Genomic DNA, 57504 nt, shown 5'->3' on the forward strand with positions numbered 1-57504 from the left:
GTGTTGATGTCCTTAGTTTTTCGCCATCGATTGGAGAATAATCAGACGATTTTTGAAACCCTTGTTGGGTGGATGCCCTGAAATTCCATTTTTTATTCTCTGGAAAGTAGTGTCATAAATCTTGCTTGTCATAAGCTAAAATTCTTGCGAAATTCGCTTTCAAACTCCTTTTCTATATAGATTTGAGCATTATGACAAATCTCTCCAAATGCCACCATTAGTTCTCCGTATACCCCCATCAATTAACCCGTATGCTCCCATAAAAGGAATTTGAGATCCTTTCAGGAGAAGGCTTTTGGCGGTTTATGACACTCCGATCAGTCTGATAAGACTGATCCTGCTACAAGCGCAAATTTAGAAAGTTTGTCATAATTCATCCGCAGCCACACTATAGACATCCGTACTAGTGGTAAAACCCTTAAGGGACAGGAGGTTGGAAGAATTCAAAGGCTACTAAATTCAATCTCGTTTTTTCTCTACTGTTAGAGCAGGTCTTCAGTTATCAGCTTTTTGAGAAGGCTTCAAGCGAACATTGGCTATTTATCAAGCTAGCCCAAGTGCCAGATGTAGCTGTTGTTTAATCCGATCTTCAATTTGATCTGGTTCTCTGTGACTCCGCTCTGCAAATGACTAGGACAAAGTATCGTGCATCTTGGTCTGTCCTAAGTTCATGTAAATCATGAAAACAGTTGCACGGAGGTAAGCAGCACCCAACTATCATCTAAGACTTCAACACTGACTAACAACAGAAAACCGGGACAGAGCCTCGCCAAAGCCTCTTAACATCCCGGTTTCCTAGCAGTTTCTGAAACAGGCTTTGGGTTTCAAAACCAAGCTTCAGAATTGGTGGAGTATTTTTGTGCATCTACCATTTAGGATACTACCTCTATCACAATGTGCAAGAGGTAGCAGGATTGATTTATGCAAATTTTCCTGCTGGCTGGCAAAACTATGGGGTTTTACTAATCAGTAGGTTGCTAAATCTCATGCATACAACCTGTTACACCTGCAACCTTTAACGGGTTCCCCCCCTCCTCAGGCTAGAGAAATCGGCAATATTGCTTTGGTCAGAAAGCTAGGACAGCGCATATTAATCAAATGCTCAGCCTGAATAGGCTTTCTGACTCGCCCCCGCCATACTCCATATGGCGGAGGCGAAACTGTCCCGGCTCCACTTATCTAAGGAGCCGCTATGATTCTTGCGAAAACAGTAACCTCCAACCAATTCAAGTATATCCAGGAGTGGGATGACGAGTTTCTCTCGCTCTTTCCCCATCGCTATGACTACATCTGGGCAGAGCACCCCAACCCAAAAAGCAAAGTTGAATGGAAAACTGAGAGCCGCCATCCCCTGAGCGATCGCCTCATCCACCAAGGAGCCTATCTCTACGGCGTTCGCTTCGGTGCCGAAACTCAATATTGCCTGCTAGATATCGATGCTGGCAGCATTTACCACCCCAAGCAAGATCGCTTTGCCATCTCCCGCATCCTCGCGGCCCTTGAACCATTAGGACTTGTTAATGCCGTCACCTGCACCAGTTCCTACAGCGGCGGTCTTCATCTCTACTTCCCTTTTCAAGTCACCCAAAACACCTGGGAACTGGCGATCGTCGTCACGACCCTATTAGAAAATGCTGGATTTCGCCTTGCAGGCGGACAACTAGAACTATTTCCCAATCCCAGACCCTATGCCATGGAAGGGAGCCTCAGCCTCTTCAATGCTCATCGGCTACCTCTGCAAGCAGGATCCTATATCCTCGGCCCCGACTTCCAACCCATCTGGAGTGACCCGAACACTTTTGTTCAACACTGGCAGTTTGCCCAGAAACGCAACATCGTTGAGCGCAAAACTCTACAACGACTGCTCAAACAATTTCAGCGAAGGCAGTATCGCATTTCAGGTAAAGCTGAAAAGTTTGTGAATGACCTGAACGCTGAAATTGAACTGGGCTGGACCGGCGCGGGACAAACCAATCGACTGCTGGGTCGAATTACCCTGCGTGCCTATATCTTCCATCACATCCTTGCGGGTGGTGAACCATTGACAGGACGAACGCTGATTGATCAGATCGTCACTACAGCTCAATTCTTACCCGGCTACGAAGACTGGTGTCAGCATCAGCACGAAATTGAACAACGAGCCGAGGAATGGGCGCGGTGCATTGAAGGCAGTCGCTACTTTCACTATGGGGATGGGAATGGCAAATATAAATCGAAAACTGAAGTCAGCCAGCCAGAACAATCCAGTTGGAATCAACGTCAATCTCAAGCGACGCGAGAGCGGATTCGACAGGCGATCGCGGACTTACTCAACCACAACACCTTACCCAGTCATGCCACCGCCCGGTTTCAAGCACTTACCCAATACAGCATTGGTGGTGCCTCCCTTTATCGCCATCGGGACCTATGGCATCCCAACTACCTGTCACTAGGAGCAATCGCACCTGTGGAAATCCCCCCCGGACCCCCAGCTTCAAACACGGATACCCAGTTAGATGGCGTTGGGGACGCATCTAACTGGCACAATCCTACAAGCTTATTATCAGAGAGTGGCGGTAATGCATTGATAGGTGGGGATTTGAGCGATTGCCTGGGGCAACCGTTACCCTCGGTAGGCGGTAATGCTCAGGTAGATCGAACTTCTAGACGTTCTCAACGGGGAGTGGGGGAGTCAAATGGAAGTGATCCGACTATTCAACTCCCCTTATTTGACCTGCAAACTTGGTTCGATCTGGGTCAGGCGGCGGCTCAATCGGCTGATCAACAGGTAAATCAGATCCGTTTTGAGGCCATGCAGGCAGCACCGATGGCTCGGATGCAACGGTATTTAGAATCGGGTGATCCAATTTTGATGGCGGAGGCGATCGCGTGGGCTGAAATCAATCCAGGTGTGTTGCAGGTGGAGCGCCTGAATCTACCGTTATTCGAGACTTTGGAGTTGGATGACTCGGCGCGGGATCTGTCTGGGGTGCTGGCGGCTATATCGGTGCAGATTCAGCGATTAGGATGGACGCGAGAGCAGGTGGGCGATCGTCTATTGCACCTGTTTGGCAAATGCAGTCAGACACGATTAGATGATATGGAGTTGGCGCTGTGGAATCTTTGGCTAGAGGAGCAATCTGATCCCAGCAGGCATGAACCAGAGATGAATAGATAAAACGAATTACAGGAGCATCGCCTAGTATTAAGAAACGCGACAAAATCATCGACGGCTCTACCATTCCATCCATGAAGCGTAGAATCAATGCAAAATCAATGTCTCAAGAGATTGGCTATGGCGACTTCACCTTCTTATCTACAAGCTTTGCCCAAGGACGAGGCGATCGCGTTGGTCACGTCGTTACAAAAGGTGAAAGAGCATTTGTGTCAAGAACTCCAGTGGATGGATGAGCAGCGACAGCAAAAGACGGTGCAGATTCAGGGAATTGAGACGCTACTATTCGAGGTCACTAACTTGGGATTAGTCACGCTGACTTCTGATGCGATTACAGAAATCGCGTCACCGACCATCAGTGACTCTGATGCTCCACTGAGTACGTCTCCCTCAGACATTTCCTCTACGGTTGAACCACAGATTAATGGGCCAGAACAGGACGACGATCTCAAGACAAAATCTGCCCCCAAGCCCTCTACTGCTAGTATCGCCAGTGCTACTACAGCGAAGCAGACAAAGCCCTCGCCAAAATCAATCGGTAAACAGAGTCAATCGCCATCATCGTCTAATCTGCGGCAGTTTCTCAAGGCTGAGTTTCAAGAGACAACGTTTACAGAGGCGGTTGCCCAAATTTTAGAGGATGCGGACAAGCCGCTGCATCTCGATGATTTACTTGAGCAGATGTATGGCAAGGTATCCGATAAGACTTTTCAACGAGCCAAGGTTTCGCTTGCCAATGTGCTTTCTACAGGGACGGGCAAGGGAAGATGGAAAAGTGCGGGCAAGGGGTTTTATGTAGGCAATACAACTGTCAACGGTTGAATATCAATGTCGGATTGTGCGAACGACTATTCCTTACGGGAAGCAAGCAAAGTCGTGCATTGCCGTTATGCCGAAGGCTTTAGTGAGATCGCGTCTTCAGTTTGAATGTGAGTTGCTGACAGAAGCATTGAGCTATTTTAGAAGGCAGAGCCACTGCACGGATGCCATTTATATAGTTTACTTGTACCATCGAACTGCTGCTGTGGTGCGCTGATGGTAAACCTACTGTTGATCGAAAGTCCGGGCAAATCCAAGAAGCTGAGTCAGATTCTCGGTCCCGGCTGGATCGTCAAAGCCAGCATGGGGCATGTGCGTGAACTGGCAAATGATGGCGAGGATGCCTTGGGCTTTGATTTGCTGGATCAGCGCATTGAGTGTCGCTATACCCCCAGGGATGCCAGAGGCAAGAAGGTGCTGTCAGACCTACGGCAGGCGGTGAAGCAAGCGGATGCAGTCTACATTGCCACTGACCCCGATCGCGAAGGGGAAACCATTGGCTGGCATCTGCAACAGGAATTGCGACTCAAAAATCCGCGTCGGGTAGTTTACAGCGAGATTACGCCTCAAGCGGTTAGAGCGGCGATCGCTCATCCCCGTACTCTCGATCAATCCCTGATTGCCGCTGGACGGGCACGAGATTGTCTCGATAAGCTGGTGGGCTACAAGGGCAGCAAGCATGTCGTGTGGCGGCTCAACATTGGCGCGAAGTCCATGGGGCGGGTGCAAAGTGCCACGCTGCATTTGTTGTGTATTCGAGAAAGAGAAATTCAAGCGTTCAAATCCCAAGATTACTGGAGCGTTTGGGTAGAGTATGGGGAAGGGTTTAAGGCATTTTATCGTGCCAAACTGAATGCGAATTCAGCAGCGATGGTCGAACAACCGGATGATGCAGCGGAGGGAAAGGAAAGTCAGGAATCTGATAAAGTGACCAGTCAGGCAGAGGCAGATCGATTAGTGGCGATCGCCCGTTCTCACCCGCATCAAGTCGTAACTGTCGAAGGTAAGGTTGCCCATCAATCGCCACCTGCACCCTTTATCACCTCCTCATTGCAACAGGCAGCGGGCGCGAAACTGCGCTTCAGTCCTGATAAAACGATGAAGGTGGCACAGGCGCTCTATGAAGCAGGTCACATTACCTACATGCGAACGGATTCAGTGATGTTAGCTGAGCCATTTTGTGTAGCCGTGCGGCAATACCTGGAGCAGCATGATCCAACGAATGTGCCCAGCAAAACGACGCGGCATCGGGCAGTCAAAGGGGCACAGGAAGCGCACGAAGCGATTCGTCCCACGGATGTCAATCAATTACCTACCCAACTGCAAGCCAGTGCAGATGAGACAAAGCTGTATGAGTTGATCTGGAATCGAGCTGTGGCTTCTCAGTGTTGCCCGGTGCGGTTGCGGAAGACGCGAGTCGTGACAAAATCCGGATCGGTGCAGTGGGAAGCAACCGGACAGGTGGTAGAGTTTCCCGGCTATACCCGCTATTGGAATAACTTGAGTGCTGATACTCAATTGCCCATGTTGCAGCAGGGACAGCCGTTGACGCTGAAGCAGGCAGACTCAGAAAAGAAGCAGACTCAACCACCACCACGCTATACGGAACCGAAGCTGGTGCAGTTGATGGAACGCAAGGGCATTGGGCGACCCAGTACCTATGCGCCCACGATCAAGACGCTGAAGGAGCGGGAATACGTGCAGGTGGAGAAAGGCAAACTGCAACCCACATCGTTAGGGATGGCATTAGATGAAGCGTTGGAAAAACTACTGCCGGAGTTGATTCAGCCAGAGTTTACGGCACAAATGGAGTCTGCATTGGACGCGATCGCCCAGGGAAAGCAGGATTGGCAGGGGTATCTAACCGATTGGCACCGCACCTATTTTGCACCAGCGTTGGAGAAGGCGGGTCAACTGCTGAAATCAAATGCGATTCAAAGCGGGAACTCTACGGTTGCGCGATGCACTAAACCTGCCGCTGCGCGATCGCCAAGCTCAACCCAGTCAAAGCCACAGGCAACAGTGACGAAAACTGCCTGTCCCAAGTGTGGGGAGGCGATGAGCAAAGTTCCCTCCAAATCCAAGAAGCTGAAGGCGAATCATTTTCTCAAGTGTGGAGCGGCAGGCTGTGGAGCCGTCATGTTCTGGAATCCGCAGGGAAAACGGTATGAGGTGCCCTACGCTCAGCGCATTCCTGACCCAGAGGCTTTTACGGATGTGCCTTGCCCCGTGTGTGGTGCGTTGTTAGAGCGCTATCGCTACACGAAGGAGGGGAAAGAGAAGGTGATGCTGCGCTGTTCGTTACTGGAACATCGCCGGGAAAAATGTAAGGAGGTGGCGTTTTTTGAGGGACGGGAGGGGTTTTGGTCGCCCAAGTTTGGCACGCTGAAGATTGAGAGTTTGGTGAAATAGAAGGGGCGATCTCACTTTCATGTTCCCTCTGAGATCGCTCTAACGTGTGTCTTGCGCCATTGCTCTCTTCTAGTCGTAGAACAAACTCGGCAACCTCGACTCAGTTTCTCTCTACGCTAACTTTAGTGCATGTCTTTACAATACTTCCCATAAACACTATGACTAATCATAAAAGTACATCCAAGGCTGGTTTAGAGCGCAGAAGAGTAGAAGAAGCGCTTCAAGCGTTCCTAGCCCCAGAGAATGAGGCTAAAGTTTTTGCCCTGAAGGGAGATTGGGGAGTCGGGAAAACGTATCTGGTAAAAACACTCTTGTTGAACAAAAATAAGGAATACCATTATTCCTCTGTTTTCGGTATTTCATCGATTGATGAATTGAAAATTCAATTATGGAGTAACTTTCAACCAATCACTAAGGAAGAAAAAAGTGGATTGTGGGGTAATCAGAAGCCTAGAAAAGGTTTAAGGCATATAAAAGAAATATCAGAGAGTATAGAAAAACTAACAAAAGGCAGTTCACTAGGAGGAATAATCACTTCATCATCAATTTCATTGCTCAGCAATGTAATCATCAACAATACACTTAAAGGGAAATTAATTTGTATAGATGACCTTGAAAGAAGCTCAAAGAAACTACGGTTAGATGAACTATTAGGTTTCGTTGAAAGTCTTACCGAAGAATATAAGTGTAAGATTATACTTATATTCTGTGAAGACAAATTTGATGAGGAAGCAAAAAAGATTTTGAATGAATATAGAGAGAAGGTTATTGATATTGAAGTTAAGCTAGACCCCAGTGTAGAGGAAAATTTTCATCTAGAGTTTGACAAAGATGATCCCGATGAAAAGATTATCTTTAATTATTTAAGAAACGAGTATATTCAGACAAACAATATTCGTGTTCTTAAAAAAATACGATGGGTTTTAGAAAAAATTAGACCTTATATTAAAGATTTTTTACCAATTATTCAAAAGCAAATAATCGAAGAAGCCATTTTTATTTCCCTGGCAAAGTTTGATAAGAAATTTTCTATCGATTTGGATAGATTGCTATCTCTAGACGACTACCAACAGTTACTCGGTAGCGAAAAGGATGAGGATAGAAACCTCTATTTTGCAGCAATGACTCTTGGCTATTCTGGATCCCCAATAAGTGATGAGATCGTTCATCTCGTAGAGACATCAATATGTGATTACAAAAAAATTTCTGAAACAGGTAAGCAGCTTAATGATAGGGAACAACAAAATAGAATTAGAGAAAGACTACAGGAAGTATACGTTTTCTACTCTGAATCCTTCGGATCTTCCGAAACGGAACTCTGTAAAAAAGTAATAGAGTTTCTTGACAATTACTGCCTTTTTATAGAGTTCGGTGAACTTAGAGAACTTGAGAATATTACACAAGCTATTGATTTAGACATGTCTAGTTATAAGAGAACTTGGCTAAAACATCAAGTTGATAGTTCAGATAGCCCTCAGTCATTAAACTATTTACGATCTCTATTTCAAGAGTTTCCTGACTTGATGTCTGAGGTTGAAGAGAAAATTAAGAGCATTGGGGAGACAATGAGTATTACTCAGGTGCTAAGCAAGTCTCTTCAAAATAAATCTGGGTCTGAAATAGAAACTAATTATTTGAATGAGCGTACTCTAGAGGACTATAAAGAATGGCTTTTAGAGAGGGATCCTGATAAATACTCTTTAATCAAACAAGGACTAAAAACGGGTAAAAAATATTCTCAAACTTTGAAGCAAGCTATCATTGAATTAGCTCAGAAAAGCAAGTTGAATGCTATGAGGGCGAAGTACTTATACGACATAGATATTGAAAATAGAGATAATTCTGAGGTGTAGTTGCTGAGGAATCTGCTGTCGTTCAGTTGAAGTAACTCTTGTAATGACATAATACTTGCGTTGTCAGAGACCGCAATTTCTCTCAGCAAACGCGCGATTTAGAGGAGCTGCATCTAGATTTGTCGCCAGGAAATCCTCACTACCACGCAAGTGATGTATGCCCAATAATCGCGATCGCCCCAAGCAGCTATCTTATAATACGTTTGTCCTGAGTAATCAGAGAACGCGAGTTGAATGAGCAACGCCAACAACCAGGAACCCATCAGGCTCCTCCCGTGGAGTCCCTGCAAGGCGTGGTCGAACGGCTCACCTACCACTCCGAAGAATCGGGCTACACCGTCGCTCGTCTGAAAGCACCCCGCACCAGCGAACTTATTACCATCACAGGCAGCTTTGCCACCATCCAGGCAGGACAAACCCTGCAACTGCAAGGCATCTGGAAAGACCATCCCAAGTTCGGTGCCCAGTTTCAGGTGACGCAGTACCGGGAAACCAAACCCGCCACGATCACGGGGATTGAGAAGTACCTGGGCAGCGGCTTGATCAAAGGCGTGGGATACGTCACCGCGAAACGCATCGTTGCTCACTTTGGGCTGGAAACGCTGGACATCATTGAGAACCAGATTGAGCGCCTGGTGGAGGTTCCCGGTATCGCCCACAAGCGGGTGAAGCTGATTCAAACCGCCTGGGGGACGCAAAAAGCAATCAAGGACGTGATGCTGTTTTTGCAGAGTCATGGCGTTTCCACCACCTACGCGGTCAAGATCTATAAGCAGTATGGGGATGAATCGATCGCCACTGTCACCCACAATCCTTACCAACTGGCGACCGATGTCTACGGCATTGGGTTTGTGACTGCCGATGCGATCGCTCGAAATCTTGGCATTGCTCCCAGCTCCCAGTTTCGCTACCGCGCGGGGATTCTGCATGTGCTGGGGGAAGCTTCTGAAGATGGACACTGCTTCTTGCCCCACGATGAGTTAATTGGGCAGGTGGTGAAGCGATTGGATATTGAGGATCACCATCCCAATCCTGACTCTGTAGAGTTTTTGATTCACTTGATGGTGCAAGAGCGGGAGTTGGTCAAAACCGAAACGCCGATCGCTGGACTGGAGCAATTTGGTTACTATGCGCCGCCCTTTTTTGCAGCCGAATACAAGCTGGCGGATCAGTTACAACAGATTTTGAGACAGCCGCTTCAGGTCGATGCACCCCGTGTCCAACAGTGGATTGAGCGGTTTATTGAAAAAACGGGTACGCCGCTTTCTGAGCAACAGTGCCATGCGGTCGAGATGGCAGCGAGCCAGCGAGTACTAATTCTCACAGGGGGACCCGGTTGTGGCAAGACGTTTACCACCCGGACGATTGTGGCACTGTGGAAAGCAATGGGGAAGTCGATTGCGCTTGCATCGCCCACCGGACGGGCAGCCCAGCGGTTGAGCGAGATGACGGGTCAAGAGGCAAAAACGGTGCATCGACTGCTGGAGTTTGACCCCAAAACGATGAAGTTTAAGCGCGATGTAGACAATCCCATCCCGGCTGAGGCGATCGTGGTGGATGAAGCCTCCATGTTGGATCTATTTCTGGCGAACTCGCTGATGAAAGCCGTTTCCCCCGATGCCCAACTGCTACTGGTGGGGGACACCGACCAATTGCCAAGTGTGGGACCGGGATCGGTGTTGCAAGATTTGATTACCTCTGAACAGGTTCCGGTGGTGCGGTTGACTCAGGTGTTCCGACAGGCGCAGGCTAGCCACATTATTCGCAATGCTCATCGCATCAATGCAGGACAGTTCCCGCAGTTGGAGCCAGTCTCGAATGCACCTCAGTCCGATTGTCTGTGGCTCGGTGCACCAGAGCCAGAACACGGAGTCCAGGCTATTCGAGAGCTAATGGGCGACTTGATTCCCCAGCAGGGCTTTGATCCAGCCAGCGATGTGCAGGTGCTGTGTCCCATGACACGGGGAGAGGTCGGCACTCGCAATCTTAATATGGTGTTGCAACAGCTCGTCAATCCACCCAGCTTTAACAAATCTGAGATTATGCGGGCAGGAATGACGCTGCGGGTGGGCGATCGCGTGATTCAAAAGGTCAACGACTACAACCGGGAAGTGTTCAATGGCGACTTGGGCATGATTGCAGCGGTGGATGTGGAAGAACAAGAGGTAGTAGTGCAGTTTGGAGCGCGCTCCGTAAGCTACGATTATGCCGATCTGAACGAAATCACGCTGGCGTGGGCAGTGACAATTCACAAGAGCCAGGGCAGCGAGTATCCGGTGGTGATTCTACCCATCTATATGCAGCACTATCTGATGCTGTCGCGTAATCTGATTTATACCGGGTTAACCCGTGCCAAAAAGCTATAGCAATCGAGCATTTGGTTAGGACAATGCTTTGAAGGCATTATCGACTGCATCCCAAAGGGTTTGAAACTGATTGAGGGTTTTACGTAAGTAGTGCTTCAGCCGCGCCCAAAACTTTTCAATCTTGTTCAAGTCCGGGGAATAGGGTGGCAGAAATAGAACAAGGCACCCAGCTTGCTCAATCTGCTCTCGAATTACCCTCGATTTGTGAAAACTGGCATTGTCCATCACGACCACTTGTCCTGGCTTTAACTGAGCCACGAGAAACTCTTGTACCCAGGTTTCAACTAACACACTGTCGCAATAGCCCTTGAAGGTCATCGGCGCGATCACTTGACGCTCACACCATCGCGCAATCATGCTGATGCGCTCCGTTCGATGCCCTAATTTCAGGGCCTCAAATCGCTTGGATTGCTCACACCATCCATAGGCATAGTCTTCGGTGTCATCCACACCGGCTTCATCCACATAAACAAGTTGCTCCGGAAGGTAGGCTTGCAATTGGGCTAAGCAGACTTGCCGTTGCGCTTCATCCCGTTCCCGATAGCCATAGCTCTTTTTTTTCGAGTGAAACCAATCCGCTTTAAGGCTTTACCCAGGGTGTGGTCACTGATTGGTTGACCCCACTGCTCTGCCATCTCCTTCTGCGTCAAATGTCCATGCTGCTTGGCAAAGACTCGAAATTGCTCCAAATCAGTGATCTTGCCTTGGGGACCACGTGGATAGTGCCGAATAGCACTGGGTGAACCTGTTGCGTCTCGTCGTTTGAGCCACAGGTCAATCGTGTTGCGGCTAATGTTAAACAGTTGGCTGACGTGGCTTTTACGGTGTCCACTAGCAATCGCGTCCAATACTTTTTGGCGCAGGTCCTCGCTGTAAGGAGCAGGCATGGGAATAGCTATCCACTACTTAGGTGTATCTGTATATCCTGTCTTAACTATCCTCTCGATTGCTATAGCAATTGTAGTAGGGCCACAAAAGGCGATCGCCCTTGCAGTCCGGCAGGTTAAGGATCGGCAACGCTACACGTTGCTGGATAAACGGCTGCGGGAGCAATAGGGTTCAAACGGGCAAAGCTATCCTATGCCGCCACGCAACGGCTGAAATCCTTACACAGTAATATTCGCAGAAAATTTTGACTCTCACCAATCGCAAGCTGCATCCAATTGCGATCGTTCACTGAGATCTAATCGGAAGGTTTCATAAGGGTTGACGTGTGCCCAAATCGGAGGAGTCAGTGCTCGCAAATCATTGGTCTACATTTGTTCTACCCACATTTTGTCAGTCAATTCCTGCTGCATCATCAATGTAATCACATAAACCAGGCAAATTTGCAACAAGTGTCATGACAATGCGGCAATTTCCTGATCATCATCGCTGCCCCAATCTAGACAAAGCACAGGTTCTAGAACCGGCGGCTAATTCGAGGAAAAGCACTCATCTGAGTCTCTCATTTCAACACGTCTAGAACATTACCAATATAGGCAGACGTTGGACGTGTCATAGGGGTTAGACTAAGCCGTCTCGGTGACGGGGTGGCTTAGTCTAACCCCATCTTCCCAAAAGTTGTCACGGTGATAGGTTTTACTTGTGTTCTACCCTCAGGGTTGACGATGATGACAGAAGAAAGTGGAAATGCTCCCTTATGGTTAATCGTCAGCTAAAACTACTAAACCACGATGCTGCGTGGTTAATCACTATTCCCAAACGCAGTGAGTTTAGTGAACCAGCTTTTCACTTTGGGGAACGAGTGAAATTTTGCCCTGATAAAGAAGGTGATCGTACTTGGGAAACGGGCAGGATTGTTGGCATGAAAGCTTCCGAGCAGGAGCAATGGATTTATCACATCGAGCTGGATAGCGATAGTCCACTTTACGCTTGTGGCATACAGGAGCTATCTGCAAAACAAAATGAGGTGAGCCTGGTTAAAGATTCTTGTTCCGTCAGAAACCAAGTCCAAGCAACACGAGCATGGTTCCCTACAGCAGAAGCGGCTGCCTTGCTGGGCATCACCAACAATCAACTTCGTAAATTAAGATTAAACGGGCTATTCAAGCAGGGCTTTCATTACAGAGATACTTCCATACCCAACTCTGGGTTACCGCGCTGGCAGTGGCATGTAGAACGATGCACTCAAGCACTAGAATCTCCCTTGGAGAGGCGCAGAGGCTATTACAGTAGAATTTAGTCTGTTCAGGGTAACCCTGCTGACTATGTTTTAGAAAATAACTGTCTTTGTTGGATGTGATGTCACAGAAGAGTCTCAACATTATATTTTTCTGCTTTCACTAACAATCACTGCTTCTATGCCGCCTCCGCCGTGTCGGTGGCCGCAGCAAACTTAGTGGGTCTTCAACCGAATCGACCACTGTTTCCTGGCTCGAAGTAAAATCTAATATCTTTGTGTTCTGCTTTTTTCCTATAGTAAAACTTGAGCTATTAGAAGCTTGATTACTTACAAAAGCTAGCTCTACTGTTTCTTTTAGTTCGACCACTTGAAGAGATAAAGCTTCTACCTCTTTTTTTAGATTGGCAAGACTTTTTTCGATTTTTTTAACAGCTATTGCTTCCTTTGAGGGGGAGGTACTCTCTGAAACAATTACAGAGTTGCTCTTAATTAAGCTTAAGCCATTATCATCAAATTCGGTCTGGCTAGTTTTATTAGGCTCAGTAAGATTTTTTTGATTGCTAACAATTGCTAGTCCGTGTCTCAACAATTGCTCAACCAATTCTTGTTTTTTCATATCTTTGTATTTTGCCATATTCTCAATTTCTAGATTTAGGCTTTCAGGAATACGCGTTCCGAGTTGCACTTTAGTCATAGCATTCACCTAATACATTTTTCTTTGTGAGGTTAACTTGCTAGCAATTTTGAGCCAACGCTAGCAAAAGGGCTATATTTTCAAAGATGAGGGAGTTAACAAATTGAGTAGCTAAGCTAGAAGAGATTTCTGGCAAAGCTATCAAGTGGTTCTAAAGGTGTGCAAATAGGTAGTGAAATTTTAGTGAAATGGGAAAAAAACTCCTGAAAGTACTGAAAATACGTAACCTAAAGAGTTTTTTGGGAACACTGCGCGTTACCGCTTCTGCATCCTTCGGGCTCAAATGTATTGTGCCGCTCTTGTCTGAGTTTGAGCGGCTGTATCCAGATCTCACCATTGATCTCCTACTCACCGATACCGTTGTCGATCTGTTCTCTGAAAGAATTGACGTTGCGGTTCGACTAGGACTCCTCGCAGATTCGACCCTGATTGCTCAACAATTAATGCCAACACACTATTCAGTTTGCGCCAGCTCAGGTTATCTCAAGCGATCGAGACAAATCCAGCACCCCCATGATCTGGAGCACCATAACTGTCTGCTATTTCCACTGGCAGGCTTTCGATCAAGATGGATCTTTAAGAACCGCAAGGGAGAACTGAGCGAAATTCCTGTTTCTGGGCGCACCATGATTTCCAGCGCGATCGCCCTTCAGCAATGTGCGATCGCTGGCATGGGTTTAGCACTGCTTCCTAACTGGTTGATCGACGCAGATCTACAAGCTGGTACTCTCATTGACGTGTTTCCAGACTATGCCGTAACAGCAACGGATTTCAGCACAGCGGCTTGGCTCGTTTATCCTTCTCGTGCCTACGTTCCGCTTAAAGTTCGGATGTTTACTGAGTTCATCAGGAAGTCGATTTCAGATTTGACTAAAACTTGATATGCCAGGCAGAGTCCTCTCATTATTGCCGCAAGCTAACTAGTCGATGAAGCAGACGGTTGAGAGATCTGGGTGTAGTTGCCAAAGCTTTCTGCCACCGCTTATCTTAGTCATTAACAGTAAATCCAACGACCGGATACCGTTGGCGAACTCTGACTAGGATCACACTCCTCTGCTTCAGCTGTAGATTTCCGAATTCTTCTGCACTAATTCTTCAAAGCTATTTAGCACTTTGAGTCAATTTCCCTCGGCTCACCCTGACAAATAGGGTTCATTCCAATTCGTCTGTTGGGTGGTCCTAAAGAGGTAGTGCTACACAGGTAAGGATGCATTGTAGTGATGAACAAAGAACCAAATAGGCACCAATATGGTTCTCTAACTTCTTGGAAAACGATAATGTCTTCCTGACTAAGCGCGACACTTGCTGGCGTAAGGTGCAGTTAAACCGCCTCAATATAGCTAGTTTTGCCACTCTCCTTGCCCACACTGTGATGACGTTTATTAGGAAACACCTGATTGTAAGCTGACCAGAAATCGGTGTAGCAGAGCACACTGTCGATACACCGCTGGCAATGCATCCCATAATCCTTGGGCGCCATCCCGACTCCGCTCACCGACATACACCCCGACAATTTCTCGCGTTTCGACATCTAATGCCAACCAAATCCACTGCTTGTTATCTTTGTTGCCGACAAACGACCACATCTCGTCGCACTGGATGGTTAAGCGTCCCTTTTTTTAGCCCGCACATTCACTTGACGGGGCACGTTCTGATATTTCGCGTTGACATAGCTTTGCAGCCAAGGTTCTGAAACACCTGCTACTCTGGCAATCCCAGCTAAAGGAATCTTCTCTAGCATCAATTTGTCAATCAGAGTTTTAGTGGCCTGATCAATTATTTTGTTTTGGGGGTCTTGAACAAATTGTCTGCCACAGTCGCGGCACTTAAAGTTCTGTTTACCGTTATGGATTTTGCCATTTTTGACTGTATGGGTTGAGTCACAAGCAGGACAGGCAGGCTGAGCAACTGACATAGATTGATGGAGCTAACTTTGTCCTCTCTATCCTTACATCTTTAGGACTACCATCAAGTTTAAGAGTTAAGGAGTTGATCGCTCAGGTCTATCGGCTCCTGATGGTGATAGCTACAGCGAAAAATGCAGCGTTTATGATTCAAGTGATGCAGTTTGGCGCATTTGACGGCTCTATGCCCAAACCAGACTTGGTATAGTGCAGCAGCCGAAAACATGCTGAGGGGTGGCACGAGCACATACAGCCAGAACGCTGTCCAATTTTGCGCTGGTAACGCTGAGGCAAAGCTGCGAGCAGGATTCATGCCAAAGCCCGAAAGGGGTGCTTCAAGAGTGACGTAGAGCATCACCAAACAGCCCGCGAAGATGCCTGTGTAGCGATTGAGCTTTGGGTGGTTACTAGTAAGTAAAACCATCATCATCATCATGAAGGCAATCACCCATTCGCCCAACAAAGCACCCATCCAGCCTAACCAACCGGGCACAGTCACGACATAGCTAACAGGTGGTTGCGTGAACAGGCTACCAAAGAGCAGCGCTACTAAAGAAACGCCAGCTAAGCCACCCAGGCATTGAAACACGACGTAAAAGATAGCATCCTGGCGCTTGATTTTACCGGCACGGTAAAACGTGAGCGTAATGGCTGGATTCATGTGTGCGCCAGACTGTTTGCCCCAGGGAGAATAGATGAGCGCGATCGCCGTTGTTCCCATTGCTACCCCAATCAGAAAGCGACGCAGGTCGCTATTGGCTATCGCCTGATGCACCGGAGAATCGGGATGCTCAAACAGGATGGTAAAGACCCCAGCCGAAACCATGAAAAGTCCAAGCTCCGCGGCTTCCATTAAGTATTCTGGCAAATGCTCTTTAAAGGTTTCCATGCTGACCTCCCGGTGTTTGCCGTTCGACACTTCGATCTTCAACATTCTGTAAAATCATGGCTGCTACGAGTCCTGTCCAGCCCGTTTGATGGTTGGCTCCCAGACCTGTGCCATTGTCACCGTGAAAATATTCATGGAACAGGATGAGATTTTTCCAGTGTGGATCGGTTTGGAAGATCTCCAAATTGCCATAGACAGGACGCTTACCTGATTCATCCGGCTCAAAGATGGCGACTAGGCGATGGGAAAGGTCGATCGCTACCTCTCGCAGCGTCATTACGCGACCAGATCCAGTAGGGCATTCAACTTTGAACGTGTCGCCAAAATACTCGTAGAAGCGCCAAAGAGCTTCAATGATTAGATAGTTCACCGGAAACCAAATAGGTCCACGCCAGTTGGAATTGCCGCCAAATAGACCTGTAGTAGATTCGGCTGGTTCATAACGCACGCAGTAGTCATGATCGCCTTCGTGCAACGTGTAGGGATGCTCTAGATGGACTTTTGAGAGCGCACGAATCCCATGAGGGCTGAGGAACTCACTTTCATCCAACAGACGCTGCAAGACGCGCTTTAGCTTTGATCCATAGACGATCGCCAATAAGCGTCTGGCTCCCAGTCCTGGCGTTTCCATACACGCCACTTTGTTCTTTAGTTCTGGGCGATTGCGGATAAACCATTCCATCCGCCGCTTGAACCCTGGAAATTGATTGAGCGTGTCTAGCTCCAACACCGCCACTGCAAAGAGCGGAATTAATCCAACTATCGATCGCACTTTCAGGGGGAACTGGCGACCATCCGGCAATCGCAACGCATCGTAATAGAAACCATCTCCATCATCCCAAAGTGCAATCTCACCATTGCCAATGCCATCAATCGCAGACGCAATGTAGAGGAAATGTTCAAAAAACTTGCTGGCTATGTCTTCATAGGCATCATCTTCTTTCGCCAGTTCCAACGCGATCGCCAGCATGTTCAAACAATACATCCCCATCCAACTCGTACCATCTGCCTGATTCAGATAGCCGCCCGTCGGTAATTCTTGGCTGCGATCGAACACACCAATGTTATCCAACCCCAAAAAGCCACCTTGAAAGACATTGTTGCCTTCCATATCTTTGCGATTCACCCACCAGGTAAAGTTCAGCAGCAGTTTATGGAAAACTCGTTCAAGGAATTGGCGATCGCTGCGTCCATAAAACTTTTGCTCCATTTGGTAGACGCGTAATGCTGCCCACGCATGAACCGGGGGATTGACATCACTAAACGCCCACTCGTATGCAGGCAGTTGTCCGTTGGGCTGCATGTACCATTCCCGGGTGAGGCGATCGAGCTGCAATTTGGCGAAGTCTGGATCAAGCACTACTAAAGGAATGAGATGGAACGCCAGATCCCAAGCAGCAAACCAGGGATATTCCCACTTGTCGGGCATGGAGAGGATATCTTCACTGAATAAATTGATCCAATCACGGTTGCGTCCAGCCTTCCGTTCTGGCGGTGGCGGCGGTTGGTTGGGATCGCCGTTTAACCAGTCATGCACTACGTAGTTGTAGGACTGCTTACTCCACAGCAGTCCAGCAAACGCCTGTCGCTGAATGTTGCGTTCATCCTCGGACATGGGAAAGGGGCAAAGACGCTGATAGAAGGCATCCGCTTCCTGTTTACGAGTGTAGAAAATGGCATCGAATTCAGCTCCCAGTGGATCGCTGAGGGTTTGTTGATCAGACAAACGCAAGCGAATGGTTTTGGTTTCTCCTGGCGCAAACATTAATGGATAACGAGCCGCAAATTTGGTGCCGATGCGATCAACATTGATGGCGTTCTGCTTGCCATGTACGACATAATCATTGATGCCGTCTTTGACATAAGGTGATGTATTACTAGAACCAAAGAGCCGTTCGTTATTGGTTTCATTGTTGGTAAACAGCAGCTCTGCACCCGGTTCACAGTAGAGCCAGTGAGTACCCAGAGTGGGATGGTCGGCTTCAAGGACGCTCACTGGTGCGTCAGCGACCACTTTGATGAAAGGTGCTTCAGTATCGGGAAGCCAGTCCCACAGGTTGCGGAACCAGAGGGTTGGTAGGAGATGGAGTGTAGCGGTTTCAGCGCCTCGGTTGGCGATCGTCACCTGAATCAAAATATCTTCGGGTGTTGCTTTGGCATATTCCACAAAGACATCAAAATAGCGATTTTCTGCAAAAATGCCCGTATCCAGCAACTCAAATTCGGATTCAAATTTGCTTCTGCGGCGATTTTCTTCTGTCAATTGCGTGTAGGGAAATGCCTGTTGTGGGTACTTATATAGACATTTCATGTAAGAATGCGTGGGCGTATTGTCTAGATAAAAATAGTATTCTTTTACATCTTCGCCATGATTGCCTTCACTGCCTGTCAAACCAAATAACCGCTCTTTCAAAATGGGATCATTGCCATTCCACAGGGCGATCGCAAAGCACAAGCGCTGGCGACTATCCGAAATACCTGCAATGCCATCTTCACCCCAACGATATGCCCGCGATCGTGCCTGATCGTGTGGAAAATAATCCCAGGCAGACCCATACGGGCTGTAGTCTTCTCGCACAGTGCCCCACTGTCGCTCACTTACATACGGTCCCCAACGTTTCCAGTAGGCAGTGCGTTCCCGATCTTGCTGCAATCGATCTTCTTCTGGAGTCATACCTCGCCTCTGCTGTGACTAATCTGGACAACGCATCGATCCATAGCGGCTCTAAATCTGGCTGAAGCATCCAGGACTCAGAATCCAGAATGTTTTCTTATGCTGACTACTGACTCAGTCAATAAACCTCACTTTTTGGAAATCATTTTACCTATTGCTCTTGATAGTTCCAGAGCAAGCCACCATCCACAAAAAACGTTGTGCCTGTGACGTAATCGGCTTCATCGGACGCGAGAAACGCTACCATCGACGCAACATCGACTGGTTTGCCTAAGCGCCCTAATGGAATGTTTTGTAGAAGTGCGCCGAGCTTTTGGGGATCGTTTAAGAGCTTGGTATTGATGGGAGTTTCGATCGCTCCTGGAGCCACATTATTGATATTGATTCCAAGCGGTGCGAGTTCGATCGCCAGGTTGCGCGTCAGCATTTTCAAACCGCCTTTGCTGGCACAGTAAGCCGCAAAGTGAGGAAAGGGCAATTCCTCATGCACTGAGCTAATGTTAATAATTTTGCCAGGACGTTTAGTGTCTCTCAAATACTTCACAAGAGCTTGTGTTGCAAAGAATACACCCTTGAGATTGACGTTTAGTACGGCATCATAATCGGCTTCAGTCACATCCCAGAAATCAGCGTTTTTTTCGATTCCGGCATTATTCACGAGAATATCGAGTTTACCGAAATGGGCAATGCTGTCTGCAACCATGCGCTGCACATCTGCGATCGTACCTAGATCTGCCTGTACAGTCAGACCCTCAACCGTGTCACAGTGTCCCTCGATCATATGACAACGACCGCCACCCGCCGCTTTCACTTTCTCCAGAGTTTCTTCTGCGCCTTGTGGATTAGAGCGGTAATTGATAACCACATCTGCACCGTCTTGAGCCAGGCGAATGGCAATGGCTTGTCCAATACCCTGACTGCTGCCAGTGACCAACGCTACTTTACCGTCGAGTTTCATACTATTCCTCTCACTTACAACATTGACTAAACCATTGCATCCCAGATTGTCTTTGTGTCTGCAAACATTCGGAAACAGGACACCTTACCATCAACAAGATTGTAAAGATGGGCTGCAACGGCACGAAGCGGTTTTTGTGATTGCCGATGACGACCAATATAGACTCCAACAACAATTACAGAAGCCCCCGCATCAAGGTACTGCTCAATGTGAAACGAAAACTCATCCCAACGCTCATCATTGGATTTAAAGACCCCTTCAATTACTGCTTCTGCGCCTCGGTAAATTGCACCGTTTGGAAAACCTTCATTCTGCATCCATTCGAGTCCGGGGGTGCAGATGAGCCGAAAAGCATCGTAATCCTTCTCGTGGAAAGCCCTATATAACTCTCGGACAACTTCAAGATTCGTCATCTATACTTACCACACACATCACTCCCTAAGCTCAAGCGCCACAACTTGCTCACGAGTAAGAGAACTATTTCAAGCGCTCAGCTAAATGGTCACCCACGCGTAGAGCATTTGCAATGATTGTCAGCGTTGGATTCACACCAGAGTTTGATGGGAAAAAACTGCCGTCCACCACGTAAAGATTATCAATGTCATGGGTGCGGCAATTGAGATCAAGCACCGATGTTGTGGGGTCTTCGCCAAAGCGGCAGGTGCCGCACTGATGCCCCACAACCTGAATGCCTGTGTTGTTGCGTGGGTAAATGCCGTGGTGCAGACGCACATTCTCGGCACTTTTATCGATCGCTTTTAATACCTCCGTCCAACGGTGAATCAGGCGATCGCGAGCTTCGGTATTATTGGATGTGTAGTCTAAATGCAGCTTGTCCCCCTCGACCCGCACCCGATTGTTGGGATCAGGTAAATCCTCCGTTTGCAACCACCATCCCGTCGAGTGGTTCGCAATTTGCTGCAAGCCAAAACCGGGTACTAATTTTGCCAGTGGAGCTAGTAAGGGTGGCGCTTCGGCTGGGATCATGTCTCCAAGAACGTTACCCGTGTTCTGCACTTCGCCCATTGGGTAAGGAAAATCTGGTTCTCCCCAGTAGAAATCGTTTATGCAGATGGTTTTTTGATATATATCAGGATTGGGAGTGATACTGAGTTGTACCATTGCGGTCGTTAGGTGTTTCATCAAGTTGCGCCCAACCTGATCAGACTGATTTGCGAGTCCAGTGGGATGTTGATCGGTTGCTGATCGCAACAGCAGCGCTGCCGAATTAATAGCACCACAGGCAACGACTACAATAGCGCCCCGAAACAGGTGCGTCTCCCCATCAATCTCGGTTTCTACCCCTGTAATCTCTCGACCCGATGCGCTCGTATGTAGCCGCAACACCTTCGCTTTGGTCTTCAGTGTCACGTTGGGAAATTTCAGCGCTGGTTCAATTCCATTCACCTCTCCATCTGCCTTCGCATGCACCAAACAGGGAAACCCATCACACGTGTCACAGCGAATACAGGTGCTGAGGGTGCGATCAACTTCATTGAGCTTTAGTCCCAGTGGCAGATGGAAGGGGTGTAAGCCTTGCTTGGCGATCTCCTCGGCAAGCTGCTGCATTCGCGGCTCATGGCTAATGGGAGGATAAGCATACTCGCTGCTGCGCAGTGGTTCAGTCGGATCTTCACCTTGTTTGCCATGTACATCGTAAAGTGCCTCTCCTTGGGCGTAGTAAGGCTCAAAGTCGGCGTATTTGAGTGACCAGGCAGGCGAAATGCCGTCGCGATGTTCAACCGCTTCAAAATCTCGCTCTCGTAAGCGTAATAGAGCGGCACCATACACTTTGGTGTTGCCACCCACCCAGTAGCTCATTTGAGGGCGAAAGGCTTTTCCAGTGCTGTCATACCAATGATCTTTGGTGTGGTAGCGTTCTTTGACATAAACGTCAGTCGCACTCCAGTTTGCCTTTTCTTTGGGCAAGTAAGTACCCCGCTCCAGAATCAGAATTTTCTTGCCAGTTGGAGCCAGTTTGTATGCCAACGTGCCGCCACCGGCACCCGTACCAATAATAATCAGGTCATAGGATTGCTCATCACTGATCACGGTCGCTCTCCTTTTGGGTTTTTGCTTACTGATTTTTACTTGCTGATGCAGGCAAAAGGACTCTCTCAGCCACCAACGCTGCGACGTCTTAGCCCATTTGCTTCTTTATTAAGCCTGAGTAAAGTTGCACTAACAAACATATCAACAGGTTCTGAGTAATGGATGAGTTTTACCTTTGTATAAGGGGCAGATGTAGGTAAGCAGATTATTTGGCGCAGTTAACAAAGGATTGGTGCAATCTCTAGAACCTTTGCTCCTTGTGTCCATGATCGCAGCGCCTGCCCTCACCGTTAAGCTGCTAGTTAACAATGGTGTGATCAATTGCATCATGGTTATATGCCACTGGAGCTTACCAGGTCGTGACAAGATGCTGAATTGCGTCTTTTGCTGCTGCAAGAGACTGCTGACGGGCATCCTCACCCGAAGCCAGTTGATCCGCGTGGATAAAGGTGATGTTGTTAATACCAATCATGCCAAAGATGGCGCGGAGGTAGGGTTCCTGAAAGTCAAAGGCGGCATAGGGTGTACCTGCGGGATAAGTGCCGCCACGAGTGGTGATCACCAGCATTTTCTTATGCATCAGCAAGCCGTCATACCCACCTTGAGCATTCACGACAAAGGTTCGACCCACTCGAACGATTTGATCAATGAATGCTTTGAGATTCGAGGGCACGTTGAAGTTGTACATCGGCACACCTAAAACGTAGTGGTCTGCCGATATAAGCTCATTAATCAATGCATCAGATACTTTCAATGCGGCATTCAATTCTGGGGATCGGGCATCAGGTGGACTGAATGCGGCAGCGATCCACGGTTCATCCACAGGCGGAATCAGAGAATGTCCTAAATCGCGGTAGGTCACTGCATCTTCAGGAAAAGCAGTTTGCCACGCTGCAACAAATTCTTTGGTCAATTGACGAGAAATCGATCGTTCGCCGCGTGGACTGGAGTCGAGATGTAGAAGATGAGCCATGGAACAGAATCTCCAATTATTGAACGGATGCACTACGTAATTTTGGGCAGCATAATAGCCTCATACTGGCAGAGCAGTGGGGGTATCGTTTGTCCTCTCCCTGAGTTGCCACCGTGATGACAACCGGAAAAGCATCAATCTTAATCTCAACAGTCTGACCGGGCTGCCTCCTCCCTAATTGAGTTTCTTTAAAGTTTGCTACAACCCTGGGTTGCTGAGTTTTTACTGCCATGGGCGTTTGGCTGGACTGCACCCGTTGTTCGACCTGCACGGCTTTATTACCAATAGTCCCTGCGGTTGGTGCGGCAATGATGGTATGGGACAACTGGAGTTGGGCATTGTTCGCCATCAATCAATGTTTGTAAGACTGAACGCTATAGTGCCAATTTGGTAATCAATCAGCAACATGGCGACTTTGTTAGGTGTTGTGACCGTAGCCATATCGGTTAGGGCAGGGTCATCTGATTTAAGATGCTGTGGCTTGCATTAAACCTTCAAGATCTTGATTAGGTTGGCAGCGAATGCCAATGAAAAAGGCAGGCGTTTCTTGAACTCCATGCTGCTGACCACTCTGGACATCAATCTGGACGCGCGCTCTGTGAACGCGAGCTGATAATTCCTGCAAGAATCGAGGAACATCAAGATTGAGTCGCACCGCATATTCCACTAAATCGGCATCAGCAAGTGCCCGTGAATTTTACAAGAGCAGTTCGGGCATCTGCCCGAACTGCTTCCGCTGTCTCTGCGGCTTTTTGAGCTTGGGGATGCCGATGAGTCAGGCGAAAGTGACGAAAAACAAACGCAATCGCCTAATTGCGCCTGAAGTTGTTGGATAAGAAAATAGCATCGACCTGACCGCGGGCATTCATAATCGCCATACTCCATCAGCAAAATGGGAGCATCACTTGATCCACAAAAATGATCGCAATCATGCAATGTGAAAATAACACTACCGATTTCGCTTGGCTGACTCATAGCAATCACAAGTGCGTTTTCGTTGCTCTTATCCTATGAGGTTCAACTTAAGTTGCAAACTGCCTTAAATCCAGGCTTTAAACTAACCAAAAGGCAGTCTCAAATTTTGACTTTTTGCTGAGAAATTTGCTTAACTTTTGGCTAGGCATGATGGTAGGCCCTGCCACCTGACTGACTGACACATCTTGTCAGATGAGGGGTCAAATACCAAGTACTCTGAGGATTACCACATCACCAGAAGGCGTTATGGAAGAAACCCCTCGCTTCTATATGCGCTGCGACAGCTATGGGGTCAATACTGCCACCCTAGAGACCAACGCCTGTTGTAATCCGGTAGTGCATCAAATAATGGTGGGGTAGGTGACGAGCTCGTGCCACGTCCAAGATTTGTGGGCTAATCCTACTGTTCCTGAGGAATCACTCGTTGCAACCGACGCTCCAGGATGAGGCGATCGCGCTCCGACAGCAGACGGTCGGCTGTTGATTCAGCACCCATCCTGGCAGCTTGAACCTTTGAATCTTTGACATTTACGGTTTCAGTGGTCTGAGCATTCGTCGGCTGAGTGTTTGCTTGAGGAGCTCTTGCTTGAGGAGTCGCACTCGCAGGCGCAGCCAGAGTTGCGACTAACAAAATAGTTAAACCAGTATCAATCAGGCGTTGCATAACTGTCTCCTTTTATCCCTCTTAAATCACTCTGAGTAGAGATTATCTAGAATAGGTGTCAGTTGATCTCAATTCAATTGCTATGCCAGCGTCTAGAGTCGCTCGACCGACGATTCGTTTTGTGGATGAATATTGCCAACTGTATGAGGGCTTATTCCCCGAAGTGCGCAGCTTTGAAGCGTTCAAGCTGTTGCATCTGGGGATGATTAGCGAGATTAAACGCAAATCCTTACCCGCGATTGCCAAAGTGGTTGGACTTGATAACCAACAAAACTTACATCACTTCCTGAGCGAGTCTCCTTGGCAGATGCATCAGTTACGCCAGAAGCGATTGGAGTTGACCCTCAAGGTCCTCAACGGTCGGTCATTGATATTACTGATTGATGAAACCGGAGATTGTAAGAAGGGCAAAAGTACTGATTATGTCAAACGGCAATACATTGGCAACGTCGGTAAAAAGGAAAATGGCATCGTCGCGGTGACTGCCTACGGATTGGTTAATGGCATGATTGTGCCGTTGAGTTTTGAGGTGTATAAGCCCAAAGAACGACTCAAAGAGGGAGAAGAGTATCAAAGCAAACCGCAAATTGCCGCCAGGATGATTCGCCAATTGCAAGCACTGGGCTTTCAGTTTGAGTTGGTGCTTGCCGATAGTTTGTATGGCGAAAGTAAAGTCAACTTTGTGGATGTGCTCGATGAGTTGAAACTGCCGTATATTCTGGCGATTCGCAGCAACCATGCTCTGTGGTTACCGCAAGACCAAGAGGTGTACCAGGAGCCGTGGCAAACCTTCAAGCGCACCTTTAGCAATGGCACCACTGAGACTCGCTACAGGGCAGAGGTGATTTACGGCAAACGGCATCGCAAGCAGTATTGGCTTTTGACCACTGACCCCGAAACTCTGCCAGACAATTCCACTTCCTTTGTGATGGTCTGTGCCCCGGCAGTCAACCTGGGTGAGATTGGCGACAGTTATGGCTTTAGAACCTGGATTGAGTATGGTCTCAAGCAAGCTAAAGATGCGCTGGGCTGGGCTGATTTTCGCATGACCCGTTATGAGCAGATTGAAAAGTGGTGGGAGTTGGTCATGAGTGCGTTTTTGATGGTCAGTTTGTTTGCCGACCCATTCAACGACTCCTGTCCACTGGCCCATCAGCAGTTTGTGCAACATCCTTGGTGGAATAACCAGAGCGGTTGGAAGAACTTACTCAACAATCTGCGCTTAATCATTCAACCTTTAGTTTGCTTCAATTGGCTTAAACACTGGTTGACGGTTTTTCCCATTGCTTCCCTTCAGTTAGGGTTTGAGCAACTGACGCAGAAGATGAATCAGTTTATCTGTCCACGGGTGCATCAGCTAAACCTCCAACTTATCTTTTCATCTGCTTAAAGTGATTAATGAGGGATAGGATGATTGTGTTTGATTTGATTGCTATCGACTTGGTTGCACTTGCAACTAGATTAGTTATACTCCAATCTGATTACAAATGCAACTAGATTGAGTAGAATAGTTTCAGATGCAATTACTTGATGGAGGGGTGAGCAATGGGAACACTAGATCGTCCAGCCCTGGATGAGTCTCGCAGCCGACTGTGGCGATTATTTCGCACCACATGTGTCGTTGTCACAGAGCAGATTGAGCAAGACCTAGAGGCGGAGGGGCTACCGCCCTTAATCTGGTACAGCGTGTTATGGGCGTTGGAGCGTGCCCCGGATCATGAAATGCGCCTGCATGAATTGGCTCAGGAAGTGTTTCTCAGTCGCAGCAATATCACACGCCTGATTGATCGCCTGGAAGATGCCGGGTTGCTATGTCGCAAGCGCTGCCCCAACGATCGGCGGGGGCAATATGCCGCCCTGACAGAGGCGGGATTGGCGATGCGAAAACGGATGTGGGCAGTCTATTCTGGAGGCATTGCCAGCTACTTCACGGATCACCTCAACGATGAAGAGGTGCAACTGCTGGACACCGTGTTCGATCGTGCTCTCACCACTGCTCAAGCGGGACTAGGGACTGGAGGTTAGAGAACAAGCCAATACTCCTCATTTCTCACTCCTCATTTCTCCCAACCCATGCCTTCCACCCAAACCATCCCCGCAAGGAGATAAATCTGATGCCCTTGCCTGGCTGCGTCGCTAAAACTGGAGAGCAGCAGTTTCCGTCCATGACGGCGGGAGAGTATCTGATGCAGCTATTTCTTTCCTACAGTAGTAACAAAAGAGGGATTAGACAGTAACTAACGTGGAAAGATGAGAATTGCGGTTTTTTAGGAACGTTAGCAGTCGTTCTGGGTAGTCAGCGGCAACAGCCGTTTGAATGGAGGAGCGGGCTTGTAGCGATCGCCGCCACTGGCTGACCTGGGGCGTGTCCGTAAAAAAGCCGCTGTTTGAAATGGTTTCAAATACATTGAAATAGCGAAAGATGGGTCCATAGACGGCATCCACAAGTGAAAACCTTTCTCCAGCAAAATAAGGACTCGCTGTGAGGTTTTGTTCTAACCAAACAAATTTATCAACTAACTCCTGCCGTTTCTGTTCAAAGGCATCTGCATTAGGCGCATTGTAGAACCCAGCGATCGTATTGAGGACACTGGAGCCAAACTCAATCCATGAGCGATGCTTAGCTTTTTCAAGTGGATCAGCCGGATGCAGCGAACCAGGTGTGATTTCATCGAGATATTCGCAGATCACCGCTGATTCAAACAACACATCATCACCAACACGCAGCACAGGCACCTTTCCTAAAGGCGAAAGTTGCCGAAACCAATCGGGTTTGTTTGCCAGGTCAATATAGGTGAGATCGTGAGGAATGTCTTTTTCGACCAATGTGATCACTGCCCGCTGCACGTAGGGACAGAGGTGATGACTCACCAGTTCAAGTTTAGGCATTGACATCAGAATATCCTCTTCTATAGAAACTACAGACTCGGCGCGAGCGTCAAGACTGGGTGTATCGACATGAGCATGAAGGAAACACTGGCATTGAGCAAGGGCTCTGTGTAAATGTGAGCGTTGGCAGAGACTTTTCAGCGGGTGATTAGGCAACTGCCAAAACAACTCTGCCAAGACCTGTAGTGGATGAAGGTTGTCGTTAAAAAGTAATTCTGTCCGAATCGTGGTTTATTTTTTAGCATAGGCAACAAAAGAAACTCCAATAATCACCAATACAACTCCAGCAATACGTAAAGGGTTGGCTGAAACTTTAGTCAGTCCAATCACACCGTAGTGATCGAGAAAAAGCGCACAAATCATCTGACCCGCGATCGTCAGTGCTAGCGTGAGCGCCGTACCTATCTTCGCGGCCGCGAAGATAGTTGACCAAACATACAGCGTTCCGAGACATCCGCCGATCCACATCCACCAGGATGTTTGTGAGATCACGGCTGTAGCAGGTAAGGGATAACGAGCAAACCAGCAGATGGCAAGAGAGGCGAGTGTACCAGCCAGATAGGAGATAAATGTCACCTGCATCGGCTGCCCCACATATCGCCTCAGCAGAGCATTGAGGGCAACCTGAACGGGCAATACTGCCCCTCCCATCAGGGTCGCAATGAAGTAGATGCTTTTGTCATTCATAGAATTCTTCTGAGTTTCAATGCTGATAGACTACGATCGCGTCAACACTACTTTTCCAACCGCCTGTCCAGATTTCACCCGTTGATGAGCTTGCAAGAAACTTCGACACGCCGATTGGGGGTAGTCCATCATAGTTGCGACCTTCAGTAATGGGGAAACAGGGAATAGGGGAAGAGAACAGGTTAGAGTTTCGGGTAGAGCCATCGCTTAAATAGCCTGGTCAGGCGGGGCATGATCAGGTAGGTAAGCAGGGCGACGACCAGACCAGTGGTGACCAGTTGATTGAGCAATATTGGTAGGTTGGACAGAATCGGAGCGAGTAATCGACTGACGACAGTCAGAGTGACAAACACGCCTAGCCATGTCACGATCGCCATCTTGTAGCGAGGGGGCGGAGATTTGAGCGGCTGATTGGGTAGACTAAACCAGGTTTCCAATCCGGTAAGAGTTTGAATGGATTCTGGCTGTTCAATCAGGGGTTGTAATCGTTCAATCCATGCGTGCCGCACATCGGACTCTAGCCAGGTTTTGAGGTTGTCGTAGCGATCGAACTTGAGGATCACCACATACTCAGGATGGGAATGATCCTGCGGTCGAATGGTGCTGACACCCAAATGTCCTTTGAATTTTCGGGCATCGCCGCCGATGCCATGAAACCACTCTTCATAGCCTTGTTCCCGCCCAGGACGTACGACATGAGAAATAATTGCCGTGACTGGAGAGTCTTCATCTGTGCCAAGGGTTAACGATTCTTCCATCATCGAATTTGTCTCTTCTGATTGCCATGTTCAAAACAGAAAAACAGTTCTCACTGTAGCGGTGACGATCGTGCCGTTTGCGTCCTGGTTCCCAGCCTTTGTAATCACCTGGAGTGTGGGCGTGATGCGAATTGCATCAGTGATGGGAAAGTTATAGAACGCTTCAAAGTTGGTTTGAGTCGCGTTGCCAATCTCAGAGGCAATGATCGGTTGACCAGCGGCAATGCCACCGATCGCCCCTTGCTTAAACAGGTCAGGAAAAGCAATGCCGGTCATCCAGTAAGCCAGAGTGACATCTTTAAAGGCGGTGTTGCGATACGTGCCCACGCCATACCTACCAAACATCGCCACTTTAGGCGTGAGGCGAACTTCTGCATTCACCCCAAAGACATCAAAACGCTGGTCAAACACTTCTCCACCGCTGTACTGCAAGCGAATCGCCAAATTGCGGAAAGGGGCATACTCCACTTCAACCGTGCCTTGATAGGTATCACCAAACAGACCACGATCGCCTAATGCTGCTGGGCTAGTCACACTATTAGGATACAAAACTCGGGTGAAAGAAGACGTGCCTCGAATGGGTTGCCCAGTACCAGGATTGGCAGCATCGGCAGCAGCATACAAAGCGCGCAGGCTGAAGTCCCCCAGTTTCCAGTCGATTGCCGCTCCAGCACTAGGGCCGTTGACTGGAAACAGAATAAAATTGTTGACCAGTGCTAGGGTGCTGAAGTCTCGAAAGCTGGCGTTGGCGTAGCTGTTGCGATCGACGTAATCGGTGGTGCGAATATCGGGACCGATGGAAACACTAAGATTTCTAACAGGCTGAAAAGTGTAAGACAGCCGCCCAATCCCAAAATTCCCATCGCTGGGTGGTTTAACCGAGTAATCTAACACGCTGCCAAAGTTTGGCTCTAAAACACCCGCAACATTGTCGTTCGCGCCATTGCTGCCCGTATCAATCCGAATTTTGAGTAAGTCGGTACCCGTAAAACTGGTGTTTAGATCGAGGGCAACTCGGTAGAGAACCGTTAGATTCAAGTCCTGATCAGCCAATACTCTCCCAGTTGGATCAATGATGCTTTCCCCTGCAAAATCGCCGCCATTGATTGAGAAGAGGACCTGTCCAGTGAGTTTAGTGGTGGTCGAAAATTGTTGAGCTTCTAAGGTTGCAGTTCGAGCTTCAAGGGTATCTACTCGTCCTCGCAGTGTTGCCAGTTCAGCAGCAAATTCCTCCTGAAGTCGTTGCAAGGTTTGTCGATTGTCTGTTTTAACTAACTCTGCTGTAGCACCGGCGAGGCGCTGATTGAGTTGATCGAGACAGGCATTTAACCCGGCAGCAAACTCATAACGAGTCAGAGATCGCTGTCCGCGAAATGTTTGGTCAGGATAGCCAGCCATACAACCGTAGCGTTCCACCAGCGATCGCAACGCCTGAAACGCCCAATCGGTTGGTTGTACATCGGCAAGCTGGCTCACCGATGTCATCTGACTACTCATCGGCTCCTGAGCAGCGGCAGACCCCAGTAGAGTTTGTGGAATGAGAGACACTCCAGTCATTAAAGAAGGCAGAATAAACCGAGAGAAACGTTTCATCTGGAGCAACCATCATAGAGACATCAAATGGTTAGGCAATTTTAGGCAGCCCGTCTCGAATTAGAAATCAGTGTGATTGCAGGCAACCGACTAACGAGACACCACCACTTTTAAGGCAGATTGAGCAGTAGCGATCGCCTGCTGACGAGCATCATCTCCACCCATCAGATTATCGGCGTGAATCACTTCAACATCGGTGATGCCAATAAAGCCGAAGATGAGTCGCAGATAGGGTTCCTGCATATCGTAGGGATAGTAAGGCGTATCTTTAGGATAGGAACCGCCCCGCGCCGTAATAATCAACAGCTTTTTGCCTGTAACCAAGCCTTTGTAACTGCCATCGGCTTCAACGCTAAAGGTACGACCGACGCGCACAATTTGGTCAAGGTATGCCTTAAAACCTGCGGGAATGCTGAAGTTATACATTGGGACGCTGAAGACATAGCGATCGGCTGCTAAGAATTCATCCACGAGTTCATTCGAGGGACGAATGGCAGCGGCTTGTTCGGGCGTGTGTTGGTCAGGTGCAGAGTAAGCGGCAGCGATCCAGGGTTCATCAATTAGGGGAACGGGATGATGCCCTAAATCGCGATAGGTCACGGTATCACTGGGATGTGCCGCTTTCCAGTTGGCGATGAATTCTTTTGAGAGGGTGCGGGATATCGAGCGATCGTCGCGCGGACTTGAATCAAGATGAAGAAGATGAGTCATAGAAAGAATAGGGTTTAGTAAAGATCAACATCAAAGATTGTTTCACCTGTGCATCCGCAGAGCGATCGGGCACCATCGACAACTGCCTCAGCCATTTTTTGGGTGCTCCCCAGCGTTGGGGTATGAACGACCAGGATTTTTGTGGTGTGGGTCATCTCTACACCTCAACCAACTTGGCAAGAATTTCTTGATATAGCTATTGCCAGGACCAATAGGACATAGACTGAGAGGTATCCCCAGCTATAGGAGGGTGAGTGCATCTATGGCAAAAGCATACAGTTACGACTTGCGACAAAAGGTGATCAATGCCATCCAATTAGACGGCATGAAGCAGAGTGAAGCCGCCCAAGTGTTTCAACTCAGTCGCAACACGATCAATCTATGGCTGAAGCGACAGAAGGAAACTGGAGACTACCAAGCCAAAACAACTCGTCCCCATCGAACCACCAGCAAAATCACCGATTGGGACAAGTTTGCCAAATTTGCCAAGCAGCATGGGGGCACAACCCAAGCGCAAATGGTCGAGTTGTGGCAAGACCAACTCAGTGTTCGCACAATTTCCAGGGCGTTACACAAACTGGGCTTGAGTCGAAAAAAAAGACCTATGGCTACCTTGAACGCGATGAGCACAAACGAGCAGAGTTCCTAGAGCAGCTAGCCAAAGTGTCTTTATCCGACCGGGTGTACATCGATGAATCGGGAATGGATGAGCGAGAGGATTATGGATATGGTTGGTGTGAACCCGGTGTGCGATTTGAAGCACTCAAGTCAGGGCGACGGGTTCAACGAATCAATATGATTGCGGCTTACTGTGAGCACCAACTGAGTGCTGCTTTTACCGTGAACGGCTCTTGTAATCGAGTCGTGTTTGAAATCTGGCTAGAAACGTGTTTGCTGCCAACGCTTAAGCCTGGGAAGGTTTTGATTCTCGACAATGCCACGTTTCATCATGGGGGACGGGTTGCTCAATTGGTGGAGTCGGTAGGGTGTCGGTTGTTATATTTACCCGCTTATTCTCCAGATTTCAATCGGATTGAAAAGTGTTGGGCCTGGCTGAAAAGTCGTATTCGCAACAGCTTGTCTAGCTTTAGTTCTTTACGGCAAGCAATGGAGTCGGTCCTGAAAGATGCTGTGTCCTAACACTGTTGTCTGTAGCTATACATGATGGTCTGGATGGTCTGTCCAACCCCTTCTGACCAGGAGTTCGCCAGTTCTGCCATCACTTGATTGGTAGAAGTCAAGGTGACCCCGTGCTTCTCCATCCGTCTCAAAGCCGTTTCGTCCGCCAGCGTTGTAGGTGAGCCGCCTGCATCCACTACCACCTGAACTTCAAACCCCTCTTCGGTCGCGCTGATAGCGGGATAGACGATACACACGTCATTCGTCAACCCTGCCATAATCAGCTTTTTCTTGCCTGTGGCAATCACTGCACTTTTATACTCGTCATATTCCCAGCAGTTCACCACACCGGGACGTTTAATCCGGTTGTTGTAGGCTTCAGGCGCGATGGTTTGCAAGTCATCCAGCAATAACCCTTGAAAGTGCTCTTCCATGCTGGTGGTCAACACCAATGGCATTCCACCTTCAACTGCTGTACGAGCTAGGGCACGAGTGTTTTTAACAATTTCCTCGCGTGGCAAATTGCGGGCAAGTTTGATGGTGCCTTGCTGATGGTCAATCAGCAGCATCGCCGCATTCTCGACAGTGAACTTGTTCTTCATGGGACTCTCCTAAAAGTTAATTTGTGCGTTGCAGGTAGCCATCATCGGCTAGAAACATGTATGTCTCCGCTAAGTTCAAAGTGTGATGACCTAGGGTAGATCGAAGGACACCGCTAATCGAATGGAGACAAAATTAACTCAGTTACCCACTAGTCATTGCCATTGATTTTTCAGAACCCACACTTGCATCAGCCTTGGCGACTGCATAGCTAGTCATTAAATTCTTATAGTCAGGAAGATATCCTGCTAGAAGGGTGCCCAATCCCTCAATGTCGTTGCGCCAATCGCGGTGTAGTTCACACGCAACACTAAACCAATTGACTAATTGAACACCTGCACTCGACATCCGACTCCAAGCAGCGTGGCGACAAACTTCATCAAAGGTGCCAGACGCATCCGTCACTACAAAAACGTCATAGCCAGCTTCGACGGCTGATAGAGCGCAAAATGCGACACAAACATCTGTCACGATGCCAGCAATGATTAGCTGTTTCTTGCCCGTTGCTGCTACGGCTTTAACAAAAGCCTCATTATCCCAGGCGTTAATCTGTCCAGGACGAGCAATGTAGGGAGCGTCCGGAAACATCTCCTTGATCTCCGGCAGCAACGGACCGTTTGGACCTTGCTCAAAGCTGGTGGCTAAAACGGTGGGCAGGTTAAAGAACTTGGCTGTACCAGCAAGTGCAAGCACATTGTTTTTGAAGTCGCTCGCACTAAAGTCCTTGACCAATGAGAAAAGCCCTGTTTGGTGATCGACCAGTAAAACGGCAGCGTTGTTCTTGTCGAGACGGTTGTACTTAAATGTGGACATGAGAAGTTTCCTCATTAAAATAGTTCACGGACTGTTGCAGCATGGAATGAGGGATAAGAGGTTGTCTCCCCTGCCATGCTCTTTGTCATATCAGCGGAGACAAAGACTGTGTGTTTGCGTGTGAGAATTCACTCGCTAATTCCCGATTTAACCTTCTACAAACAAATCTGTTTAGAGCGTAATGCCTTGGGCTTGCATGGCTCGTGCCGTTTGCACTAAAATTTGCTTCTGCTGCAACATTTCCAAATACTTCTTGATGCATCACTAGTGATCAACCAACTTACACGGGTTGATTTGTCGGTACAACTAGCATTCTCGGAATCAGCACATGATCGGGTTGCTCGAGCACAATCCGCACCGCACGGGCAATATCTTCGGGTTGCAGCGATCCACCAGACATGACCCAATCTTTATCGCCTTGTCCCCAATGGTCGTATAGTCCAGTATCAACTGTACCAGGAGCGATCGCCGCAACTTTAATTCCGCTGCCTGCTAGTTCCATGCGTAGGGCATCCGTAAAGGCTTCAACAGCGAATTTAGTGCCATTGTAGGCGGCGTTTTTCGGTGTGGTTTTCAAGCCTGCGACGCTGGAGGTGTTAATCAAAAAGCCGCTGCCTGCCTGTTTGAACTGTCGGAGAGCGATGTAGGCAAGTCGGAATACAGACTCCACATTGAGTCGTACCATCTGGCAGACTGCTTCGATGTCAACTTCCTCGATCGCGCCTGTGGTCATGGCTCCCGCATTGTTGATCACCACATCGAGTTGTCCAAAGGTCGAGATGGCAAAATCCACCAGCTTTTGGGGTACATCGTCATCGGTAATTGTTGCCGCCAAGACTTTGGCGTTTTTTAGCGAAGCTGCCAGTTGATCCAATTTGTCTTGCGATCGCGCCGTCAGCACTAACTTCATTCCAGCTTGATCGAGGTCTTGCGCGATCGCTTTACCAATGCCGCTACTGGCTCCCGTAATTAATGCCACTTTGTTTTGCAGTTCCATCGTTAAGTTCCTCTACTGACGAATGAATTGTTCCGAGAGTAAAAATTGAATCGAGTGTAGATCGGTTTTCAAGTGCCTGCGTTTTGCGTAGATTTCTTACCTCCCACAGCGCTTCTAACGCATCTAACGTGAGTTCCACCAGTTTGAGAAAATGGCTTTCATCGTCGTCGGTAACTTGTAAATGAGCAGCAAACATGGCGCAATCAGCAAATGAGTGGCGCGTTCTCTCATGCTTGAAAACTTTTACTGTCTGGGGCTTCTAGCTCTCTACAGTAGGTTGAGCATCCATTCGTGATCTTAAAGTGCAGGAGGCTTGTCCGAAGCGGCATAGAGGGTTTGCGCCATCGATTTGCTATTGTGCCAAATTGTTTGCTCACGCACATTCGCCATCAGTGAACGTCATAATGTGGTCAGGAATTCTACAAGCTGCTGTGGGTTCGCAGCAAAGGGAGAATGGCTGGTCGCCATTGTCAGAACTTTTTGACAGGGTAAGGCAGTATACATCTTCTGCTGAATGATGTTAGGCACGGTATTATCCTGCATTGTTTCAATGTAGAAGCGCTTTTCAGCATATTGTTTGGCATCAGCATGCACTGTCAATGGTGTAGCAAAAGGGGCGATCGCCTGTTCTCGCATCTTGGCTTGAATCACTGCCACATCAGCATCACTACAATCGGCACAAAAGACCTCTTTCACCCCATCAGGGTTAACGCTGGCAGCTTCAGGTGACGTTTGCACCCAGTTTGTAAATAGCTTGGAACCTGCGTGTTCCGGTTCCTGAGTTTTACCATACAGTGACTCACCCGCTTGTAATAGGTAAGCACTGATGTAAACGAGTTTTTCCACACGATCGGGAACCACCTCATTCGCCTGAGAAATGACAATGCCGCCCATGCTGTGCCCCACTAAAGTTACGGGTTGTACCTGCGCGTTGATGGTTTCCACCACTCTATCGGTATAACCTTGCAACGTGACTTGGGCAATCGGCGTTTGATCAGCACCACTGCCCGGCAGATCTAGTACAACAACGTCATGCCCTGCGGCAGTCAGCAGCGGTTTGACCTGATCCCAACACCAAGCGCCGAGCCATGCCCCATGTACTAATACAAACGTTTTGTTTGACATTGCGTTTAAGCTCCTATTGCATCATTCAGAGGTAGAGCAAATTAGATGTCGAGCAACGATTAAAATCTCGACGGAAAGCAGCACAGGTAACTATTTGTTACTGAATAGATACTAATGGAGGTATGTGCACTGCCACCCAGATACTATGCCGCCATGTCAAACAGCAATACTTCAGCAGTATTAGACGCACCTTGCAGCGTAATCTGTGATTCCTGAGCGATCACAGCCCCATCGCCAGCGGCCAGTGTTTGACCATTCAGTTGAACGGCACCCTGCGCCACTTGCAACCAGGCAACTCGTCCATTGGCGAAGGTGTGGCTGATGGCATTGCCCTCGTTCAACGTGGCAGCGTAAAAGTCAACATTTTGGTGAATCGTAATGGAGCCATCACGACCATCACGAGAGCCAACCAACCTCAGCGTCCCGCGCTTCTCTGCGTCAGTAAAGGTCTTTTGTTCATAACCGGGTTCAATCCCTTTCTGTTCTGGCAAAATCCAGATTTGTAGGAAATGGACTGGCTCGGTTTTGGAAGCATTGTACTCGCTGTGCTGGATGCCCGTGCCAGCAGACATCCGCTGCACATCTCCAGGACGAATCACTGAGCCTGTACCGATACTGTCTTTATGTTCCAAAGCACCTTCTAACACATAGGAAATGATTTCCATATCGCGGTGCCCGTGAGTACTGAAGCCTTGTCCAGGAGTCACTTTGTCTTCGTTAATCACACGCAAGTTAGCGAAGCCCATGTGATCGGGGTCGTAATACTCACCAAAGGAGAAAGTGTGACGACTATCGAGCCAACCAAAATTAGCAGTACCACGATCCTGAGCCGGTCGAATTGCAATCATATCTTGTGATTTCGAATGGGTGGGAGCAATTTGTTTTAGCAACATCGGTATTATGAGTTCAACTGAAATAAAAGACAATATGTTATTTTGCGTACAGACTGTCTCTAAAAAATTTACAATGCCTCGCCAATGGATAAGTTGGTAGTGCACTAAAGGATTGTGGGGTAGGTAACGACATCCTGCCAGGTCCAAGGCTGCTCAGCCAGTTTTGCTCGTTGAGCCGCAGTTGTTTTGAATCGACTATGCCGCCAAATCCAATTGAAATAGCTGACTACTAAGCGTGTTGTCACTTTCGTTTGCTCCCACAGCTTGCCGAACTTGTTTTGCCTGCGGTGCCATCGAGCAGTTTGTTGTCGGACGATGCCGTTGGTTCGCTCTAAGCGCTGCGTTTTGTCTTTGCCAACATAGTGCAGAATTTCAGGCGGAAGGACTCGTTCATAGCCTCCCCAGTCATCACTGTTCCACTGTTTGCAAGCCGTTTTTCCCTGTGTACTAATTACCAATTCCTCAATAAGTTCGTCTGTATGCTTGCCCACTCGTGCCGCTAAAATCAGTCCACTGGAGTCCGCTAAACTCAGACCTATCCAGCAGTCTCCCACTTCTAATTCATTGGAAAGACATTGCTTCTGTTTTTTTGCACGAAAGACCACATCTCATCCGCACTCACCTCTGCGGTTGCCACTTGCTTGACCTGGTCGTTATGAATTAGCTGAGCCTTGGCACTCGATGCCCGAACAATACTGACCACGGTGTTGTATGCCAAGCCTGTAATTCGGCTAATCCCTCGTAAGCTGCTGCCCTCACTATGAGCTTGTAGCACCTGCTGAACTTGTTCCGGACTCACTCGTCGCCAGTAGTACAGCGTGTCAAAGCTCTCACAGAAGGTTTGCTGGCAGTGAGGGCAGAAATAGCGTTGGTGTCCATTGGGCAGCTTGCCATGCTTATGACACTTAGGATGACCACAAAGTCGGCATTCCATAGCTTCTTGAGGGGAAAGAATTGATCCTACTTTACCAAGCCCACAATCCTTTAACCTTTACCAAGCCCACAATCCTTTAACGCACAATCGATAAGTTCGAAAGTATTCGCGCCTTTACCCAAGTCGTGATTTCGGGTGGTTTTGCGGCAGCGGCGCGGGACATGGGAGTATCACGATCGGTCGTCAATAAACTGGTGATTGCCCTGGAAAATGAACTGGGAGTGCAGTTGTTGCATCGCAGTACGCGGATAGTAACTCCGACGGAGAGCGGGTTAGCGTTTCATGAGCGGTGCCTGGAGATTTTGGCAAGTCTGGAGGAAGCAGAGCGATCGCTGACTCAACTACAAGCGGAACCGAGAGGTAGACTAAGAGTGAACGCGCCGATGACGTTTGGCACCATGCACTTGGCTCCTGCCCTTGCTGACTTTGTCGTGCAGTATCCCGATCTTCAGGTACAACTGACCCTGAACGATCGCTTTATTGACCCGATCGAAGAAGGCTTCGATGTCACAGTACGAATTGCCAAAGCTCAAGAGAGCGCAAGTTTGATTGTGCATCCGTTGTCTGCGGCTCCCCGAGTGCTGTGTGCGGCTCCCAGATATCTAGAGAGATATGGAACTCCCAATCACCCATATGAATTGCAGCACCATTCTTGTTTGCATTATGGTCAACTTGCCGTGGAAGATCAGTGGACATTGATTGGACCCGAAGGAGAGCAAACAGTTTCGGTGAATGGAGTACTGTGTTCTAATAACGGCGAAGTCCTTAGGGATGCAGCCGTTGGTGGTTTAGGGATTACGTTACTGCCGACATTTATTGTCGAGCAGGAACTGCAACAAGGGACGCTGCGAATTGTATTGCCCAACTATCAGCCACCCGAACTTTCGATTTCGGTAATCTATCCGGTCAATCGTCACCTGTCAACCAAGGTGCGGTTGCTGGTTGATTTCCTTCAGAAACAGCTTGGTGAGCAATCGAATTGAAATCGTGGGTCAAGATGACATGAAGCCGATACCAGTTCTATCACCTCCTTAAATGTTCACCTCCTTAAATGTCTCCAAGCCTTTCACCCAAGCAATTTGCAGTTGAGTAGCTGTGGAATTGCGCTTGAACAAGAGCTTAATCGGTTATTCTCTAGCTGTCGCTAGTCCTGAGATTGGAATACCTATTAAAGAAGTTGGGTTTTGGATGAACAAAAGTTAAGGATACAGCCCTAACTTTCGTTGGATTTTGTCTAAACTTTCGTTGAGTTCAGTTCAATCTGAAGCTTGTATAGTAAGACTGCGTCCAATCCCGAATTTTCAGGAAAACCCTGTTCTTGCTCTAGAGGTTGCTATAGACACAGCACTGGCTCAACTCCACGATCGCCTCTCTGCGCTGGAACAAGAGAATGCCCTGCTGCGATCGCGGCTCCAGTCGTGCGAACAGGAATCACTGCAACTCAGCGTTAGCAATGCTTCAGAACATCGCCTTTTAGAAGCTAGTGCCCAAGTTGCTAGTGCTTTACTGACGATTTCGCCTCTTGATCAAGCCGTCAACACAACTTTACAAATCATTGGCGAGAGTTTGGAGACTGATCGCGTAGCGGTGATCGAGAATTCTGCCCCTTCCTTTAACTCTGCATCTACAGGATGGAAAGTGTTGTATGAATGGACTTCTCCTCATACCACGCCACAGATTTCTCATCCTGATTTATCACAAGGAACCTGGGAGGGCATTGAGGAGTGGTATGAGCGTTTGAGTCAAAATCAAAGCATTAGCTGTCTGCTGGAAGAAATGCCTGAACCGTTCCGAAGTGAGCAAGCAGAACTAGGATTGAAAGCGCTCTATGCTGTTCCCATTTTTGTTGAGGATAAGTATTGGGGAGTCATTGGGTTTGATGACTGCCGTGAAGCAAAACATCGCAGTCCAGCAGAACTGTCGGTATTGAAGATTGCTGCTGATTGTATTGGCAGTGCCATTCAGCGCGAGAGGCTGCGCCAAGCTACGCAACGCACTCAGCAAGCCATTCTAGAAGCGGAACAAGCACGATCGGCTGAACTAGAGAAAGTGAATAAGGCGCTTAAGCGAACGGTCGATGTGCTGGCAATGGAAACAGACCTTGATCGCTTTTTAGGACAGGTGCTCCGAGTGATTGCGGATCAGCTGGAAGCGCCGCTAGCAGAGTATTGGTACCATCCCGAACCCGCTAATCTTGCTTATGTCGGGTTAACGTATTGGCAGGGGCAGATCCTCAAACCAGAGGAACAACCAGGGCATATTGGCTCGTTTGGCTACCCTGTGCCAGCGGCAATGATTCAGCAAGAAAGCCTTCACCATCGCCGGAATCACTTCATCACTGAAGATATGGCAACCAGTCCGCATCTAAGCCAGATTGCCCATGAATCTGGCTTAGATGCTGGCGCTTGGTACAGCTCGCGTGGGGTTAGCAGTGCCCTCAATGTGCCGTTGATTTTAGGTGACAAGACAATCGGGGCACTGATTGTCTTTTTTCCAGGGAGCCGTCCTTTCAGTGAGCCACAGATTGAACTTGCCTATGCCTTGGCGCAGCAGGTAACACTGGCAATTCAACTCACACGATTAGCAGAAGCGGCGAAACAAACGGCGATCGCTCGTGAGCAAAAACAAGCAGCTCAGCATCAGGCCGCAGAACTATCGAGAGCCAACACCCTGCTGCGCAACAGCTTGAGCGACCTATCTACAAATCCCAACCTCAACGATGTTTTGGGGCACTTGCTAGTGGAAGTCGTTCGCTATTCAGGGGCTTTGGTGGGGCACATCTTTAGCTATGATGCCGACCAGAATACCCTCAACCTGACCATTCGCTGCCAGGATGGGCAGCATTTTTTCACCCCTGCTGACGATGAACCGATCCTATTTCAATCCCCTATTCCCGTTGAGCGCACTTTGATTTTTTCTCAGCTTTGCGAACAGCCCAGGTTAGCTGTCCTTAATCAAGAAGACTTTGAAGGACGGTTGTGGCAAGATGTCTCAGAATGGTTTCAAAGCCGTGGTTATCGGGGCACCAGCACCTGTGTGCTGATGGTCGGCGATCGCCCCTTAGGACTCTTAGCAATGGCGTTTCCACAGCCAATCACTTTTAGTTCAGTCGAGGAAGAATTGGTTCTGGCCCTGGCTCAACAAATCGCGTTGGTGCTTCAACTAACAATCTTAGGAGAAGCTGACAAGCAAGCGGCGTTAGCGAAGCTGAACGAAGTTCTTGCCCGTGAAGGAGAAGTAGCAGCCTTAGAACAGGTCGCAGAACTCGCAAAAGCGAACGCCTCATTGCGTCGCTCCGTGACACACCTCAGCAGCACAGATAGTTTGCACTCATTTCTGGTGGCTGCGCTTCAGGGGGCGATTCAATCTAGCCGCGCCGCAACGGGGGCTATATTTCTCTACCATAGTGCCTCCCATACTCTACAGATGATGGCTTTAGTGTTACATGGAGAAGTGATAGACATTGCTACTGATCCTCGTGCTGAACTCTGGCGTCCGCCTGTGCCTGCCGACCTGACGCAGATTTTGCAGATGGTTCAAGACCCAGACCACCAGGTTATTTGGTTTACTCAAGATCAACCGTTATCAGAAACCTGGAAATTTTCGCGCCCTTGGCACCAGCAGCATGGACACAAAACTGTCTTCATGATTCCGCTGGCGATCGGTGAACAAGTATTAGGCTTTATGGGACTTGCTTTCACCACGGATCAACCGCCGAGTGAGTTTCGCTTTGAGCAGTGCCGCAGCTTTGCCCACCATGCTGCCCTGGCTATTCAAATGGCTCAGTTAGCTGAGCAGGCTAAAGACGCGGCTCTATTAGAAGAACGTAACCGCATGGCAAGCGAGATCCACGATACCCTTGCTCAAGCCTTCACAGGCATTTCCCTTCAGATCGAAGTAGTCAAATCGCTGGTTCACGAAGAATCCCAAACCGTTCAGCAGATTCTTAAACACATGAGTCAACTAGCCGAAGCCGGACTGACTGAAGCGCGGAGATCGGTCTGGGCACTTTATCCGCTTGCCGCTGAGTATGCAGACTTAGCGCAACTGCTCTATGAAAGTGTGGAGCAAATGACTCGTAACACCTCGATCGCCGTTGAAGTCAATGTGCAGGGAAGCCCTTACAGCCTGCCACCCTTCATCGGCATGAACCTGCTGCGAATTGGGCAAGAGGCCGTTACCAACGCCCTAAAACACGCTCAGGCGGATACACTTGCCATCGAACTTGCCTACGACAGTGATCGTATCAGCCTCACCATCCACGACAATGGGCGAGGCTTCATCCCACCTACCACACCCGACAACATCAACGGCGGCTTTGGACTGATCAGCATGTATGAGCGCTGCGATCGCATTGGTGCCCAAATGAGTTTATCTAGTCAACCAGGGCAAGGCACTCAAATTCTGGTCGAAGCACCGCTCGGTTAGGGAAAGGAAAAGGGAGCAAAGCAGTGAACATACCGCAGAGAAAAAGCAATGATCAACCACAAACAAAACATCGCAAAGCTCGAACTCCGTTTTCTCTATCAGACCGTTATCCTGCTAGCGCCCCCCAGTTAGCCATGAGTGATACCAACATTCGAGTCTTAATTGCCGATGACCACCCCGTGGTGAGATCGGGCTTAGCCATGATTATTGACTGTAGCGAAGGCATCGAAACGGTTGCCGAAGCCAGTACAGGAGTCGAAGCGGTCGAACTTTTTCGCCAACACCAACCCGATGTCGTGTTGATGGATTTGAAAATGCCAGAGATGGGCGGTGTGGAGGCGATCGCTGCCATTCGCCGAGAGTTTTCTGATGCCCACATTATTGTCTTGACTACCTACGACGGCGATGAAGATATCTATCGAGGACTGAGCGCTGGAGCCAGAGGTTACCTGCTCAAGAATGTCACTCATCAAACTTTAGTGGATGGGATTAGGCGTGTTCATGCAGGACAGAAATACATTCCGCCTGATGTCGGTGCCAGACTGGCAGAACGAATGAACAGTCCTCAGTTAACCGAGCGTGAACGGCAAGTGCTGCTGCTGCTGACAGAAGGCAAGTCAAACCAGGAGATTGCTGACGCACTCCACATCAGCGAAGGGACGATCAAGTTTCACGTCAATGGCATTTTGAGAAAACTGAATGTGAGCGATCGTACCCAAGCCGTTCTGGTTGCGCTCAAGCGAGGCATTACCAATCTGTGAGACTTTTACCCTTCCTGTCGGCTAGGAACGCTAACGGATGGTTGCGTCGGTAGCGGTCTAGCTGGAGCAATATAGGGAAATTCGGCTCTCAGATCACTGGGTGGCGGCACTTTGTTCTGAAGTAAGGTGTTGAAAAACAAGGTGTAAACAACCGTACCGAAATCATCTTGTAGTCTTCGCCCATTGATGCCCGCAAATCCAAAACCGGCTGGAAGCTGTGAGTCGAAGGGAAGCACATCTGGAAATAGCCAATTTGCTACCATCTGTCCATAACTTGCAGGTTCATCGGTACTGCCTGCAACGCGACAAATTTGAGTCACCAGATCCATTACTGGCTGAGCGAAGTTGTCATAGTCAGTATCCGGATCGGTGGAGTTGTAGAGTAATGATCCTGCGGGGTTGTCATTAAACGTTGCAGCAAAATTGGGCTTGCCGCAGCGATTCACCTGCGTCCAATGCCCGTGATCGTTGGCTGAAACCGTTGCATAGAAGCCAAACGGAGCAGTTGAAATGAGATCAAGGGGCAGTTCGGCAACGATCGCCAGCACATTAGTAGCCCCCGTTGTGCTGGCTCCAGTGCTAAAACTCTCTGGATTCCAGACGTTATTTTGAATGGCCTGATCGAGGCAAACACGGGCAGCAACCGCATCTAAAAAGAAGGGATCGCCTGCCAGTCCGACCCAAATACGTCCTACATTGGCAACAGTCGCAATTTCATTCATGGTTCCCAGTCCTAATGCTTCACCTGTAGCCCGAGGATCATGTGCTGCTTCGCCGCTCAGGTAGGTGAGCATCCAGGCTTGAGGAGCGACATCCCCCTGAAAAATGAATCTGAAGATAGCATCAGCTTTTGCATCCCCATTGGTATCAAAGCGAAATTCACAGGCTGTTTCGGGTCTAAAGGTATCCCACTGAGGTTGTCCAGTAAAAGGCGAAGGCAGTCCGGCGAGAGGACTGAGCGTCATAATAGCGACAATTGTTTTGGGAGTGTCACTATTGAACAAATAAATATCGCAGATGTTGATGCGGCTATCTTGTCGAGATTCTGGCGAATCAAAATGATGGCTCATAGGATTGTTTTAACTGATGGCTACTTGACGAAAAGTGCTTCGGTGCCTGTATACGGCAGTAAGGGAATGACTTCAAATTGCAGGACTCCTGCTTGTGCCATTGGCAACTGAGCAATCATTGCATTGACTTCTTCTAAATTGTTTGCCTCAAAGAGCAGCACAGCTCCACTTTTGTCGGCAATGTAATGGATGGAACGAAGATGATTGCTGGCGTAAAGCTCCCACGCCTTAGCGGCTTCTGGCTTCACGAAGGGTAAGACTTGTTCAATCTCAGTTCCAGCAGTGATGCGTCCGATGACTAGAAATTGCATTCAATTGACCTCACTGATAGACATATTCGACCTGCCAAGTTTCAGGAGTTTGGGTGTGTAGTTGCCAGTAGACAGCCGCGATCGCATCGGGATCAAATTTTGTTCCTGGTGCGATCTCTCCGCAAATGGTCACAGTCGCAATGTGAATGCCGTCTACTTTCAGTTCGTCTGCCAAACCTAAGGCAAGGTAACGGATTGCCGCTTTGCCGATCCCTAATGAAATCTGTTGGGGGCTAGGATAAAGCGCTAGTCCACCACCCGTCAGTAAAATGGTTCCACTTCGTTGATGTTGCATCTCAGGCAACACTTGTTGAATCGCAGTGATGACTCCTACCGCGTTAACTTTGAAGTCTTGCACTAACGTCTCGGCGGTCAAACTCATCACAGAATCTTGCTTGAGCAGGGCAGCATTGTAAACTAGGACATCAGGATGACCAAGCGTTTGATTGATTGCTGCAAAGGCTGTCGTGATCGAGTCAGGATCAGCCGCATCAACGCTAAATCCAGTTGCCTGAATTCCTACATCGCTCAAGGTTTTTGTATACTCAGCCAACGCTGCCGGGCGACGGGCTAAGAGTGCAAGTTGATACCCTTCTCGACCAAACCGTTGGGCGATCGCTAATCCTAACCCTGCTCCTGCCCCCACCAAAGCACAAACCTTGCTCATCGGCTCACCTCACTCCACAATGACACGTCGATCGGCGCAGCCAGTAAGGTATCCGACTTCGCGATGAACTGTTTGAAGTAGTCGGTTTGCTGATGAAAATTTAGAGCTGCCTGATTTTCCCAAACGACATAGAGCAGAATCGTCACCTGATCATCTACGGCTTGGTGCATGATGTAAAGCTGACATCCGGCTTCCTGGCGGCTCTGTTGAGCAATCTCATAAAGCTCGTTGTAGAGTGCTGTCTCCATCCCTGCTTGCGGCTTAAAGCGGGAGACTAGAACAATCGGTTCTTCCCTCATGTCGCGTTTTGTCTTGTCGATTTCGGTGGGATGACTCATGGCAGTCACACATGCGCTTATTCTATGAGGTTTAACTTAAGTTGCAAACTGCCTTCAATCCAGGCTTTAAACTAACCAAAAGGCAGTCTCAGATTTTGACTTTTTACTGAGGCATTTGCTTAACTTTTGGCTAGGCATGATTGCTACTCTAAGTGAGCTAGACCCCGTTTGAGAGCAGCGATGACGGCTTGGGTGCGATCGCTTACCCCTAACTTGTACAAAATATGGTTGATGTGAAATTTCACTGTCCCTTCAGAGACACTGAGAGCAGCGCTATTTTGATTGCTGTTGCCCCGCGCCAGCAGTTGCAGCACTGCCATTCTCGCTCCGTCGCCCTTGTGTAGCAACCCAATGAACCCGGAAATGCCTAACCAGGTGTTGGAGCGGATGTGAAGGTGATAGCGCTGAGCTTCGCTAAAAATGGTTTCACACCGCTCAGCTTAGCCGTTATGCCGCAGAGATGTCAGCCAAGGCGGCAGGTTAAAGGCTATCTGTTGGTATTCAGCGTCAAGTTATTTCAAGGTTGTTAGTGAGGAAGTAATTTGAAGGTTATCTTCCGTTCGGTATTAGATATTTGAAGGCGAGCGGTGAGAATGGTGTTTTGAGGTTATCGGTGAAGTGATAGACGCGAATCAAGCATCGTTTCTAGGGTGATTGCTAGTTGAAATCTTGACGATATTGGCTGGGGGTGCTTCCACAAATTTTGGAAAAACTGGTTGTGAAGTGGGATTGACTGGAGAAACCTATCTCTTGAGCAATTTCTGCAAGCGACTTTCTAGGATCTCTAAGCAAAGTCTTGGCTCTCTCAATTCTTTGCTGAATTACGAACTGATGAACCGACTGACCAACAGTATGTTTGAAGACGGCACATAGATGATTGACACTCATATTGCAGGCAGAAGCGATCGCTGCCAGAGGCAAGTCCTCGCCCAAGTGAGACTCAATGAAATCGATTGCATAAGCAACACGGGTATCATCGGGTTTTGACAACGCTGTCCTTTCTGCAACTTTTGCAGTTGAGTAATGCGTAACCAAATACATTGCCAGGCTGCGAGTCAACGCATCAATGTATGTCTTGCCATGCGGTGAACCCGCTTCTAGTTCAGATAGCAATTCTGTTGCCGAGGCAGAAAGAAAAGGCACGGATTTTACATCGTGTTCTATCAAACGAATAGAATCTGGATCGCCTTTGACGAGATCCTTGCTGACCTCCTTGATTAACAAAGGTGAGATAAACAGATTTGCCGCAGCAAAAGGGCTGAGCCATCGCCAGTGTTGTGAACAACCTGCGGGTGTAATTGCAACATCACCTTGACGCAGAACCATTGACTTCAGACGCTGATCATTCAGATTTTCATACTGAGTTTTGGGTAGCAGACTTACAAACAAAAGGTTTTCAGCCAGTCCAGGGACATTGATTTCACCGGGTAGGAGCGAGTGCTTCAGCAAAATAATGTCTTGCCAGCCTGCTACTTCGCTGTTTTGCTCTGGAGCATAGGGAACTTGATGGATAAATTGCCGGATCGAGACCAGATTTGAAGCTTGCATAACGTGAGTCATTTACAAAATCTCACTGCTCATAATCATATTTTTTTGAAAGACAAAGACTTGGCTTAACCATAAACTCAGATTTGAAGTACTTTCATCCATCAGATATTGACCAGTATGACAAGTCGTAATCCCTTCGCGGAACCATTGACACCCGATAACGCTGCAATGCTCTTGATTGACCATCAAGTGGGTCTTTTCCAATTTCTTCCCTCAGTTGAGCCACTGAAACTGAAGAACAACATCATTGCGCTCGCAAAAGTTGCCAAGCGCTTTAACTTACCAACGTTGCTGACCACTAGTTGGTCCCAGGGTCCCAACGGACCGACCATGCCAGAGTTGGTTGAACTGTTTCCTGAGCACGAAATTATTGAACGCGACACCGTAAAATTTTGGGATCATGCTCCTTCTGCGGAAGCAGTCGAAAAGATGAATCGCAAGAAGTTGATCATTGCTGCGCTAGACACCACTACTTGTCTCGCTTTTGCTGCAATTTACGGTGTCCAGCGAGGCTATGATGTTTACGCGGTGATGGATGCTTCTTCAACCTTTGATGAATTGAATCAACAGGCTGCGATGATGCGAATGTCGGCTGCGGGTGTGGTGGTAACAACCTGGATTCCGGTACTGGCTGAACTTGCCAACAACACCGTCAAGAATGGGTTTCACATTGCTGACTTACTGGCTGAACACACGGGCAGCTATCACGGTGCTTGGAGTAACTATACTGCGACTGCTAAGACAGCGGATCTCGTGCAATCACAGTTGAACGAGGCTCGAAAAGCATCGAGGTTGTAGAACATTGTGGCTCAGTTCTTGGATACATAGTGGAAATCCTAGGTGCCAACCTCCAGGATTCAGTGAGCATCAAATTAGTGGGAGTGCTATCGCTTGATTATTCCCGGCTTAACGTGTCTCAATTTTTTGAGAAATCGCTTTGATTGAACAGCGTAACCAACGATTTGCTTCATCTTGGTTGCTCAAAGCACTCCATAGCATCGAAACCATCCATGGTTTCGTTTTGACTGGAAGTTCAAAAATTGTCAAATTGCAGACCATTGCCAACCGGAGCGCAATGCGACGGGGAAGCGCTGCGACTAGATCACTAGACGCGATCGCAAACGGTAAAACCATCATATGCGGGGTTGTGAGTGCAATACGACGCTCTAAGTTTTGCTCACTCAATGCCTTGTCGATTTCGCCTATGGTATCTCGACGTAGGGTGGCAAGGGCATGAGAAAGCTGGGCAAAGAGTTCTAAACTCATGGTTCCCTGCTTAACAGCCGGGTGTCCTTGACGGGCAATTCCCACAAATCGTTCTTCAAAGATGGGTTCCCACTGGGTTTGTCGGGGTGGATCGGGAAAAACACCCAATGCCACATCGATTATCCCCTGTTCTAGTAAATCTCCAACGCTGTCCTTCTCAAATCCAATCATCTGAAAGTTGATTGATGGAGCTGCTTGATGACTAAACTCTAGCAGCGGTGGCACTAGGACAAAGCTACTGTAGTCTGAACTGCCAATGGCAAAGGTGCGGTCGCTAGAAGTTGGCTCAAAGGCCTGACTTTGGGTAACGGTTTGGCGAATCTGTTGCAATGCTGCCAAGATACTTGGGGCGATTGTCTGGGCTTTGAGCGTCGGTTGCATCTGTCCCCCTAACCTGACAAACAATTCATCTTCAAACAAAACACGCAGACGACTGAGCGCTGCACTCATAGCAGGCTGTCCCATCTGAAGCTGCTCGGCAGCTTTAGTAACGCTGCGCTGTTCCAGGAGAGCTTCAAAGGCAACCAACAAGTTCAAGTTGATCGCAGCCAGATTCATCGATTTCATTGATGTTATTTATCTAAAATATCGGCTTGTTCAATAGTTTAGGGGTTGTTACGGTAACGGTACAGCCAACTCACTCAGAGGAATTTGATGACTATGACGCAGAAAGTTGCCGTAATCACGGGCAGTCACAAAGGATTAGGCTATGCGATCGCTCGCCAGTTAGCCCAGCAAGAGAATATTCAGGTTGTGCTGACGAGTCGTAAGGAGCAAGATGGTCTATCCGCTCAACAGCGCCTATTGAGCGAAAATATTCAAGTAGATTTTCATTCTCTGGATGTCACGAGCGATGCAAGTGTGCAGCAGTTCACAACCTGGTTGCAGCAGGCTTATGGCAGAGTCGATATTTTGGTCAACAATGCAGGTGTCAACCTAACGGTGCAGCCAGAAGAAGCCAGTCTGCTTACGGTTCAGATGGAAACGATGCTGGCAACCTTTACAACCAATGTTTTAGCCGTTGCTCGAATAACCCAGGCTCTAATGCCATTGATGAGAGCGCAAAACTATGGACGGATCGTAAATGTGTCTACTGAAATGGCTTCCCTCACGTCTATGGGCAGCGATTACTATCCGTTGGCTCCGTCGTATCGCCTTTCCAAAGTTGGGCTGAATGGACTGACGGCGCTCTGGGCGAAGGAACTCCAAGGCACCAATATTTTAGTAAATGCATACTCTCCTGGCTGGATGCAAACTGACATAGGTGGACCTAATGCGCCGTTCACAGCCGATGAAGGCGCTGAAACTGCCGTGTATCTAGCAACGCTTCCACAGAATGGTGCCCAGGGTAAGTTTTTTGCGGAAATGCGGAAGTTTGGGGGCGCAGTGGCGCTACCTTGGTAATCAATTTTGAACCGAAGACAAAACGCTACTACAGTGATACCAATTTAAATTGAGTAAGCGGCAAATGGACTAGACTGAGCGGAGTTGTTTGGAGAGTCTAGTCATGGCAGGTGTAACGTCAATAGACGTGAAAGAAAGTTTGGATGACTTAGCTCAACAGTTGCGGCAAGCCGAAACGCCAAGCGCTAAAGAACGATTGCAAGTGCTCTACTGGTTGAAACAAGAGAATGCGCCGAGCATTAGTGCGATTGCCAAAGCGGTCGGGAAACATCGAAACACGGTGCAAAGCTGGCTATTGATGTATCGCACTGGAGGAGTGGGGGCGATGCTAGAAATCAAGAAATCGCCGGGGGGAGTGCGAGTGATACCCCAATGGGCAGAGGATGCTTTGGCAAAGCGGTTACGACAGAGACACGGCTTTCAAAGTTATGGAGCAGTACAACAGTGGTTGGCAGAAACCTTGGGAGTAGAAGCGGAGTATCACGCGGTCTACCAAATGACCCGCTATCGGCTCAAAGCCAAGCTAAAGGTTGCTCGTCCTCAAAATTGCCAGCAGGATAGTGAACAGCGATCTGCTTTTAAGCAAACCTCAAGGGCGACCTCAGCTTGCTGAGTCAGTATGCTCGCCACCGGGGGCAGGATGAACGTCCCATTCGCTATTTTGCTCAGGATGAGAGTCGTTTTGGACTGCATACTCTGATGGGACGATTGATCACGGCGTGTGGCATCAAACCGATTGGGCAGTGGCAGTGGTTGTTCAAAGCGTTCTGGCTCTACGGGGCGGTTGAACCTGCCACGGGAGAGTCCTTTTTTCTGCAATTTTCTCATGTTGATACCGAGTGTTATCAACGATTCTTGAATGAATTTTCCAACGCTTATCCGGATAGTCTGAACGTCTTGCAAGTGGATAACGGGCGGTTTCACAAGGGTAAAGCGTTGGTGGTGCCAGAGAACATCATCTTGTTATTCCAACCGCCTTACTGCCCTGAGCTAAATCCTATTGAGAGGTTGTGGGAACATCTCAAGGCAAGTTTGAAGTGGGCTGCGTTCAAAACGCTCGACCAACTACAAGTCAAAATCGATCAACTCCTGGCTGAGTTAACACCACAAGTAATTGCTTCTCTCACAGGTTATTCCTTTATCCTGGATGCCCTATCTGCCTTGAATACTGTTTAAATTGGTATGAGAAGAAATCTACGATGACTCCAACTGAAGAACAAAATTTGGCGATCGCCGAACGGTTATGGTTTAACGGTGCGAGTATTGCCATTACCTATGCTGGGAATCGAGAAAAGGCGGAAGCCGTTATCGAAACTATCAAAAAGAATGGGATGCACGCGATCGCCATTCAAGCAAACCTCAGCCACACGGATGAAGTTACAAAGCTGTTTGACGCAGCCCAGTAGCAGTTTGGCAGCCTCGATATTCTTGTCAACAATGCTGGAACTGGAGTGGGCGGTACTGTTGCCGAACAGATGAAGCTGCGTTTGACAAGTGTTTGAGCTAAACGTGAAAGGCACTTTTTCTGAATGAAACAAGCTGCCAATCGCCTCAACCTAAACGGGCGAATTATGAACATCTCCAGTGGTCTCGTGGTGCGTCCCATCCCAGAATTCAGCTTGTATTGCACCAGCAAAGCCGCGATCGAGATGATGGGGAAAGTGCTATCGATGGAAGTGGGCGATCGCAGCATCACCGTCAACACGGTTTCACCGGGACCAATCGACACTGAAATGTTTGGTAATTCGGGCGATGATCTCAAAGCGGCGGCTGACGATTGAGTGTGATGAATTGTGGTCCTTTGTAGACAACAAGAAGAACAAGCAGTGGGTCTGGTTAGCACTTGATGCAGATACTCGTGAGATTGTGGGTGTTTACATTGGCGCACGGGATGAGGCGGCAGCGGCGTCGCTGATGAAGAAGGGGACAGCGAGGGTCGTGATTGCGAATAGTGTTTTCATGGCAGTTCCTCCTTGAGGGAAGGGTTGTTTAATGTGGTTATGAAGCTGCTTCGACCTTTGCACTAACCCCTGGACGACTGCCTTTGACCAGCACGGGAGCGGGATAACTGGCGGGCTTGTCTCCCACCGTCGCGCCGCCGTTAATCATGCCCTGATGACTATCGGTGAAAAAGCTATAAGGAAACGGTCTTTCAGGCTCGCTCACTGCATCAAGACGGGTGAGCAGTTCTACAGGGATGCTAAAGTCGAGTGCCTGTAAATTGTCTTGAAGCTGGGTGAGTTTGGTCGCGCCAATGATTACCGAGGACACGCTAGGGCGATTCACCACCCAATTAACGGCGACTTGCGCCATACTCCGACCAATTTTGCCTGCAACCTCTTCTAGTTCGGTCACGATACGGAAATTACGCTCGTTGAATTTATCGAAGGCAGAGTTGCCAGAACCCGCGACCGTGGCTAGCCTTCCTGCGCCTGTAGCGCCTTGCTGTGAGGGTTTGTATTTGCCGGAGAGCAGACCACTCGCCAAAGGTGACCAGACCATGATGCTGGTACCAAGGGTTTGGGCCAGAGTGGTAAATTCATGCTCAATGTTTCGTTCAACGAGTGAATACTCAAGCTGAGCCGTAGCGAAGCTTTCCAACCCACGTTCTTTGGCAATTGTCTGCGCTTGCGCGATGTACCAAGCAGGCGCATCGGAAATGCCCACATAACGCACTTTGCCTGAACGCACGAGATCATCGAGAGTACGCACCACCTCTTCAGCGGGGGTGACGCGATCCCATGTGTGGAGGAGGTACAGGTCAATGTAATCCGTGTTCAGCCGTTGGAGAGAACCTTCCACTGCACGTAGTATATTCTTGCGCCCATTGCCGCCACTATTGGGATTACCGGGCTGCCCGTTATAGCTGAATTTAGTCGCGATCACGGACTTGTCCCGTGATTTGGAATCGGTGATGAACTGACCGAGCATACGTTCACTATTACCGTTGGTGTAAAGGTCGGCGGTGTCGATGAAATTACCGCCTGCCTCCAAATAGGCATCAAAAATCTGGCGGGACTGGGCGGTATCTGAACCCCATCCCCAATCATCACCGAAGGTCATAGTACCAAGGGCGAGACGGCTGACTTTGAGTCCGGTATTCCCTAGTGTGAAATACTGCATGACGGTTGTCCTTTGGTTGGTGATTTGGTTATACACTGAACACAAATTCTGTGAATAAGCAAAGATTTGGCACAATTTGCGGAAGAGTGGCACGATTTTGCGAAGCCAGAATACGCAAGTGTTTTAAGCTTTCAACCCACTTCTAGCTACTACCGCTTAGACACAGCTCATCCCAGACTGTTAGAGGCTGGAATGCTTACGCAGATTCACATGAACCAATTGCGCCATCGATTTACAAATTGCGCCATATTTTTTGCTCATTCACAACAGGGTTTTCCTGAAAGTTCGGGATTGGGCGCAATCAGTACTATACAAGCTTCGGCTTAAACTGAACTCAACGAAAGTTAGGAATACATTCATAACTTTCGTTAATCAGTGGACTCAACTTATAACCTAAGCATTCCAACCGCAAGACTAGCGACAGATCGAGAGTACCCGATTAAGCTGTTGCTCAATTGCAATTTCACAACCGCCAAGGCAAGGAGATACAGCAATGACCTATGAAATGCTTTCGGCAGATAACGCTTGTGCTTTATTAGTTGATCATCAGGCAGGGTTGATGCTGTTTACCGGAGATATCGATCCGGTGCATTTGAGAAACAATTCCATTGCCCTGGCAAAGGTTTTGAAGCTACATAACATTCCGGTTGTTTTGACAGCAGCAGCAATGGGTCCAATGGGTCCTATCGGTCCAATCATCCCAGAAATTCGAGAACTCTTTCCTGATGTTGAGCCGATTTATCGCACCAAAATCAACTCATGGCATGACGATCGCATCCGGGGCGCGATCAAGGCAACGGGTCGCAAGAAAGTCATCGCCGCCGGAATCACGGCTGATTTCTGCATCGGGATTCCGGCTAAAACAATGGCAGCAGAGGGTTACGACGTGCGTTTGGTAATGGATGCGTCGGGCAATTATTCCGAAATGGTGTTGCACGCCTCGATCGCCAACTTAACGCAGGCTGGAGTTAAGGTTTCCAATTGGCTCAGCGTCGCCTGTGAACTACAACAGGATTGGGCGATCGAACGCACCGCTAAAGGTTTGCTAGAAATTTACCAGCAGCATCTACCACAGTGGGGAATGCTAGAAATCACCCAAAACACCTGGAAGTCGATGCAGAATCAGCCCACTGGCACAACTAAGTAGCTGGGTTCAATCAAAGGTAAACGTAGCGCAGGCATCCCGGTTGTTAATCAGATGTCAGTGCTACTGTTTCCTTAGAAATTGCGCTAGTAGCACGTCAGAATCTAAGCACTGAACTGAAGAATGCCGCTATGTCTAAGAAACGACTTGCTAAAGGGTTGCTAGCTGTGGCTGCCCTTTCAACCTTGATCATTCCAATCGTCACCGATGCCGTTTTTCTGACGAATGCACACATGAATAATCCTGCTTGGTTGCCTCACGCAAAACTGCATTGCGCGATGTCATTTTTTGCGGCTGCTTCTTTAGGACTTGCCGCGTTAGCCATTCTAAAAGTTCGTCCTGTAAGCGATCGCTTTTCGATGGGACTTGCCGCGTTTCTTGGCTCTGCATTTTGGATCGGGCTAATCGCCTCTGGTCTGCTGCCGGGAACCTCTTATGGGTTTCTCAATGATCCGGTTTTGGGCAACGTGACTGCACCTCAAGTTGGCGGTATCTCGATTTATCCGAACGTGATGGCAGCTGTAGTTACCATTGCGATCGCGCTAGCAGGCTACTGGTTCGCGAATCAGGCAGAGTCAGCCAATCAATACCGATGAAATGTAGCGATCGCTTTGATTAACTTATTCAACTATAGCGGTTTTCTGTCGGATGAGGTACGGGCAGAATAATAGAGAGCAAGGGTTTGAGCCTTTAGTTTGTACCTCACAGGAGCCGGAAACGCTATAATAAAAATGACGAATGAAATGAAAGCGGTTCAAATTCATACGTATGGCAACCCTGATGTCCTGGTCTATGAAGATGCAGCGCGACCAGAACCTAAAGCCGATGAAGTCTTGATTCGAGTTCATGCCGCAGGTGTCAACCCAGCCGACTGGAAAATTCGTCAGGGCTTTTTGCAAGACAAGTTTCCGTTTCCCATGCCGCTAATTTTAGGCTATGACGTAGCAGGCGTGATTGAAGCGATCGGAGCAAATGTCACTACTCTGAAACCTGGAGAGCCGGTGTTTGCCATGCTGCCCTTAAATCAATTAGGTGCCTACGCAGAATATGTGGTTGCTCAAGCCGCGATCGTTGCTCCCAAACCAGCCGCTCTTGATTTCATCACGGCGGCTGGCATTGCCAGTATTGCTCTGACCGCTTGGCAAGCGTTGTTTGATTTAGCGCAACTGCAAGCAGGACAAACCATTTTGATTCATGGTGCATCTGGTGGAGTGGGCAGTTTCGCCGTCCAGTTTGCCAAATGGAAAGGTGCCACTGCGATCAGTACAGCATCAACCAATAACATTGAATTAATTCAACAGTTGGGGGTTGATCAAGCGATCGACTACAAAACAGAACGCTTTGAAGACAAAGTTTCTAATGTTGATGTGGTGCTGGATACGATCGGCAAAGAGACACGAACACGCTCCTGGCAAGTGCTGAAATCGGGTGGAATTCTAGTTTCAACGGAAGGAGCGGCAGAACCCGTTGAATCGCCCAATCCAGAAATTCGCGGCGTTCCCATCTTTGCTGAACCGAAAAATTTGGCTCAACTGCAACAGATTGGACAACTGATCGACCAGGGACAGATTCAGCCGCCTACAGTAGAACCCTTGCCGCTGGTAAAAGCCGCAGAGCTTCATGATGCGCTGCAAAACCAGCATCGGCGTGGCAAGTTTGTTTTGCAGGTGGTGTAACGGTATGAACTTCTGGTGCTGGTTAAGCTTATTGTTTTCAGATATTCGTTGGTCGCTTGTCAGCAGCTCTGGTATCTTTAGCGTCGTGACGCAAATCAGCATCATGCTAGCTGCACTACCCGCAGCGGCAAGTGAGCCGCTAGATCAGATAGAAGCTCCATTAATGGATGCCTTTCAAGTCACCTCAGTTTCACAACTCGCCGATGTGCAGCCGACTGATTGGGCATTTTTGGCGCTCCAGTCCCTGGTAGAGCGGTATGACTGCCTTGCAGGCTATCCCGAAAGCCTTTCAGGCACGCTTCGCGAACAAACTTTTCGCGGCAGTCAAGCCCTTACTCGCTACGAGTTCGCGGCTGGGTTGAATACTTGCTTGGAGCGCGTTAGCGAGTTGCTGGCAACTAATACTCAAAGCCTGGTCTCCCGAGAAGATCTGGCTGTATTCCAGCGATTGCAGGAAGAGTTTGCGGCGGAATTGGCAACGCTGCGAGGGCGAGTTGGAACGTTGGAAACGCGGACGGCAGAACTAGAAGTCCGTCAGTTCTCCACCACAACGAAGTTAACTGGACAAGTGATTGCTGCTGTGACTGGCGGTAGCTTTAGTGGCGATCGGATTCTTGCGCCTACAGGCGCGATCGTTGCAGAGGAAGATCCCAATGCTACTGTCATTTACCGAACATCTATATTCTTCAACACCAGTTTTCAGGGCACCGACCAATTGCAGGTGCGCCTGGTTGCTGGCAGCGAGGGTGCCAACGACAATGCTGCCGGGTTCTTGGAGCCGAACTTTGGAAGTGTGCTCGACTTTTCGGTTCCGGGTCGCTCTCAGTTTGCCCTTGGTCGATTGTTCTACACCTTTACTCCCATTAGGGATGTCAGTGTGACGTTGGGTCCGCAAATTGTTGCTACGGATTATGTCGACCGCAATAGATATGCGAACACCAGCTTTCTCGACTTTTCAACTCAAGCTTTGATCAACAACTTTCCGCTGTTTCCCCGCTCGGTTGGAGCAGGCGCAGTGCTCGATTGGCATCCAGAGAGAAGTGCTTTCAAACTACGAGCGGTTTACGTAGCGGGTAACGCTGCCAGTTTCAACACAAATGGTCAGCGGTATATTGAAGGTCCTCAAGCCCCTGCCTTGCTGTTCCCTAATCGTGGTGGCAGTGGTGGATTGTTTGGCGATCCCTATCTGGGAATTATTGAGTTGGAGTACGTTCCTTCTACGGCGTTCACGCTCCGGCTTCAATATAGTGGTGGAAAATTTTTGGAAAGTCGGTTTGATGTGTTTGGGGCAAACGTTGAGGTATCGCTATCAAAACAGGTTGCTTTGTTTGGTCGTTACGGCAACGGGACTTACCTGAACACCACCGTCGGAAACCTTAACCCCCAATATTGGATGGCAGGAATTGCATTTCGAGATTTGTTCATGCCGAGTGCATTAGCCGGAATTGCGGCGGGTCAGCCACTGATCGAAAGTAATGTTGGGAATGCAACTCAGACGAATTTTGAAGCATTCTACAACCTTCCCATCAATGACAATGTTCGCATCACACCGTTAGTTCAAGTGATTACAGATGCCGGTAATCAGGGTAGCAATGGTCCGATCATCACCGGAACCATAAGAACTGTGTTTTCTTTTTAAAGTCTTCTAGACATCGGCACAAATTACATGTCAATCAAACGACCGGATACCGTTGGCGAACTCCGATTGGGATCACATTCCTCTGCTTGAGCTGTAAATTTCCGAATTCTTGTGCACTAATTCTTCAACGCTATTTTGCACTTTGAGTCAATTTTCTTCGGCTCACCCTGACAAATAGGGTTGATTCCAATTCATCTGTTAAATGACTAGGAATTTCAGGCGTTGACTGAGAGGGAAAATACCGCCAAAAAGAGTGTACTCTATTTGTCATCCTCTTCCCGCCTCACCATGGCCCGCTTGATCGCGTGTTATCTTCGGGTCTCTTCTCGCACCCAGAAAACGGATAGCCAGAAAGCCGAAATTGCGCAATGGCTAATTCGCCACAGGCACGAGCAAGCATCCGTGCAGTGGTTTGAAGATAAGGAATCTGGCAAGACTTCTCTTGAATAGTTGCTCGTTTCGCAACTATTCAAGCTCTACAAGCCTATTAGTAAAATT

The 57504-nt window shown here is 48.5% G+C and carries 57 protein-coding genes and 3 pseudogenes; 27 read left to right on the forward strand and 33 right to left on the reverse strand.

The annotated features are described in order from the left end of the window. Positions 1-1192 precede the first annotated feature (1192 nt). The 5 genes from JOY44_RS27150 to JOY44_RS27170 all read left to right on the forward strand — a co-directional run bounded on the left by JOY44_RS27150 (position 1193) and on the right by JOY44_RS27170 (position 10604). Complete coding sequence (locus JOY44_RS27150) at positions 1193-3157, forward strand: hypothetical protein (protein WP_197985781.1); 1965 nt, start codon at positions 1193-1195, stop codon at positions 3155-3157. 117 nt (positions 3158-3274) lie between these two features. Beyond that, positions 3275-3976: a hypothetical protein gene (locus JOY44_RS27155; protein ID WP_171576612.1), complete on the forward strand. Its 702-nt coding sequence runs from the start codon at positions 3275-3277 to the stop codon at positions 3974-3976. A 213-nt stretch (positions 3977-4189) separates the two neighbouring features. After that, complete coding sequence (gene topA / locus JOY44_RS27160) at positions 4190-6385, forward strand: type I DNA topoisomerase (protein WP_171576613.1); 2196 nt, start codon at positions 4190-4192, stop codon at positions 6383-6385. A 158-nt stretch (positions 6386-6543) separates the two neighbouring features. Next, entirely contained in the window at positions 6544-8238 is a 1695-nt protein-coding gene (locus JOY44_RS27165; RefSeq protein WP_171576614.1) for a P-loop NTPase fold protein, read from the forward strand. A gap of 230 nt (positions 8239-8468) precedes the next feature. Then, positions 8469-10604: an ATP-dependent RecD-like DNA helicase gene (locus JOY44_RS27170; RefSeq protein WP_171576615.1), complete on the forward strand. Its 2136-nt coding sequence runs from the start codon at positions 8469-8471 to the stop codon at positions 10602-10604. Positions 10605-10619: 15 nt separating this feature from the next. On the opposite strand, the gene JOY44_RS27175 is transcribed toward JOY44_RS27170, so the two are convergent. Then, positions 10620-11491 (reverse strand): IS630 family transposase gene (locus JOY44_RS27175; protein WP_242541910.1). Its coding sequence is split into 2 segments (ribosomal slippage): positions 10620-11168 and positions 11171-11491, totalling 870 coding nucleotides; the frame shifts between segments, so codons are not numbered across the junction. Between JOY44_RS27175 and JOY44_RS27180 the strand changes: the two genes are divergently transcribed. Then, positions 11490-11660, forward strand: a complete 171-nt coding sequence (locus tag JOY44_RS27180) for a heavy metal transporter (RefSeq protein ID WP_171576616.1) — start codon at positions 11490-11492, stop codon at positions 11658-11660. The genes JOY44_RS27175 and JOY44_RS27180 overlap by 2 nt on opposite strands. Positions 11661-12246: 586 nt before the next feature. After that, entirely contained in the window at positions 12247-12789 is a 543-nt protein-coding gene (locus JOY44_RS31845) for a hypothetical protein (protein WP_242541912.1), read from the forward strand. Between the two features lie 100 nt (positions 12790-12889). Here the strand turns inward: JOY44_RS31845 and JOY44_RS27190 are convergent, their stop codons facing one another. After that, on the reverse strand, positions 12890-13423 hold the full coding sequence (locus JOY44_RS27190; protein ID WP_171576617.1) for a hypothetical protein: 534 nt from the start codon (positions 13421-13423) through the stop codon (positions 12890-12892). 239 nt (positions 13424-13662) lie between these two features. Between JOY44_RS27190 and JOY44_RS27195 the strand changes: the two genes are divergently transcribed. After that, positions 13663-14304: a substrate binding domain-containing protein gene (locus JOY44_RS27195; RefSeq protein ID WP_242541914.1), complete on the forward strand. Its 642-nt coding sequence runs from the start codon at positions 13663-13665 to the stop codon at positions 14302-14304. Positions 14305-14616: 312 nt separating this feature from the next. On the opposite strand, the pseudogene JOY44_RS32550 reads toward JOY44_RS27195, so the two are convergent. From JOY44_RS32550 to JOY44_RS27240, 9 genes and pseudogenes are all read right to left on the reverse strand, one after another. Next, positions 14617-15338 (reverse strand): annotated as a pseudogene (locus JOY44_RS32550) (IS1 family transposase). 59 nt (positions 15339-15397) lie between these two features. Then, a complete protein-coding gene (locus tag JOY44_RS27205) occupies positions 15398-16216 on the reverse strand; it encodes an MIP/aquaporin family protein (protein WP_171576618.1) in 819 nt (272 codons plus the stop codon). Beyond that, positions 16203-18890 carry an MGH1-like glycoside hydrolase domain-containing protein gene (locus JOY44_RS27210; RefSeq protein WP_171576619.1) on the reverse strand — a complete coding sequence of 896 codons (2688 nt, stop codon included), beginning with the start codon at positions 18888-18890 and terminating at the stop codon, positions 16203-16205. Before JOY44_RS27210 ends, JOY44_RS27205 begins: the two co-directional genes overlap by 14 nt. Before the next feature lie 151 nt (positions 18891-19041). Next, positions 19042-19848 carry a glucose 1-dehydrogenase gene (locus tag JOY44_RS27215; RefSeq protein WP_171576620.1) on the reverse strand — a complete coding sequence of 269 codons (807 nt, stop codon included), beginning with the start codon at positions 19846-19848 and terminating at the stop codon, positions 19042-19044. Positions 19849-19874: 26 nt separating this feature from the next. Beyond that, a complete protein-coding gene (locus tag JOY44_RS27220) occupies positions 19875-20261 on the reverse strand; it encodes a nuclear transport factor 2 family protein (RefSeq protein WP_171576621.1) in 387 nt (128 codons plus the stop codon). Positions 20262-20325: 64 nt separating this feature from the next. Next, complete coding sequence (locus tag JOY44_RS27225) at positions 20326-21897, reverse strand: GMC oxidoreductase (RefSeq protein WP_415881145.1); 1572 nt, start codon at positions 21895-21897, stop codon at positions 20326-20328. A 352-nt stretch (positions 21898-22249) separates the two neighbouring features. After that, positions 22250-22873, reverse strand: coding sequence for an FMN-dependent NADH-azoreductase (locus tag JOY44_RS27230; RefSeq protein WP_171576623.1), 624 nt, complete (start codon positions 22871-22873; stop codon positions 22250-22252). A 16-nt stretch (positions 22874-22889) separates the two neighbouring features. Further along, on the reverse strand, positions 22890-23222 hold the full coding sequence (locus JOY44_RS27235) for a hypothetical protein (protein WP_171576624.1): 333 nt from the start codon (positions 23220-23222) through the stop codon (positions 22890-22892). 117 nt (positions 23223-23339) lie between these two features. Beyond that, positions 23340-23528, reverse strand: a complete 189-nt coding sequence (locus JOY44_RS27240; protein ID WP_171576625.1) for a DsbA family protein — start codon at positions 23526-23528, stop codon at positions 23340-23342. On the opposite strand from JOY44_RS27240, the gene JOY44_RS27245 reads away from it, so the two are divergent. After that, positions 23518-23709: a hypothetical protein gene (locus JOY44_RS27245; protein WP_171576626.1), complete on the forward strand. Its 192-nt coding sequence runs from the start codon at positions 23518-23520 to the stop codon at positions 23707-23709. The genes JOY44_RS27240 and JOY44_RS27245 overlap by 11 nt on opposite strands. A gap of 539 nt (positions 23710-24248) precedes the next feature. Here JOY44_RS27245 and JOY44_RS27250 read toward each other — a convergent pair. Next, on the reverse strand, positions 24249-24512 hold the full coding sequence (locus JOY44_RS27250) for a hypothetical protein (protein WP_171576628.1): 264 nt from the start codon (positions 24510-24512) through the stop codon (positions 24249-24251). A gap of 82 nt (positions 24513-24594) precedes the next feature. On the opposite strand from JOY44_RS27250, the gene JOY44_RS27255 reads away from it, so the two are divergent. Further along, positions 24595-25902, forward strand: a complete 1308-nt coding sequence (locus JOY44_RS27255; RefSeq protein WP_171576629.1) for an IS701 family transposase — start codon at positions 24595-24597, stop codon at positions 25900-25902. 155 nt (positions 25903-26057) lie between these two features. Beyond that, positions 26058-26537 (forward strand): MarR family winged helix-turn-helix transcriptional regulator, encoded by a 480-nt coding sequence (locus tag JOY44_RS27260; RefSeq protein ID WP_171576630.1) that lies wholly within the window; start codon positions 26058-26060, stop codon positions 26535-26537. Between the two features lie 201 nt (positions 26538-26738). Here the strand turns inward: JOY44_RS27260 and JOY44_RS27265 are convergent, their stop codons facing one another. From JOY44_RS27265 to JOY44_RS27290, 6 genes are all read right to left on the reverse strand, one after another. Further along, positions 26739-27407 carry a glutathione S-transferase family protein gene (locus tag JOY44_RS27265; RefSeq protein WP_307822134.1) on the reverse strand — a complete coding sequence of 223 codons (669 nt, stop codon included), beginning with the start codon at positions 27405-27407 and terminating at the stop codon, positions 26739-26741. 225 nt (positions 27408-27632) lie between these two features. Continuing rightward, positions 27633-28088 carry a DMT family transporter gene (locus JOY44_RS27270; protein ID WP_171576631.1) on the reverse strand — a complete coding sequence of 152 codons (456 nt, stop codon included), beginning with the start codon at positions 28086-28088 and terminating at the stop codon, positions 27633-27635. Between the two features lie 182 nt (positions 28089-28270). After that, complete coding sequence (locus tag JOY44_RS27275; RefSeq protein ID WP_171576632.1) at positions 28271-28849, reverse strand: antibiotic biosynthesis monooxygenase; 579 nt, start codon at positions 28847-28849, stop codon at positions 28271-28273. A 27-nt stretch (positions 28850-28876) separates the two neighbouring features. Continuing rightward, the gene (locus JOY44_RS27280; protein WP_171576633.1) at positions 28877-30439 is read right to left on the reverse strand and encodes an iron uptake porin; all 1563 of its coding nucleotides are present in this window, start codon (positions 30437-30439) and stop codon (positions 28877-28879) included. A 90-nt stretch (positions 30440-30529) separates the two neighbouring features. Next, entirely contained in the window at positions 30530-31150 is a 621-nt protein-coding gene (locus JOY44_RS27285; protein WP_171576634.1) for an FMN-dependent NADH-azoreductase, read from the reverse strand. 14 nt (positions 31151-31164) lie between these two features. Then, on the reverse strand, positions 31165-31305 hold the full coding sequence (locus JOY44_RS27290; protein WP_171576635.1) for a hypothetical protein: 141 nt from the start codon (positions 31303-31305) through the stop codon (positions 31165-31167). 107 nt (positions 31306-31412) lie between these two features. Between JOY44_RS27290 and JOY44_RS27295 the strand changes: the two genes are divergently transcribed. After that, positions 31413-32290, forward strand: a protein-coding gene (locus JOY44_RS27295; RefSeq protein WP_242541715.1) for an IS630 family transposase whose coding sequence is annotated in 2 segments (ribosomal slippage) — positions 31413-31742 and positions 31745-32290 — 876 coding nt in all. Because the reading frame shifts where the segments join, the coding sequence is not laid out codon by codon here. Here JOY44_RS27295 and JOY44_RS27300 read toward each other — a convergent pair. The 7 genes from JOY44_RS27300 to JOY44_RS27330 all read right to left on the reverse strand — a co-directional run bounded on the left by JOY44_RS27300 (position 32287) and on the right by JOY44_RS27330 (position 37631). Continuing rightward, complete coding sequence (locus tag JOY44_RS27300) at positions 32287-32871, reverse strand: isochorismatase family protein (RefSeq protein WP_171576636.1); 585 nt, start codon at positions 32869-32871, stop codon at positions 32287-32289. The genes JOY44_RS27295 and JOY44_RS27300 overlap by 4 nt on opposite strands. Before the next feature lie 142 nt (positions 32872-33013). Beyond that, entirely contained in the window at positions 33014-33682 is a 669-nt protein-coding gene (gene ycaC / locus JOY44_RS27305; RefSeq protein WP_171576637.1) for an isochorismate family cysteine hydrolase YcaC, read from the reverse strand. A gap of 280 nt (positions 33683-33962) precedes the next feature. Then, positions 33963-34679 (reverse strand): SDR family oxidoreductase, encoded by a 717-nt coding sequence (locus JOY44_RS27310; RefSeq protein ID WP_171576638.1) that lies wholly within the window; start codon positions 34677-34679, stop codon positions 33963-33965. Continuing rightward, positions 34636-34875, reverse strand: coding sequence for a hypothetical protein (locus tag JOY44_RS27315; RefSeq protein ID WP_171576639.1), 240 nt, complete (start codon positions 34873-34875; stop codon positions 34636-34638). The genes JOY44_RS27310 and JOY44_RS27315 overlap by 44 nt, the downstream gene beginning before the upstream one ends. A 203-nt stretch (positions 34876-35078) precedes the next feature. Then, positions 35079-35804, reverse strand: coding sequence for an alpha/beta fold hydrolase (locus JOY44_RS27320; RefSeq protein ID WP_171576640.1), 726 nt, complete (start codon positions 35802-35804; stop codon positions 35079-35081). A gap of 143 nt (positions 35805-35947) precedes the next feature. Continuing rightward, positions 35948-36652 carry a pirin family protein gene (locus tag JOY44_RS27325; protein ID WP_171576641.1) on the reverse strand — a complete coding sequence of 235 codons (705 nt, stop codon included), beginning with the start codon at positions 36650-36652 and terminating at the stop codon, positions 35948-35950. 149 nt (positions 36653-36801) lie between these two features. After that, a protein-coding gene (locus JOY44_RS27330; protein ID WP_171573290.1) for an IS1 family transposase occupies positions 36802-37631 on the reverse strand; the annotation gives its coding sequence in 2 pieces (ribosomal slippage) (positions 36802-37287 and positions 37290-37631; 828 coding nt in all). 86 nt (positions 37632-37717) lie between these two features. Here JOY44_RS27330 and JOY44_RS27335 point away from each other — a divergent pair. The 3 genes from JOY44_RS27335 (at position 37718) to JOY44_RS27345 (ending at position 42820) form a co-directional block, all read left to right on the forward strand. Beyond that, complete coding sequence (locus tag JOY44_RS27335; protein ID WP_171576750.1) at positions 37718-38614, forward strand: LysR family transcriptional regulator; 897 nt, start codon at positions 37718-37720, stop codon at positions 38612-38614. 247 nt (positions 38615-38861) lie between these two features. Next, positions 38862-42059, forward strand: coding sequence for a GAF domain-containing protein (locus JOY44_RS27340; RefSeq protein ID WP_207211232.1), 3198 nt, complete (start codon positions 38862-38864; stop codon positions 42057-42059). 134 nt (positions 42060-42193) lie between these two features. Continuing rightward, complete coding sequence (locus JOY44_RS27345; RefSeq protein ID WP_171576751.1) at positions 42194-42820, forward strand: response regulator; 627 nt, start codon at positions 42194-42196, stop codon at positions 42818-42820. Positions 42821-42825: 5 nt separating this feature from the next. On the opposite strand, the gene JOY44_RS27350 is transcribed toward JOY44_RS27345, so the two are convergent. The 6 genes and pseudogenes from JOY44_RS27350 to JOY44_RS27375 form a co-directional block, all read right to left on the reverse strand. Beyond that, positions 42826-43890: a DUF4331 family protein gene (locus JOY44_RS27350; protein WP_171576643.1), complete on the reverse strand. Its 1065-nt coding sequence runs from the start codon at positions 43888-43890 to the stop codon at positions 42826-42828. 20 nt (positions 43891-43910) lie between these two features. Then, a complete protein-coding gene (locus tag JOY44_RS27355) occupies positions 43911-44201 on the reverse strand; it encodes a muconolactone Delta-isomerase family protein (protein ID WP_171576644.1) in 291 nt (96 codons plus the stop codon). Between the two features lie 10 nt (positions 44202-44211). Further along, positions 44212-44868, reverse strand: coding sequence for an SDR family NAD(P)-dependent oxidoreductase (locus JOY44_RS27360; RefSeq protein WP_171576645.1), 657 nt, complete (start codon positions 44866-44868; stop codon positions 44212-44214). Beyond that, positions 44865-45206 (reverse strand): putative quinol monooxygenase, encoded by a 342-nt coding sequence (locus JOY44_RS27365; RefSeq protein ID WP_203032196.1) that lies wholly within the window; start codon positions 45204-45206, stop codon positions 44865-44867. Before JOY44_RS27365 ends, JOY44_RS27360 begins: the two co-directional genes overlap by 4 nt. Before the next feature lie 143 nt (positions 45207-45349). Continuing rightward, positions 45350-45526: pseudogene (locus JOY44_RS27370) on the reverse strand (response regulator transcription factor); the annotation flags it as partial. Positions 45527-45863: 337 nt separating this feature from the next. Further along, positions 45864-46754 carry a helix-turn-helix domain-containing protein gene (locus JOY44_RS27375; protein ID WP_203032197.1) on the reverse strand — a complete coding sequence of 297 codons (891 nt, stop codon included), beginning with the start codon at positions 46752-46754 and terminating at the stop codon, positions 45864-45866. A 117-nt stretch (positions 46755-46871) separates the two neighbouring features. On the opposite strand from JOY44_RS27375, the gene JOY44_RS27380 reads away from it, so the two are divergent. Continuing rightward, positions 46872-47552, forward strand: a complete 681-nt coding sequence (locus JOY44_RS27380; RefSeq protein ID WP_171576649.1) for an isochorismatase family protein — start codon at positions 46872-46874, stop codon at positions 47550-47552. A gap of 108 nt (positions 47553-47660) precedes the next feature. Here JOY44_RS27380 and JOY44_RS27385 read toward each other — a convergent pair whose 3' ends face one another. Further along, a complete protein-coding gene (locus JOY44_RS27385; RefSeq protein ID WP_171576650.1) occupies positions 47661-48587 on the reverse strand; it encodes a LysR family transcriptional regulator in 927 nt (308 codons plus the stop codon). Between the two features lie 87 nt (positions 48588-48674). Here JOY44_RS27385 and JOY44_RS27390 point away from each other — a divergent pair, with 87 nt between their 5' ends. The 6 genes and pseudogenes from JOY44_RS27390 to JOY44_RS27415 all read left to right on the forward strand — a co-directional run. Further along, the gene (locus JOY44_RS27390; RefSeq protein ID WP_171576651.1) at positions 48675-49424 is read left to right on the forward strand and encodes an SDR family oxidoreductase; all 750 of its coding nucleotides are present in this window, start codon (positions 48675-48677) and stop codon (positions 49422-49424) included. Between the two features lie 103 nt (positions 49425-49527). Next, positions 49528-50037, forward strand: a complete 510-nt coding sequence (locus JOY44_RS27395; RefSeq protein ID WP_171573305.1) for a helix-turn-helix domain-containing protein — start codon at positions 49528-49530, stop codon at positions 50035-50037. Then, positions 50031-50600 carry an IS630 family transposase gene (locus JOY44_RS27400; RefSeq protein WP_171572047.1) on the forward strand — a complete coding sequence of 190 codons (570 nt, stop codon included), beginning with the start codon at positions 50031-50033 and terminating at the stop codon, positions 50598-50600. The genes JOY44_RS27395 and JOY44_RS27400 overlap by 7 nt, the downstream gene beginning before the upstream one ends. A 23-nt stretch (positions 50601-50623) precedes the next feature. Further along, positions 50624-50830, forward strand: a complete 207-nt coding sequence (locus JOY44_RS27405; RefSeq protein WP_171576652.1) for an SDR family NAD(P)-dependent oxidoreductase — start codon at positions 50624-50626, stop codon at positions 50828-50830. A gap of 123 nt (positions 50831-50953) precedes the next feature. Then, positions 50954-51205 (forward strand): SDR family NAD(P)-dependent oxidoreductase, encoded by a 252-nt coding sequence (locus JOY44_RS27410; protein WP_171576653.1) that lies wholly within the window; start codon positions 50954-50956, stop codon positions 51203-51205. After that, positions 51183-51338, forward strand: a pseudogene (locus JOY44_RS27415) (IS1 family transposase); the annotation flags it as partial. The gene JOY44_RS27410 and the pseudogene JOY44_RS27415, both read left to right, overlap by 23 nt. 84 nt (positions 51339-51422) lie before the next feature. On the opposite strand, the gene JOY44_RS27420 reads toward JOY44_RS27415, so the two are convergent. Beyond that, complete coding sequence (locus tag JOY44_RS27420) at positions 51423-52547, reverse strand: aldo/keto reductase (protein ID WP_171576654.1); 1125 nt, start codon at positions 52545-52547, stop codon at positions 51423-51425. A gap of 493 nt (positions 52548-53040) precedes the next feature. Between JOY44_RS27420 and JOY44_RS27425 the strand changes: the two genes are divergently transcribed. The 5 genes from JOY44_RS27425 to JOY44_RS27445 all read left to right on the forward strand — a co-directional run bounded on the left by JOY44_RS27425 (position 53041) and on the right by JOY44_RS27445 (position 57456). Beyond that, positions 53041-53694, forward strand: a complete 654-nt coding sequence (locus JOY44_RS27425) for an isochorismatase family protein (RefSeq protein WP_171576656.1) — start codon at positions 53041-53043, stop codon at positions 53692-53694. A gap of 128 nt (positions 53695-53822) precedes the next feature. Further along, the gene (locus tag JOY44_RS27430) at positions 53823-54287 is read left to right on the forward strand and encodes a hypothetical protein (RefSeq protein ID WP_171576657.1); all 465 of its coding nucleotides are present in this window, start codon (positions 53823-53825) and stop codon (positions 54285-54287) included. Between the two features lie 135 nt (positions 54288-54422). Beyond that, positions 54423-55367, forward strand: coding sequence for an NADP-dependent oxidoreductase (locus JOY44_RS27435; protein ID WP_242541916.1), 945 nt, complete (start codon positions 54423-54425; stop codon positions 55365-55367). A gap of 4 nt (positions 55368-55371) precedes the next feature. Beyond that, entirely contained in the window at positions 55372-57006 is a 1635-nt protein-coding gene (locus JOY44_RS27440; RefSeq protein ID WP_242541917.1) for an iron uptake porin, read from the forward strand. 264 nt (positions 57007-57270) lie between these two features. After that, on the forward strand, positions 57271-57456 hold the full coding sequence (locus JOY44_RS27445) for a recombinase family protein (RefSeq protein ID WP_171576659.1): 186 nt from the start codon (positions 57271-57273) through the stop codon (positions 57454-57456). Positions 57457-57504: the final 48 nt, after the last annotated feature.

The organism is Leptolyngbya sp. Cla-17, from assembly GCF_016807185.1.
Lineage (GTDB): Bacteria > Cyanobacteriota > Cyanobacteriia > Leptolyngbyales > Leptolyngbyaceae > ULC077BIN1.

Excerpts from the sequence above, each read along its gene's own strand:
- JOY44_RS27190 (WP_171576617.1), bottom strand. The coding sequence starts at position 13,423 with ATGACTAAAGTGCAACTCGGAACGCGTATTCCTGAAAGCCTAAATCTA.
- JOY44_RS27155 (WP_171576612.1), top strand. The coding sequence starts at position 3,275 with ATGGCGACTTCACCTTCTTATCTACAAGCTTTGCCCAAGGACGAGGCG.
- JOY44_RS27150 (WP_197985781.1), top strand. The coding sequence starts at position 1,193 with ATGATTCTTGCGAAAACAGTAACCTCCAACCAATTCAAGTATATCCAG.
- topA (WP_171576613.1), top strand. The coding sequence starts at position 4,190 with ATGGTAAACCTACTGTTGATCGAAAGTCCGGGCAAATCCAAGAAGCTG.
- JOY44_RS27420 (WP_171576654.1), bottom strand. The coding sequence starts at position 52,547 with ATGCAGTATTTCACACTAGGGAATACCGGACTCAAAGTCAGCCGTCTC.
- JOY44_RS27365 (WP_203032196.1), bottom strand. The coding sequence starts at position 45,206 with ATGAGTCATCCCACCGAAATCGACAAGACAAAACGCGACATGAGGGAA.
- JOY44_RS27310 (WP_171576638.1), bottom strand. The coding sequence starts at position 34,679 with ATGGAACTGCAAAACAAAGTGGCATTAATTACGGGAGCCAGTAGCGGC.
- JOY44_RS27380 (WP_171576649.1), top strand. The coding sequence starts at position 46,872 with ATGACAAGTCGTAATCCCTTCGCGGAACCATTGACACCCGATAACGCT.
- JOY44_RS27435 (WP_242541916.1), top strand. The coding sequence starts at position 54,423 with ATGACGAATGAAATGAAAGCGGTTCAAATTCATACGTATGGCAACCCT.
- JOY44_RS27410 (WP_171576653.1), top strand. The coding sequence starts at position 50,954 with ATGAAACAAGCTGCCAATCGCCTCAACCTAAACGGGCGAATTATGAAC.
- JOY44_RS27230 (WP_171576623.1), bottom strand. The coding sequence starts at position 22,873 with ATGGCTCATCTTCTACATCTCGACTCCAGTCCACGCGGCGAACGATCG.
- JOY44_RS27280 (WP_171576633.1), bottom strand. The coding sequence starts at position 30,439 with ATGAAACGTTTCTCTCGGTTTATTCTGCCTTCTTTAATGACTGGAGTG.
- JOY44_RS27260 (WP_171576630.1), top strand. The coding sequence starts at position 26,058 with ATGGGAACACTAGATCGTCCAGCCCTGGATGAGTCTCGCAGCCGACTG.
- JOY44_RS27275 (WP_171576632.1), bottom strand. The coding sequence starts at position 28,849 with ATGATGGAAGAATCGTTAACCCTTGGCACAGATGAAGACTCTCCAGTC.
- JOY44_RS27385 (WP_171576650.1), bottom strand. The coding sequence starts at position 48,587 with ATGAAATCGATGAATCTGGCTGCGATCAACTTGAACTTGTTGGTTGCC.
- JOY44_RS27165 (WP_171576614.1), top strand. The coding sequence starts at position 6,544 with ATGACTAATCATAAAAGTACATCCAAGGCTGGTTTAGAGCGCAGAAGA.
- JOY44_RS27355 (WP_171576644.1), bottom strand. The coding sequence starts at position 44,201 with ATGCAATTTCTAGTCATCGGACGCATCACTGCTGGAACTGAGATTGAA.
- JOY44_RS27270 (WP_171576631.1), bottom strand. The coding sequence starts at position 28,088 with ATGAATGACAAAAGCATCTACTTCATTGCGACCCTGATGGGAGGGGCA.
- JOY44_RS27430 (WP_171576657.1), top strand. The coding sequence starts at position 53,823 with ATGTCTAAGAAACGACTTGCTAAAGGGTTGCTAGCTGTGGCTGCCCTT.
- JOY44_RS27265 (WP_307822134.1), bottom strand. The coding sequence starts at position 27,407 with ATGTCAATGCCTAAACTTGAACTGGTGAGTCATCACCTCTGTCCCTAC.
- JOY44_RS27300 (WP_171576636.1), bottom strand. The coding sequence starts at position 32,871 with ATGAAGAACAAGTTCACTGTCGAGAATGCGGCGATGCTGCTGATTGAC.
- JOY44_RS27375 (WP_203032197.1), bottom strand. The coding sequence starts at position 46,754 with ATGCAAGCTTCAAATCTGGTCTCGATCCGGCAATTTATCCATCAAGTT.
- JOY44_RS27255 (WP_171576629.1), top strand. The coding sequence starts at position 24,595 with ATGCCAGCGTCTAGAGTCGCTCGACCGACGATTCGTTTTGTGGATGAA.
- JOY44_RS27235 (WP_171576624.1), bottom strand. The coding sequence starts at position 23,222 with ATGGCGAACAATGCCCAACTCCAGTTGTCCCATACCATCATTGCCGCA.
- JOY44_RS27220 (WP_171576621.1), bottom strand. The coding sequence starts at position 20,261 with ATGACGAATCTTGAAGTTGTCCGAGAGTTATATAGGGCTTTCCACGAG.
- ycaC (WP_171576637.1), bottom strand. The coding sequence starts at position 33,682 with ATGTCCACATTTAAGTACAACCGTCTCGACAAGAACAACGCTGCCGTT.
- JOY44_RS27215 (WP_171576620.1), bottom strand. The coding sequence starts at position 19,848 with ATGAAACTCGACGGTAAAGTAGCGTTGGTCACTGGCAGCAGTCAGGGT.
- JOY44_RS27350 (WP_171576643.1), bottom strand. The coding sequence starts at position 43,890 with ATGAGCCATCATTTTGATTCGCCAGAATCTCGACAAGATAGCCGCATC.
- JOY44_RS27205 (WP_171576618.1), bottom strand. The coding sequence starts at position 16,216 with ATGGAAACCTTTAAAGAGCATTTGCCAGAATACTTAATGGAAGCCGCG.
- JOY44_RS27290 (WP_171576635.1), bottom strand. The coding sequence starts at position 31,305 with ATGACCCACACCACAAAAATCCTGGTCGTTCATACCCCAACGCTGGGG.
- JOY44_RS27250 (WP_171576628.1), bottom strand. The coding sequence starts at position 24,512 with ATGCAACGCCTGATTGATACTGGTTTAACTATTTTGTTAGTCGCAACT.
- JOY44_RS27390 (WP_171576651.1), top strand. The coding sequence starts at position 48,675 with ATGACTATGACGCAGAAAGTTGCCGTAATCACGGGCAGTCACAAAGGA.
- JOY44_RS27345 (WP_171576751.1), top strand. The coding sequence starts at position 42,194 with ATGAGTGATACCAACATTCGAGTCTTAATTGCCGATGACCACCCCGTG.
- JOY44_RS27440 (WP_242541917.1), top strand. The coding sequence starts at position 55,372 with ATGAACTTCTGGTGCTGGTTAAGCTTATTGTTTTCAGATATTCGTTGG.
- JOY44_RS27425 (WP_171576656.1), top strand. The coding sequence starts at position 53,041 with ATGACCTATGAAATGCTTTCGGCAGATAACGCTTGTGCTTTATTAGTT.
- JOY44_RS27325 (WP_171576641.1), bottom strand. The coding sequence starts at position 36,652 with ATGATTGCAATTCGACCGGCTCAGGATCGTGGTACTGCTAATTTTGGT.
- JOY44_RS27405 (WP_171576652.1), top strand. The coding sequence starts at position 50,624 with ATGACTCCAACTGAAGAACAAAATTTGGCGATCGCCGAACGGTTATGG.
- JOY44_RS27180 (WP_171576616.1), top strand. The coding sequence starts at position 11,490 with ATGGGAATAGCTATCCACTACTTAGGTGTATCTGTATATCCTGTCTTA.
- JOY44_RS31845 (WP_242541912.1), top strand. The coding sequence starts at position 12,247 with ATGGTTAATCGTCAGCTAAAACTACTAAACCACGATGCTGCGTGGTTA.
- JOY44_RS27395 (WP_171573305.1), top strand. The coding sequence starts at position 49,528 with ATGGCAGGTGTAACGTCAATAGACGTGAAAGAAAGTTTGGATGACTTA.
- JOY44_RS27320 (WP_171576640.1), bottom strand. The coding sequence starts at position 35,804 with ATGTCAAACAAAACGTTTGTATTAGTACATGGGGCATGGCTCGGCGCT.
- JOY44_RS27210 (WP_171576619.1), bottom strand. The coding sequence starts at position 18,890 with ATGACTCCAGAAGAAGATCGATTGCAGCAAGATCGGGAACGCACTGCC.
- JOY44_RS27360 (WP_171576645.1), bottom strand. The coding sequence starts at position 44,868 with ATGAGCAAGGTTTGTGCTTTGGTGGGGGCAGGAGCAGGGTTAGGATTA.
- JOY44_RS27285 (WP_171576634.1), bottom strand. The coding sequence starts at position 31,150 with ATGACTCATCTTCTTCATCTTGATTCAAGTCCGCGCGACGATCGCTCG.
- JOY44_RS27315 (WP_171576639.1), bottom strand. The coding sequence starts at position 34,875 with ATGTTTGCTGCTCATTTACAAGTTACCGACGACGATGAAAGCCATTTT.